At 72.5% G+C, this 57,548-nt stretch carries 49 protein-coding genes (2 of these 49 only partly in view); 23 read left to right on the top strand and 26 right to left on the bottom strand.

Annotation, left to right across the window (positions count from 1 at the left end; translation table 11 throughout):
* The 4 genes in view from OG247_RS36825 to OG247_RS36810 are tightly spaced (at most 2 nt apart) and all read right to left on the bottom strand, a layout consistent with a single transcriptional unit that may run on beyond the window.
* Positions 1-578, bottom strand: the 5' portion of a protein-coding gene (locus OG247_RS36825; protein WP_327256305.1) for a glycoside hydrolase family 36 protein. It extends 1,246 nt beyond the left edge of the window; the window shows 578 of its 1,824 coding nt (coding positions 1-578); the start codon lies at positions 576-578; its stop codon lies off the left edge, out of view.
* A gap of 2 nt (positions 579-580) precedes the next feature.
* Positions 581-1,411, bottom strand: coding sequence for a carbohydrate ABC transporter permease (locus OG247_RS36820; protein WP_327256304.1), 831 nt, complete (start codon positions 1,409-1,411; stop codon positions 581-583).
* Positions 1,408-2,331 carry a carbohydrate ABC transporter permease gene (locus OG247_RS36815; RefSeq protein ID WP_327256303.1) on the bottom strand — a complete coding sequence of 308 codons (924 nt, stop codon included), beginning with the start codon at positions 2,329-2,331 and terminating at the stop codon, positions 1,408-1,410. Before OG247_RS36815 ends, OG247_RS36820 begins: the two co-directional genes overlap by 4 nt.
* Positions 2,328-3,665, bottom strand: a complete 1,338-nt coding sequence (locus OG247_RS36810; protein WP_327256302.1) for an ABC transporter substrate-binding protein — start codon at positions 3,663-3,665, stop codon at positions 2,328-2,330. The genes OG247_RS36815 and OG247_RS36810 overlap by 4 nt, the downstream gene beginning before the upstream one ends.
* 238 nt (positions 3,666-3,903) lie before the next feature.
* Here OG247_RS36810 and OG247_RS36805 point away from each other — a divergent pair, with 238 nt between their 5' ends.
* Positions 3,904-5,883, top strand: a complete 1,980-nt coding sequence (locus OG247_RS36805) for a hypothetical protein (RefSeq protein ID WP_327256301.1) — start codon at positions 3,904-3,906, stop codon at positions 5,881-5,883.
* A gap of 7 nt (positions 5,884-5,890) precedes the next feature.
* Here OG247_RS36805 and OG247_RS36800 read toward each other — a convergent pair whose 3' ends face one another.
* From OG247_RS36800 to OG247_RS36790, 3 genes are read right to left on the bottom strand one after another with little or no spacing between them, the layout of a single operon-like run.
* Positions 5,891-7,210 (bottom strand): MFS transporter, encoded by a 1,320-nt coding sequence (locus OG247_RS36800; RefSeq protein ID WP_327256300.1) that lies wholly within the window; start codon positions 7,208-7,210, stop codon positions 5,891-5,893.
* Positions 7,207-7,623: a PaaI family thioesterase gene (locus OG247_RS36795; protein ID WP_327256299.1), complete on the bottom strand. Its 417-nt coding sequence runs from the start codon at positions 7,621-7,623 to the stop codon at positions 7,207-7,209. The genes OG247_RS36800 and OG247_RS36795 overlap by 4 nt, the downstream gene beginning before the upstream one ends.
* 58 nt (positions 7,624-7,681) lie before the next feature.
* Positions 7,682-9,715, bottom strand: coding sequence for an NADPH-dependent 2,4-dienoyl-CoA reductase (locus tag OG247_RS36790; protein ID WP_327256298.1), 2,034 nt, complete (start codon positions 9,713-9,715; stop codon positions 7,682-7,684).
* Between the two features lie 260 nt (positions 9,716-9,975).
* Here OG247_RS36790 and OG247_RS36785 point away from each other — a divergent pair, with 260 nt between their 5' ends.
* A complete protein-coding gene (locus OG247_RS36785) occupies positions 9,976-10,689 on the top strand; it encodes an alpha/beta fold hydrolase (protein WP_327256297.1) in 714 nt (237 codons plus the stop codon).
* A 31-nt stretch (positions 10,690-10,720) separates the two neighbouring features.
* Here the strand turns inward: OG247_RS36785 and OG247_RS36780 are convergent, their stop codons facing one another.
* The 7 genes from OG247_RS36780 to OG247_RS36750 form a co-directional block, all read right to left on the bottom strand.
* Positions 10,721-11,395 (bottom strand): DUF4328 domain-containing protein, encoded by a 675-nt coding sequence (locus OG247_RS36780; protein ID WP_327256296.1) that lies wholly within the window; start codon positions 11,393-11,395, stop codon positions 10,721-10,723.
* A gap of 137 nt (positions 11,396-11,532) precedes the next feature.
* The gene (locus OG247_RS36775) at positions 11,533-14,556 is read right to left on the bottom strand and encodes an alpha-mannosidase (RefSeq protein WP_327256295.1); all 3,024 of its coding nucleotides are present in this window, start codon (positions 14,554-14,556) and stop codon (positions 11,533-11,535) included.
* 77 nt (positions 14,557-14,633) lie between these two features.
* Positions 14,634-15,509 carry a carbohydrate ABC transporter permease gene (locus tag OG247_RS36770; protein ID WP_327256294.1) on the bottom strand — a complete coding sequence of 292 codons (876 nt, stop codon included), beginning with the start codon at positions 15,507-15,509 and terminating at the stop codon, positions 14,634-14,636.
* Entirely contained in the window at positions 15,506-16,399 is an 894-nt protein-coding gene (locus OG247_RS36765) for a carbohydrate ABC transporter permease (protein ID WP_327257764.1), read from the bottom strand. The genes OG247_RS36770 and OG247_RS36765 overlap by 4 nt, the downstream gene beginning before the upstream one ends.
* 212 nt (positions 16,400-16,611) lie before the next feature.
* The gene (locus OG247_RS36760; protein WP_327256293.1) at positions 16,612-17,946 is read right to left on the bottom strand and encodes an ABC transporter substrate-binding protein; all 1,335 of its coding nucleotides are present in this window, start codon (positions 17,944-17,946) and stop codon (positions 16,612-16,614) included.
* 414 nt (positions 17,947-18,360) lie between these two features.
* Positions 18,361-19,323: a universal stress protein gene (locus OG247_RS36755; protein ID WP_327256292.1), complete on the bottom strand. Its 963-nt coding sequence runs from the start codon at positions 19,321-19,323 to the stop codon at positions 18,361-18,363.
* 48 nt (positions 19,324-19,371) lie between these two features.
* Positions 19,372-19,728 (bottom strand): hypothetical protein, encoded by a 357-nt coding sequence (locus OG247_RS36750; protein WP_327256291.1) that lies wholly within the window; start codon positions 19,726-19,728, stop codon positions 19,372-19,374.
* 212 nt (positions 19,729-19,940) lie between these two features.
* Here OG247_RS36750 and OG247_RS36745 point away from each other — a divergent pair, with 212 nt between their 5' ends.
* The gene (locus tag OG247_RS36745) at positions 19,941-20,390 is read left to right on the top strand and encodes a universal stress protein (protein WP_327256290.1); all 450 of its coding nucleotides are present in this window, start codon (positions 19,941-19,943) and stop codon (positions 20,388-20,390) included.
* A gap of 16 nt (positions 20,391-20,406) precedes the next feature.
* Here OG247_RS36745 and OG247_RS36740 read toward each other — a convergent pair whose 3' ends face one another.
* Both OG247_RS36740 and OG247_RS36735 read right to left on the bottom strand, forming a co-directional pair.
* Complete coding sequence (locus OG247_RS36740; RefSeq protein ID WP_327256289.1) at positions 20,407-21,387, bottom strand: serine/threonine dehydratase; 981 nt, start codon at positions 21,385-21,387, stop codon at positions 20,407-20,409.
* A 30-nt stretch (positions 21,388-21,417) separates the two neighbouring features.
* Entirely contained in the window at positions 21,418-22,062 is a 645-nt protein-coding gene (locus OG247_RS36735; protein WP_327256288.1) for a TetR/AcrR family transcriptional regulator, read from the bottom strand.
* 180 nt (positions 22,063-22,242) lie between these two features.
* Here OG247_RS36735 and OG247_RS36730 point away from each other — a divergent pair, with 180 nt between their 5' ends.
* The 4 genes from OG247_RS36730 to OG247_RS36715 all read left to right on the top strand — a co-directional run bounded on the left by OG247_RS36730 (position 22,243) and on the right by OG247_RS36715 (position 28,643).
* Positions 22,243-23,973, top strand: a complete 1,731-nt coding sequence (locus OG247_RS36730; RefSeq protein ID WP_327256287.1) for an alpha-galactosidase — start codon at positions 22,243-22,245, stop codon at positions 23,971-23,973.
* A gap of 110 nt (positions 23,974-24,083) precedes the next feature.
* The gene (locus OG247_RS36725; RefSeq protein ID WP_327256286.1) at positions 24,084-26,444 is read left to right on the top strand and encodes an alpha-N-acetylglucosaminidase; all 2,361 of its coding nucleotides are present in this window, start codon (positions 24,084-24,086) and stop codon (positions 26,442-26,444) included.
* Between the two features lie 226 nt (positions 26,445-26,670).
* A complete protein-coding gene (locus tag OG247_RS36720) occupies positions 26,671-27,003 on the top strand; it encodes a hypothetical protein (protein ID WP_327256285.1) in 333 nt (110 codons plus the stop codon).
* Positions 27,004-27,047: 44 nt separating this feature from the next.
* Positions 27,048-28,643 (top strand): molybdopterin-dependent oxidoreductase, encoded by a 1,596-nt coding sequence (locus OG247_RS36715; RefSeq protein WP_327256284.1) that lies wholly within the window; start codon positions 27,048-27,050, stop codon positions 28,641-28,643.
* 90 nt (positions 28,644-28,733) lie between these two features.
* On the opposite strand, the gene OG247_RS36710 is transcribed toward OG247_RS36715, so the two are convergent.
* Together OG247_RS36710 and OG247_RS36705 are read right to left on the bottom strand one after the other, a co-directional pair.
* Positions 28,734-29,792 (bottom strand): metallophosphoesterase family protein, encoded by a 1,059-nt coding sequence (locus tag OG247_RS36710; RefSeq protein WP_327256283.1) that lies wholly within the window; start codon positions 29,790-29,792, stop codon positions 28,734-28,736.
* The gene (locus OG247_RS36705; RefSeq protein ID WP_327256282.1) at positions 29,789-30,571 is read right to left on the bottom strand and encodes a hypothetical protein; all 783 of its coding nucleotides are present in this window, start codon (positions 30,569-30,571) and stop codon (positions 29,789-29,791) included. The genes OG247_RS36710 and OG247_RS36705 overlap by 4 nt, the downstream gene beginning before the upstream one ends.
* A 290-nt stretch (positions 30,572-30,861) precedes the next feature.
* On the opposite strand from OG247_RS36705, the gene OG247_RS36700 reads away from it, so the two are divergent.
* The 3 genes from OG247_RS36700 to OG247_RS36690 all read left to right on the top strand — a co-directional run bounded on the left by OG247_RS36700 (position 30,862) and on the right by OG247_RS36690 (position 32,708).
* The gene (locus OG247_RS36700) at positions 30,862-31,146 is read left to right on the top strand and encodes a hypothetical protein (protein WP_327256281.1); all 285 of its coding nucleotides are present in this window, start codon (positions 30,862-30,864) and stop codon (positions 31,144-31,146) included.
* A 29-nt stretch (positions 31,147-31,175) separates the two neighbouring features.
* On the top strand, positions 31,176-31,433 hold the full coding sequence (locus tag OG247_RS36695; protein WP_327256280.1) for a hypothetical protein: 258 nt from the start codon (positions 31,176-31,178) through the stop codon (positions 31,431-31,433).
* A 195-nt stretch (positions 31,434-31,628) separates the two neighbouring features.
* Positions 31,629-32,708 (top strand): alpha/beta hydrolase, encoded by a 1,080-nt coding sequence (locus OG247_RS36690; protein WP_327256279.1) that lies wholly within the window; start codon positions 31,629-31,631, stop codon positions 32,706-32,708.
* Here the strand turns inward: OG247_RS36690 and OG247_RS36685 are convergent.
* Positions 32,685-33,974 carry a cytochrome P450 family protein gene (locus tag OG247_RS36685; protein ID WP_327256278.1) on the bottom strand — a complete coding sequence of 430 codons (1,290 nt, stop codon included), beginning with the start codon at positions 33,972-33,974 and terminating at the stop codon, positions 32,685-32,687. The genes OG247_RS36690 and OG247_RS36685 overlap by 24 nt on opposite strands.
* 145 nt (positions 33,975-34,119) lie before the next feature.
* Between OG247_RS36685 and OG247_RS36680 the strand changes: the two genes are divergently transcribed.
* Positions 34,120-35,043: an SDR family oxidoreductase gene (locus OG247_RS36680; protein WP_327256277.1), complete on the top strand. Its 924-nt coding sequence runs from the start codon at positions 34,120-34,122 to the stop codon at positions 35,041-35,043.
* Between the two features lie 25 nt (positions 35,044-35,068).
* On the opposite strand, the gene OG247_RS36675 is transcribed toward OG247_RS36680, so the two are convergent.
* Positions 35,069-35,839, bottom strand: coding sequence for a TetR/AcrR family transcriptional regulator (locus OG247_RS36675; protein ID WP_327256276.1), 771 nt, complete (start codon positions 35,837-35,839; stop codon positions 35,069-35,071).
* A 120-nt stretch (positions 35,840-35,959) separates the two neighbouring features.
* Here OG247_RS36675 and OG247_RS36670 point away from each other — a divergent pair, with 120 nt between their 5' ends.
* Positions 35,960-36,403 (top strand): VOC family protein, encoded by a 444-nt coding sequence (locus tag OG247_RS36670; protein WP_327256275.1) that lies wholly within the window; start codon positions 35,960-35,962, stop codon positions 36,401-36,403.
* 17 nt (positions 36,404-36,420) lie between these two features.
* Entirely contained in the window at positions 36,421-37,038 is a 618-nt protein-coding gene (locus tag OG247_RS36665; protein WP_327256274.1) for a DinB family protein, read from the top strand.
* A gap of 27 nt (positions 37,039-37,065) precedes the next feature.
* Here OG247_RS36665 and OG247_RS36660 read toward each other — a convergent pair whose 3' ends face one another.
* Positions 37,066-38,142, bottom strand: a complete 1,077-nt coding sequence (locus OG247_RS36660; RefSeq protein ID WP_327256273.1) for an enoyl-CoA hydratase/isomerase family protein — start codon at positions 38,140-38,142, stop codon at positions 37,066-37,068.
* Positions 38,143-38,178: 36 nt separating this feature from the next.
* On the opposite strand from OG247_RS36660, the gene OG247_RS36655 reads away from it, so the two are divergent.
* Positions 38,179-38,745, top strand: coding sequence for a dihydrofolate reductase family protein (locus OG247_RS36655; RefSeq protein WP_327256272.1), 567 nt, complete (start codon positions 38,179-38,181; stop codon positions 38,743-38,745).
* Here OG247_RS36655 and OG247_RS36650 read toward each other — a convergent pair.
* Positions 38,742-40,499: an FAD-dependent monooxygenase gene (locus tag OG247_RS36650; protein WP_327256271.1), complete on the bottom strand. Its 1,758-nt coding sequence runs from the start codon at positions 40,497-40,499 to the stop codon at positions 38,742-38,744. The genes OG247_RS36655 and OG247_RS36650 overlap by 4 nt on opposite strands.
* An 81-nt stretch (positions 40,500-40,580) precedes the next feature.
* Positions 40,581-41,333, bottom strand: a complete 753-nt coding sequence (locus OG247_RS36645; protein WP_327257763.1) for an AraC family transcriptional regulator — start codon at positions 41,331-41,333, stop codon at positions 40,581-40,583.
* Between the two features lie 195 nt (positions 41,334-41,528).
* Between OG247_RS36645 and OG247_RS36640 the strand changes: the two genes are divergently transcribed.
* Complete coding sequence (locus OG247_RS36640) at positions 41,529-42,665, top strand: MFS transporter (RefSeq protein ID WP_327257762.1); 1,137 nt, start codon at positions 41,529-41,531, stop codon at positions 42,663-42,665.
* On the opposite strand, the gene OG247_RS36635 is transcribed toward OG247_RS36640, so the two are convergent.
* Positions 42,646-43,236: a DUF6434 domain-containing protein gene (locus tag OG247_RS36635; RefSeq protein WP_327256270.1), complete on the bottom strand. Its 591-nt coding sequence runs from the start codon at positions 43,234-43,236 to the stop codon at positions 42,646-42,648. The genes OG247_RS36640 and OG247_RS36635 overlap by 20 nt on opposite strands.
* A 39-nt stretch (positions 43,237-43,275) precedes the next feature.
* Positions 43,276-43,983 carry a hypothetical protein gene (locus OG247_RS36630; protein WP_327256269.1) on the bottom strand — a complete coding sequence of 236 codons (708 nt, stop codon included), beginning with the start codon at positions 43,981-43,983 and terminating at the stop codon, positions 43,276-43,278.
* A 570-nt stretch (positions 43,984-44,553) separates the two neighbouring features.
* Here OG247_RS36630 and OG247_RS36625 point away from each other — a divergent pair.
* The 7 genes from OG247_RS36625 (at position 44,554) to OG247_RS36595 (ending at position 56,632) form a co-directional block, all read left to right on the top strand.
* Complete coding sequence (locus tag OG247_RS36625; protein ID WP_327256268.1) at positions 44,554-44,865, top strand: acyl carrier protein; 312 nt, start codon at positions 44,554-44,556, stop codon at positions 44,863-44,865.
* Between the two features lies 1 nt (position 44,866).
* On the top strand, positions 44,867-51,040 hold the full coding sequence (locus OG247_RS36620; RefSeq protein ID WP_327256267.1) for an SDR family NAD(P)-dependent oxidoreductase: 6,174 nt from the start codon (positions 44,867-44,869) through the stop codon (positions 51,038-51,040).
* Entirely contained in the window at positions 51,037-52,668 is a 1,632-nt protein-coding gene (locus OG247_RS36615; RefSeq protein WP_327256266.1) for a long-chain-fatty-acid--CoA ligase, read from the top strand. Before OG247_RS36620 ends, OG247_RS36615 begins: the two co-directional genes overlap by 4 nt.
* Positions 52,661-53,698 (top strand): LLM class flavin-dependent oxidoreductase, encoded by a 1,038-nt coding sequence (locus tag OG247_RS36610; RefSeq protein WP_327256265.1) that lies wholly within the window; start codon positions 52,661-52,663, stop codon positions 53,696-53,698. Before OG247_RS36615 ends, OG247_RS36610 begins: the two co-directional genes overlap by 8 nt.
* Before the next feature lie 58 nt (positions 53,699-53,756).
* A complete protein-coding gene (locus OG247_RS36605) occupies positions 53,757-54,545 on the top strand; it encodes a thioesterase II family protein (protein ID WP_327256264.1) in 789 nt (262 codons plus the stop codon).
* 71 nt (positions 54,546-54,616) lie between these two features.
* Positions 54,617-55,339 (top strand): TetR-like C-terminal domain-containing protein, encoded by a 723-nt coding sequence (locus OG247_RS36600; protein WP_327256263.1) that lies wholly within the window; start codon positions 54,617-54,619, stop codon positions 55,337-55,339.
* A gap of 84 nt (positions 55,340-55,423) precedes the next feature.
* The gene (locus tag OG247_RS36595) at positions 55,424-56,632 is read left to right on the top strand and encodes a cytochrome P450 (protein WP_327256262.1); all 1,209 of its coding nucleotides are present in this window, start codon (positions 55,424-55,426) and stop codon (positions 56,630-56,632) included.
* Between the two features lie 100 nt (positions 56,633-56,732).
* On the opposite strand, the gene OG247_RS36590 is transcribed toward OG247_RS36595, so the two are convergent.
* Positions 56,733-57,095, bottom strand: a complete 363-nt coding sequence (locus OG247_RS36590) for a nuclear transport factor 2 family protein (protein ID WP_327256261.1) — start codon at positions 57,093-57,095, stop codon at positions 56,733-56,735.
* A gap of 261 nt (positions 57,096-57,356) precedes the next feature.
* Between OG247_RS36590 and OG247_RS36585 the strand changes: the two genes are divergently transcribed.
* Positions 57,357-57,548, top strand: partial view of a diacylglycerol/lipid kinase family protein gene (locus tag OG247_RS36585; RefSeq protein ID WP_327256260.1) — the 5' end (the start) only. The gene runs 783 nt beyond the window's last position; the window shows 192 of its 975 coding nt (coding positions 1-192); the start codon lies at positions 57,357-57,359; its stop codon lies off the right edge, out of view.

The following is a 57,548-nucleotide window of genomic DNA, read 5'->3' as shown; positions in this document are numbered from 1 at the left end:
CAGGACCGCAGGGCCCGCATGGCCCGTGCCACCGAGGGTGAGCGGGGGACGAGCAGGATCCGGTGGGCCTGCCGTGCGGCGGGCAGGCGGAGGTGGACGACGTGGGTGTCGTTCTCCTCGGAGACCCCGAAGCGGAGCGCGGCCTCGGGTACCGGGTCGGTGGCGGCGAAGGTGAGCAGGGTGGCGCCGCCGTGGTCGTAGAGGCAGCCGGCGGCGTGTCCGTCGACCAGCGAGACCCGGGAACGGCCCTCCCAGTCGGCGAGGAGGGTGCGCCGCCAGCCGCCCTGCGGGTGCCAGTATCCGGCGGCGTCGCCGAGGGGCACGGAGAAGCGGATCTCGACGGGGGCGCCGTCGGCCCGCACCTCCAGCATCCGCAGCCCGTCGGGGAGTTCGGTCAGGGTCCAGGCCGGGTGGACGCCGGGGGCGTGGGCGAGGACGGCGAGCGAGACCCCGTCGAGCAGCGGTTCCTCGGGGGCGGGGGCGAGCCCCGCGGTGGTGACGGGTTCGACGGTGGTCACAGGATCGGCGGTGGTCACGGGGTCGACGGTGGTCACGGGGGTGGTCACGGCGCTGGTCACGGTCACTCCTTCACGGCGCCGGCGAGCAGGCCGGACACGAACTGGCGCTGGAGCGCGAGGAATACGAGGGCCATTGGGATCGCGGCGGCCGCGGTTCCGGCGAGGATCGCTCCGTAGTCGGTCTCGTCGAGGCCCTGGAGGGAGGCGAGGGCCACGGGGACGGTGAACGTGGCGCTGTCGCGCAGGACGATCAGGGGCCAGACGAAGTCGTTCCACTGGTACAGGAAGAGGAAGATCGCCAGGGCGGCCAGCGCCGGTTTCATCGGCGGGAGCACCACCCTCCAGAACAGCCGCAGTTCGCCGCAGCCGTCCATGCGCCCCGAATCGAGGAGTTCGTCGGGGAGCGCGGCCATCGACTGGCGCATCAGGAAGATGCCGAAGGGCAGGGCCAGGTTGGGCATGATCACGGCCTGGTACGTGCCCAGCCAGCGCAGTTCGGCCATCAACTGGAAGAGCGGTACGAGGGTGACCTGAGCGGGGACCACGAGCCCGAGCATGAGCAGTCCGAACAGCGGTTCGCGGCCGCGGAAGCGGTACTTGGCGAAGCCGTAGCCGGCCAGCGTGCAGACGGCGCCCGCGCACAGGGTGTAGATCGCGGCGATGAGAAGGGAGTTGAGGATCACCCGGCCGAACTGCGCGGTGTCCTGGAGGGTTTGTACGTTCTCCGCGAGGTGGCTGCCGGGCAACAGCGGCGGCGGGCTGTCGAAGATCTCCCCCGAGCTGTGCGTGGCGGCGACCACGAGCCAGTAGAAGGGGACCAGGACGGCGGCCAGCGCGATGGCGAGACCGGAAGTGAGCAGGATGCTCCTGCCGCGGTGGCGGGCGGCGGTCATGACTTCTCCCCCAGGAAGCGGAACTGGATCACGCCGAGGATGCCGATGAGGACGGCGAGGGCGTAGGCGATGGCGGAGGCGTAGCCGAAGTCGAAGTACTTGAAGGCGTTCTGGTAGAGGTACACGCCGATGGTCAGGGTGGCGTTGTCCGGGCCGCCGCCGGTGAGCACGTACGGCTCGTCGAAGATCTGCAGGGTGCCGATGGTGGACAGCACCGTGGTGAGCAGGAGCGCGGGGCGCAGGCCCGGCAGGGTGACGTGACGGAAGGAGCTCCAGGCGCCGGCCCCGTCCACGGCCGCGGCGTCGTAGAGCTCGGCGGGCACGGTCTGTAGGCGGGCGAGCAGGATCACCGCGTTGTAGCCCGTGTAGTGCCAGGTCAGCGCCAGGCCGAGGGAGACCTTCGCCCACAGGGGGTCGGTCAGCCAGGGCGTCGGGTCCAGGCCGGCGAGCCCGGTCAGCCAGTTGGCCAGGCCGTAGTCCTTGTTCAGCAGGACGGAGAAGACGATCCCGTAGGCGACCAGGCCGGTGACCATCGGCAGGAAGAAGCCGAGCCGGAAGACGGCGCGGGCGCGCAGCGCGGTGGAGTCGAGGGCCACGGCGAGCCCGGTGGCGAGGGCCAGCATGACCGGTACTTGGACCGCGAGGATCACCGCGGTGTTCTTCAGGGCGGTCCAGAACAGCGGATCGTGCAGCAGTCGCGTGTAGTTGTCCGCGCCCACGAACCGCTCGGTCCCGCCGACGGTCTGGTGGAGGCTGATCACGAAGGACCGGCCGATGGGGTAGAGCTTGAAGGCGGCGAAGAGGAGCAGCGCGGGCAGGACGAAGAGGTACGGGGCCACGCGCCGGCGCGCCCGGGGGCGCCGGGCCGCCCCGCGCGCGGGGACGGCCCGGGCCTCGCGGCCGGTGAGCGTGGCGGTCACCGGGAGACCTTGCGTCCGGTCTGCCGCCCGAGCTGGTCGGCGGCCTCCTTGAGGACCTTCGCCGGGTCGGCGCCGCTCAGCAGCACCTTGGACTGGGCGTCGGTGACCAGCTTGAGGGCCCGTGCGTAGTCGGCGGTGTAATTGAAGGCGGACGAGGGGGCCTTGAGCGCCTCCAGGAAGACCTCGCCCTTCTTCTGTCCGCCGAAGAAGGCGGACGGCTCGTGGAAGACCGCGTCCTCGTAGGCCTTCAGCAGGGCGGGGGCGATGCCCTTGCCCCGGTAGATCTTCACCTGGGAGGCGGGTCGGGTGAGGACGAACTCCACGAACGACCAGGCGGCGGCCTGGTGCTTGCTGCTGCCCGCCACCGCGAGGTGGGTGGAGTTGACCGTGGCGGCGGTGGATCCGCCGCGGCGCACGGCCGGGGGCAGCCTGACCTTCCACCGGCCCGCTTCCTGGGGCACCTGCTCCTCGATGATGCCGCCGAACCAGGTGGGCATGGGCAGGACGGCCGCGGTCCCCTGCTTCAGCGAGCTCATCAGGGCGTTCCAGCCGCCGGCGAGGTCGCTGACCAGGCCGGCGTCGTTCATCGTCTTGATGAGCGTCATGGCCTTCACGGCCTCCGGGGAGTCGAGCGTGATGTTCCCGGCGAGGTCGAAGTAGAAGGCGCCCTGGAGCTGGAGCAGCATCTGGAAGAAGTTGGCGGCGTCGGCCTGGGAGGCGGGCTTGTCGATGCCCAGCAGGTGGGCGCCGGTCTTCCCCTTGATCTCCTTGCCGGCCTCGATGGTCTCCTCCCAGGTCTGGAGGGCGCCGGCGTCGACCCCTGCCTTCTCGAAGAGGTCGGCCCGGTAGTAGAAGCCCGCCGAATTCGCCTCCCAGGGGAGGGCGTTGACGCGCTTGCCGTCGGGGGACACGGTCTGCCACATGCCCTGGGCGAACTCGTCCCGGTAGGCGTTCGCGCCGAGCGGGCCGAGGTCGGCGAGGCCACCGGGGAACTTCTCGACGTATCCGGGCAGGTAGGCGACGCCTATGTGCAGGACGTCGGCGAGCCCCTGACCGCCGGCCGCGAGCCCGGTGGTGATCTTGTCCCAGATCGCCGGGTTGCCGATGTCCTCGACCGTCACCTCGATCCCGGGGTACTTCTTGTTGAACTCCGGTACGAGGGCCTTCATTTCGGCGGCGGGACCCTGCCAGGACCAGACCGTGATCCGGCCCTTCTCCTTGTCCCCCGCGGCCCCGCCCTGACCGCCGGCGCCTTCGGCGCCCGTGCCGGAACAGGCGGTCAGGCCGCCGAGCGATCCGGCCCCCGCGGCGATGGCTCCAACCGTCCGCAGCACTCTCCGACGTTCCAGTTCCATACCTGACCCACCCCTGCTCGCACCGTTGCGGAAGCCGACTGGCCAGGACTGTAGCCATGCCGTCTTCCGACTTGCAAGAGTTCGATGAAATCTTTCAGTTGGATCCCGCAGTTGATTCTGACAAGACCATTGCAAACTCTCAGAACCGGTTGCTAGCGTGCCGCCCGCTCCGCCCTGCCCCGTCCCACTCCGTCCAGCCCACACCTGGGAGAACCCGATGACGCGTTCCCGTGTGCCACTGCTGTCCGCCCTGGCCCTGCTCCTCCCGCTCACCCCGCTCACCCTCGGCGGCGCGGCCGCCGCCGCACCCGCCGCCGAACCCGCCCCCGCCCCCGCCTTGCCGACCGTCACCAACCCCGGCTTCGAACAGGGGCGCACCGGCTGGCGGTTCACCTCCGGCACCGGGGTCGCCACGAACTACCCGCACGGCGCGGCGCGGCTCGCGTACCTCGACGGCGGGGCGGGGAAGAAGGTGTCCCAGACCGTGACGGCCACGGGCCCTGGGACGTACGACATATCCGCCTGGATCGCGACCGGCGGCCCGAACGGCCGCTACACCGCCCGCGTGAACGGCGCGGTCGCCGCCGCGCTCACCCTGCCGAGTGCTTCGAACTACCGGCGCTACACGCTCAGCCGGATCGCTCTCACCCCCGGCGACACCCTGGAGATCGCCTTCGAGTCCGGGGACGCCTGGGTCAACGCCGACGACGTGATGTTCTCCCCCGCCTCACCCGCCGACCCGCGGGTCAGCTCCTCCGACCCGAAGATCGTCGAGATGTTCGACTGGTCCAAGCGCAAGGCCAACAGCTGGGTCCACCTGCCGGGCACCCGGGGCCCGCTGAACGTGGACGAGAACCGCACCGCCGGCAGCGGCAACGGCACCTACGCCGCCTCCTACTGGGCCGGCTACGCCAACCGCAGCGGCTACTACTCGCGCGACATGGCCCACCAGCTGTCCGGCGCGGGCGTGCTCGCCCTGCACGCCGAGAACAAGTCGATGCTCCGCTCCTTCGCCGCGTCCGCAACCCCGGAGCACAAGTACTACCCGGCGTGGGCCTTCAACTTCGACACCTCGACCTACCTGTCGATCGACTACAAGAGCCCGAAGAACTTCGTCCGCGAGGTGCCCGCCACCTTCGAGCTGGTGCAGAAGTCCGAGGAGGCGTACCGCTGGAGCGGGGACCGCGCCTATCTCGACGATCCGGCCCTGTGGAACTTCTACCGCCGCGCCACCGACGAGTTCGTCACCCTGCACGACGGGCTCAAGGACAACGGCACGATCGAGGTGGCCGAGGGGACGGGCCAGGGCATCTTCCAGGGCACCGCCAGCTACAACGAGCAGAGCGGCGAGCCGCTCGCCGAGGCGGGAGACGCGATCGGTTCCCAGTACCAGGCGTACCTGGCGATGGCCTCGCTCGCCCGCTCCAAGGGGGACGGCGCGCTCGCCGGCCGGTTCGAGACCAAGGCCCGGGACCTCAAGGCGTACTTCAATTCCACCTGGACCGGCGCTGGTTCGGGCTCGGCCATGGTGCGCGGCTACACCACGGACGGACGCGCCCTGACCGGCTGGGGCAAGGAGAACAGCTGGTTCATGCCGATGAAGCAGATCATCGACCCCGGTCCGCGCCGCGAGGCCTACCTGGACTACATCGACCAGCAGGCCTCGGGCCCGGGCCGGCCCTCCAACATCGAGGCCCTCACGTACCTGCCCGACACGTTCTTCCGGAACAACCGCAACGACACCGGCTGGAAGTGGATGAAGGACGTCTACGACCACAAGGACATCCAGCACGTGAACACCAAGCAGGGCACCAACGGTGACTACCCCGAGGTCTCCTTCACCCTGCTCGGCCAGACCGTCGAAGGTCTGCTGGGCGTCACCCCCGACGCACCCGCGCACACCCTGAGCACCGCGTCCCGGCTGCCCTCGGGCATGGACTGGCTGCGGATCGACGACCTCCGGATCGGCGACTCGGCCTTCGCCCTCCGCCACGACGGGGCGACCAAGTCCACCCTCACGCACACCTCGGGCACCTCCCCCTACACCTGGGAGGCCCGCTTCCCCGGCGTCCACGCCACCCTCACGGTCGACGGAGTGCCCCAGCCGGCCCGCACCAAGGTCGTGGACGGGGTGACGTACACGTACGCGACCCCCGTGGTCGCCCCGGGCCGCACGATCACCGTCCAGGCGGGCTGAACCCGGATCAGCCTGCCGCCCCCGGCCGATCGCGGCGCCGGGGGCCGGCGGCCGCACGATCCGGCAGACGCCCGGTCGAGGCCGCCGGCGGTTTGCGCGGCGGGGTCGGGCGGGCGGAGCGGAGCGGGGTCAGGAGGCCCGAGGCGGCGATCAGGAGGCAGAAGGCTCCCGCGGCCAGGCTCGTCGACGGGACCCCGTGCCGGGCGGCCAGGGCGGTGAGCGCCGCGGCTCCGACCGGGCCCGAGGCGTTGTGGACCGTCCAGAACGCGGAGGTGACCCGCCCGAGCAGGTGGTCCGGGGTGACTTCCTGGCGCAGGGTCATGGAGCAGATGCCGCCCACCGTCAGCCCGAACATCAAGAGGGCGGCCATCGCCGCGATCAGGGGCACGCTGCGGCCGACCCCGATGGCCGCCACCGACACGCCGATCAGCGCGACGGAGCCGAGCCAGCACGGGCCGAAGCCGAGGGCCCGGCGCAGCGGCCCGGCGGCGAAGGAGGCGCACACGACGCCGATGCCGCTCACGGCGATCACGTAGCCGACGGTCGCCGGGTCGCGGTCGAGGTCGTTCTGGAGGCGGAAGATCAGCAGGTCGGTGGCGCCCACGGTGACGAAGGTGAGGAGGGTGAGCAGGATCGTCAGCGGGCGCAGCAGGGCGTGTGCCCACAGGAAGCGGAAGCCGACCACGAAGACCTCGCGCAGGGAGGTGCTCCCCGATGGGCGGGGCTCCGCCGGGTCCCCCCGTACGCCGAAGCGGACCCAGCGCAGGCTGACCGCCGAGACGAGGAAGCTCGCCCCGTCCAGGGCCAGCGCCCAGGCCCCGCCGACCCCCGAGACGAGCAGGCCGGCCACGACGGGGCCGAGGAGGGTGCCGAGGGCGAAGGTGCCCATCAGCCGCCCGTTGGCGGCGGCCAGGTCGGCCGGTTCGACCAGGGAGGGCACGGCGCTCACGTAGGCCACGTCGAAGAGCGTTTTCAGTACGGTGACCAGCGCGGTCAGCACGTACAGCAGCCAGATCCGCGGGCCGCCGAAGGACCACATCAGCGGTACGGAGCCCAGCAGCACCGCCCGCGCGAGGTCGCAGCCGATCATCAGGCGGCGGCGGTCGACCCGGTCCACCACGTGGCCCGCGAAGGTTCCCGTGGCGATGGCGAAGACGCCGGAGAGGGCGGTGATCAGGCCCATCCCGACCAGGGATCCGGTGACTTCGAGGACGAGCAGCGGCAGGGCGAGCATCGATACCGAGCCGCCGAGCACCGACAGGGCCTGGCCGAGCCAGAAGACGGTGAAGGGGCGGTTGTGGATCAGTCCGGTGCGCCTGCCCGTCATCCCAGCAGGGCGTAGACGGTGGAGGCCTTCGCGGCCGGTTCGCCGGCGCCCTCGGGCGTCATGGTGATGTCGGCGAAGGCCATCCGCTTGCCGAGTTTGGTGATGCGTACGTCGATCAGCACGTCGGCGCCGACCACCGGCCGCTGGAAGCTGGTGGACTGCTGGACGGTGGTCATCGGACCGTAGGCCCCGCGCGCGGCGGAGATCGCGATGACGGTGGCGGTGTCCGCGGCGGCCATCAGGGCCTGGCCGCTGAGGCCCCCGCCGTCGCGGGCGAGGGCGTCGGACCAGGGCAGCCGCAGTACGGCGTGCCGTTCGCCGGTCTCCTGGACGGTGAGTCCGAGGGCGAGCACCCAGGGGGCGAAGTTGTCGTGGAGGATCTTGTCCGCGTCTGCCGGTGTCAGCGTCGTCACCGGGTGATTGTGGCGGCCCGGCCGGGGCCGCCACAACTCCCTTTGCGTCAGCCGGTCCTCAGAGGGTGGCGGCCAGTTCGGTGCCCTGACGGATGGCCCGCTTGGCGTCCAGTTCGGCGGCCACGTCGGCGCCTCCGATCAGGTGCGCCTCGACGCCGGCCGCGCGCAGGGCCTCGTACAGGTCGCGGCGCGGTTCCTGGCCGGTGCAGAGCACGACCGTGTCGGCGGGTACGAGGCGCTGCTCGCCCTCCACCGTGATGTGCAGGCCCTCGCCGTCGATCCGGTCGTACGCGGCCCCCGCGACGGAGACGACCCCGCGGTGCTTGAGCTCCGCCCGGTGGATCCAGCCGGTGGTGGTGCCGAGCCCGGAGCCGACCTTGGTGCTCTTGCGCTGGAGCAGGTGGACCTGGCGCGGCGGGGCGGGCCGCTCGGGGGCCGTGAGGCCGCCGGGGCCGGTGTACGCGGTGTCCACGCCCCAGTGGCGGAAGTAGACCTCGGGGTCCTGGGAAGCGCCTTCGCCACTGTCGGTGAGGAACTCGGCGACGTCGAAGCCGATTCCGCCGGCGCCGAGGACGGCGACGCGCTGCCCGACGGGGGCGCCGTCGCGCAGGACGTCGAGGTAGCTGACGACGTTGGGGCCGTCGACGCCCTCGATGTCGGGGGTGCGGGGGGTGACGCCGGTGGCGACGACGACCTCGTCGTAGCCGCGCAGGGTCTCGACGTCGGCGCGGGTGTTCAGCTTGACCTCGACCGCGTGCTCGGCGAGTTGGGTGCCGTAGTAGCGGATGGTCTCCTCGAACTCCTCCTTGCCGGGGATGCGGCGGGCGATGTCGAGCTGGCCGCCGATGTGGCCGGAGGCTTCGTACAGGGTGACGGCGTGGCCGCGTCCGGCGGCGGAGACGGCGCAGGCCAGGCCGGCCGGGCCGGCTCCGACGACGGCGACGCGCTTCTTCAACTGGGTGGGAGACAGGATGAGTTCCGTCTCGTTGCAGGCGCGCGGGTTGACCAGGCAGGTGGTGAGCTTGCCGGAGAAGGTGTGGTCGAGGCAGGCCTGGTTGCAGCCGATGCAGGTGTTGATGGTCTCGGAGCGGCCTGCGGCGGCCTTGGCGACGAAATCGGCGTCGGCGAGGAAGGGGCGGGCGAGCGAGACCAGGTCGGCGCGGCCGTCGGCGAGCAACTCCTCGGCGATTTCCGGGGTGTTGATCCGGTTGCTGGTGACGAGGGGGACGGAGACCGTGCCCATCAGCCTCTTGGTGACCCAGGTGTAGGCGCCGCGCGGGACCGAGGTGGCGATGGTGGGGATGCGGGCCTCGTGCCAGCCGATGCCGGTGTTGATGATGGTGGCGCCGGCCGCCTCGACCTCCTTCGCGAGGTGGACGACCTCGTCGAGGGTGGAGCCGCCGGGGATGAGGTCGAGCATCGAGAGGCGGTAGACGAGGATGAATTCCTCGCCGACGGCCGCGCGGGTGCGGCGGACGATCTCCAGCGGGAAGCGCACGCGGTTCTCGTAGGCGCCGCCCCAGCGGTCGGTGCGCTTGTTGGTGGCGGCGGCGATGAACTCGTTGACCAGGTAGCCCTCGGAGCCCATGATCTCGACGCCGTCGTAGCCGGCCAGCTTGGCGAGGCGCGCGGCGCGCACGAAGTCCTCGATGGTGCGCTCGACTTCGGCGTCGGTGAGCGCGTTGGGAACGAAGGGGCTGATGGGGGCCTGGAGGGCGCTGGGGGCGACCAGGTCCTTGTGGTAGGCGTAGCGGCCGAAGTGGAGGATCTGCATCGCGATCTTCCCGCCCTCGGCGTGCACCGCGTCGGTGATCACCCGGTGCTCGGCGGCCTCCTCCTCGGTGGTGAGGCGGGCGCCTCCCTCGAAGGGGCGGCCGGCGTCGTTCGGGGCTATGCCGCCGGTGACGATCAGGCCGGCGCCGCCGCGGGCGCGCTCGGCGTAGAAGGCGGCGAGGCGCTCGAAGCCCCGCTCGTGCTCTTCGAGGCCGGTGTGCATGGAGCCCATGATCACGCGGTTCGGCAGGGTGGTGAAGCCGAGGTCCAGGGGGCTCAGCAGGTGCGGGTACCGGCTCTGGGAACTCTGCGGACTCATCGGGGTGTGCCTCCTCGCGCGGGGGTGATGGATCCGTTCTAGCTGAGCAAGCGCTTATTGTGCAACTAGGTGCATAAGCGAGCGCCGGGCCCCGCATCACGGAAATCCGGGGATTCCGGTGGCCACGGGCCCTCTCCGCCGACGCCTGTGGCGCAGTTCACGGCCGAGGTGATCACCAAGGACGCCAAGGGCGGCAAGCGGCGGAGCCGCGCCCGGCGCCCGGAGGCTGCGCACCCGGTCCGCCGGGTACCCTCTGCCGGATGACGCGGAAGCCCAGGACCACCCGGACGACCGAGCAGCACACCGTGACGGTGAACGGCGGATTGCGCCTCGCCTACGAGGTCACCGGCCCGCCGGCCGGACCGCCGGTGCTCCTCCTCCCCGCACTGGGCAAGACCGCCGCCGACTGGGCGCCCGTACGGGACGAACTCGCGCGGGAGCGGCGGGTGTTCGCGCTCGACCTGCGCGGCCACGGAGCCAGCGCGCGGCCGTCCTCGTACTCGCTCCCGCTCATGCGGGACGACGTGCTGTCCTTCCTGGACGCCCTCGGGCTGGACCGGGTCGACCTGGTGGGTCACTCGATGGGCGGTGTCGTCGCGTACCTGGCCGCCGCCGCGCAGCCGCACCGCGTCGGCCGACTCGTCCTGGAGGACGCGCCCGCGCCCCTCCCCCGCGAGGCCATGGTCCCGGTACGCCCCGAGGGCGAACTCGCCTTCGACTGGGCGATGGTGCTCGCGGTCCGCCCCCAGCTCGACGACCCCGACCCGGCCTGGCTCGCGGACCTGGCGCGGATCACGGCCCCGACCCTGGTCGTGTACGGCGGCCCCGCCAGCCACCTGGCGCCCGCCTCCTTCGACGAGGTGGTCGACCGCATCCCGGACGCCCGCCTGATCACCCTCCCGTACGGCCACCTGATCCACGCGGCGGCGCCCGGGGAGTTCACGGCGGCCGTCGCCGCGTTCCTCTCGGCGTGATCCCGGGCCGCGCCCCCGGCCGGCGCGCCTTTCAGGCGGCCGACTGCAGGGCCGACAGGCGGCGCACGAAGAGGACGGCCGACACCGCCGCCACGGCGTAGACCAGGTCCGAGCCCGCGGCGAGCAGGATCGCGTCCCCAGCGGCGTCATCGCCCGTGGCTTCGCCGGCGAACCAGCCCGCGCCGCCGGACGCCAGCATCGCCGCTCCGAACGTTCCGGCCCAGACGAAGACGGGGGCGGGTGAGGTCAGCGCGGCCTTGCCCGGCAGCCTCGACGCACTGGTCGACCACACCTTCATCGCCATCAGGCAGGGCAGGACGGTCCAGCCCACGACCGGGATGAACCAGACTCCGATCGCCCAGCCGGCGCCACCGCCGAAGGCTCCCCGCGCGTACACGCCGGCGTTCACCCGGACCCGGTGGAACCAGACGATGAAGACCACCGCCGTGGGGAGCATGGCCATCATGACCAGGCTCATCGAGATCGTGAGCAGCGTCCCGGGATGCCCCAGTCCCGTGCTCGGCCCGAAGCTGTCCAGCGTCCGGTACCGGTTGACCCCGGCCGCCGCCGCGAGCAGCCGGGTCAGGCCGCACAGACCGAGCAGCACGGTCAGGGCCGTGGCCAGTCCCTTCGGCGAGCGGAGCAGCGAGCGCGCCGGAGGCGCGCCGAGCGGCGACAGTCTTGCGGAACCGGAACCGGCGGACATGACGAGGGACCCCCCACGGGTGCGTTGACATGCGGAAGCCCGCCGACGGGGGCGGGCAGGCAGAACATACGGCACGGGTGGGCCCGCCCCGCGGGGCGCCCCGGTCTTCGGGGCACACCGCGGGGCGGGACCGGGGGTCAGGCCCGGTGGAGGCGGACCGTGACGATCTGGAACGGGCGCAGGGTGAGGGGGACCGTGCCGTCCGGGGCGGGGGCGGAGACGGCCGTGCCCTCCAGGGGGCGTTCCAGGAGGTCGCTCTCGATCGCCGCCGACAGCGGGAAGCCCGCCGCCAGGGTGGCGTGCGCGCGGCCGCCCCGGGATTCGTAGAGGCGGACGATCACGTCGCCGCCGCGGTCCTCGGCGAGTTTCACCGACTCGACGACGACCGCGTCCGTGTCGACAGCGACGAGCGGGGCGACCGGGCCCGCGCCGCGGAGCACGCGCTCCGGCAGGTTCAGCGCGTGGCCCTCGCGGACCGCGTCACCGACGGCCGCGCCCGGAGCGAGCGAGAAGCGCAGGGTGTGCGCGCCCTGGTCGGTCTCCGGGTCGGGGTAGCGCGGGGCCCGCAGGAGGGAGAGGCGGACGGTGGTGGTCTGGCCGCCGTCGGGGCGCATGTCGCGGGTCACGTCGTGGCCGTACGTGGAGTCGTTGAGGACCGCGACTCCCCAGCCCGGCTCCTCCGCGTGGATCCAGCGGTGGGCGCAGATCTCGAACTTGGCGGCCTCCCACGAGGTGTTGGTGTGGGTGGCCCGGTAGACGTGCCCGAACTGTGTTTCGGAGGCGGAGCGTTCGGCTTTGACGTCCAGCGGGAAGGCAGCCTTGAGGAACTTCTCCGTCTCGTGCCAGTCCGCGTCCGTGACGATGTCCACCGTCTTGGCCCCGGCCCGGAGGGTGACCGTCTGGACGACGCGGGACAGGCCGAACGAGCGGGTCACCCGTACGGTGCCCGATGACGGACCGGCTTCGGCGACCTCCAGCGCGTCCACGTCCACCAGGTCGGTGACCTTGTTGCGGTAGAACTCGTCGATGTCCCACGCGTCCCACATGTTCGGGAAGTCGGGGTGGATCTGGAGCAGGTTCGCGGCGGCCCCCGGTGCGACCGATTCCCGCCCGGCCTCCAGGTCGTACGCCGACACGATGAGCCCGCGGCCGTCGATCTCCACGAGGAGCCGCCCGTTGGCGAGGACGTGGCCGCCGCCGTGCCGCTCCTCCACCGTGACGGCCTGCTCGGCCGCCGCCGGCAGGCCCGCCCCGCCGGCCGGGATCCCGCGCCGGGCGTGCGGGGCGCAGTTGAAGACGAGCTCCTCCTCGCCTTCCCCCGCGAGGGCGGTCTGCGCGGCCACGGTGATCGCCGTCAGTTCCTCCCGCACCTTGGCGTACGTCTCGCGGGCCTCGCGGTGCACCCAGGCGATCGAGGAGCCGGGGAGGATGTCGTGGAACTGGTGCAGCAGCACGGTCTTCCAGATCCGCTCCAGGTCCTCGTACGGGTACGCGTACCCGGGGACCTTCACGGCGGCCGTGGACGCCCACAACTCCGCCTCGCGCAGCAGTGATTCGCTGTGCCGGTTGCCCTGCTTGGTCTTGGCCTGGGAGGTGTAGGTGCCGCGGTGCAGCTCCAGGTAGAGCTCCCCGGCCCAGACGGGCGCGTCCTCGTACTCGGCGTGCGCCTTTTCGAAGAACGCGTCGGGGCGCTCGATCTCCACGCGCGGGGAGCCTTCGAGGTCCCGCTGCCGCCTGGCGCGGCCGAGCTGCTCTCGGGTCGGTCCACCGCCGCCGTCCCCCCAGCCGAAGGGGGCCAGCGAGCGCGAACCCCGGCCCTTCTCCCGGTAGTTGCGGGCGGCGTGCGCCAGCTGGGCTCCGCCGAGGTCGGAGTTGTAGGTGTCGACGGGCGGGAAGTGCGTGAAGACGCGGGTGCCGTCGATGCCCTCCCACCAGAAGGTGTGGTGGGGGAACTTGTTGACCTGGGACCAGGAGATCTTCTGCGTCAGGAACCACTTCGAACCGGAGAGCTTGACGATCTGCGGCATGGCGGCGGTGTAGCCGAAGGAGTCGGGCAGCCAGACGTTGTTCGTCTCGATGCCGAACTCGTCCATGAAGAACTTCTTGCCGTACAGGAACTGGCGGGCCATGGCCTCGCCGCCGACCATGTTGGTGTCGGACTCGACCCACATGCCGCCGACCGGCACGAACTGCCCGTCGGCGATCTTCTTCTTGACCCGTTCGAAGAGCTCGGGCCGGTAGGTCTTGATCCAGTCGAGCTGCTGCGCCTGGGACATGGCGAAGACGAACTCGGGGTGCTCCTCCATCAGGCCCAGCATGTTGGACGTGGTCCGCGAGACCTTGCGCACGGTCTCGCGCAGCGGCCACAGCCACGCGGAGTCGATGTGGGCGTGACCGACCGCGCTGATGCGGTGCGCGGAGGAGTTGGCGGGGGCGGCCAGGACCGCGGCGAGGCGCGCGCGGGCGTCGGCCGCGGTGCCGGGGACGTCGTAGAGGTCCACCGCGTCGAGGGCGGAGTCGATGGCGCGCAGGATCTCGTAGCGCCGGGCATCGCGCTCGTCGAGCTGCGTCATCAGCTCGTAGAGGACTTCGAGGTCCTGTACGAGTTCCCAGACCTCGGTCTCGAAGACGGCGAGGTCCATCCGGGCGAGCCGGTAGAGGGGCTGGTCGCCGCTGGTCCGCTTGTCGCCCTCGTAGGTGACCGCGTGGTCGACGAGGATCGGATTGGAGGCGCCTTCGACGTACCACTCGATGCGCTCGCCGCCGGCCGCGCGGTCGGCGACGCGCACCCAGTCGTTGTACGGGTTGAGCGCCTTGACCTCCCCGCCGTCGGCGCGGTGGACCAGGCCCTCGCACTGGAAGCCGGGCATCATCCGGTCGAAGCCGAGGTCGAGCACGGCTTCGACGGTGCGGCCGGCCCAGTCGGCGGGGACGGTGCCGGTGACCTTGAACCAGGTGGTGCCCCAGGCCGGGCCCCACATCTCGCCGATGGCGCAGGGCTCGTAGGAGGCCGCGAGGCCCTCGGCCACGGGGACGGGCTCGCCGGGGGCCTCCCAGCGCTCGACGGTCAGCGGGACCGGGCGGGAGTGGACGGCGGGCTTGATGCGCTCCTTGAGGACACGGCGGAGGCGGTGTTCGGTGATGCTGCGGTCGTCGTGCATGACGGCTGCTCCAGAGTGGGATGGACTGCGATCCTGCGGTCGGTGGGTCGGGTCTGGCCCGGTCAGGTCAGGTCAGGTCAGGTCTTGACGGCTCCCTCGCCGACGCCCTTGAAGAAGAAGCGCTGGAGGGCGAAGAAGAGCAGCATCATCGGGATCAGCGCGGCCATCGCCCCGGCGGCGATGATCCGCTGGTCGCTGACGGTGGTGGCGCCGGCCAGGGACTTCAGACCGAGCTGGAGGGTGTAGTTGTCACTGTTGGTCAGCACCAGCAAGGGCCAGAGGAAGTCGTCCCAGGCGCCCATGAAGCTGGTGATGCAGACGACGGCCAGGGCTCCCTTGGCGGCGGGGAGGAAGACCCGGGTGAAGCGGGTCCACTCGTTCGCGCCGTCCAGGACCGCGGCCTCCTCGACCTCCTTGGGGACGGAGAGGAAGGCCGATCGCATGATCATGATGTTGAGGACGGAGACCGCGCCGGGCAGCCAGACACCGATGAGGGTGTCGACCAGGCCCATCTCGCGGACCGTGAGGAACATCGAGATCATCACGGACTCGAAGGGGAACATCAGCGTCGCCACCAGCACGGTGAAGACGCTCTTGCGGCCCTTCCAGGCGGCCCGGGAGAGGGCGTAGCCGCCCATGGCCGCGAAGAGCATGTTCGAGGTGATGGCGAGGAGCGCCACCGTCAGGGTGTTGCCGACGTACTGGAACAGCGGGAACGACTCGGCGACCCGGAAGTAGTTGTCGAGGGTGGGCTGCGAGGGCAGCACCCCGTCGTACACGTTCTCGGTGCGGCCGCGGATCGAGGTCAGGAACTGCCAGACGATCGGCCCGAGCATGATGACGAGCATCAGGAGGAGCGTGGCGTACCGGCCGGCGAGGCCGATCCAGTACCGCCGCGCGTCGGCTCCGACGCGCTTGCCCGCCTCGTTGCCGCGGGAAGCGAGGGCACTCAACTTTCGTCTCCCTTCGAGAGACGGCGGCCCAGCAGGCTGAAGACCAGCGTCAGGAGGAACAACAGGATGGAGATGGCGGCCGCGTAACCGGTCTCGCCGGAGAAGCCGAGGCCGACCTGCCGGATGAGGAAGGGCAGGGTACGGGCGCCTCCGCCGGGACCGCCGCTCTCGCCGCCGAGGATGTAGATCTCGGTGAAGACGCGGAGCGCGGAGATCGCGGAGAGGGTGCCGACCAGCAGCATCATCGGCTTCACCTGGGGGACGGTGATGCTGAAGAAGCGGCGGACCGGACCCGCGCCGTCGAGCGCGGCGGCCTCGTAGAGCGAGGTGGAGACGTTTCCGAGGGCCGCGAGGTAGAAGACCATGTAGTAGCCGAGGCCCTTCCACACCGTCACGATCATCGCGGAGACCAGCAGCATGGTGCTGTCGGTCAGGAACGGGATCGGCTCGGAGATGATGCTCAGCTTCTGGAACAGCGTGTTGACCAGGCCGTCGCTGCGCAGCACCCACTGCCAGATGAGGCCGACGACCACGGCCGAGGCGATGACCGGGGTGTAGAACGCCGAGCGGAAGAAGCCGATGCCCGGGACCTTCGTCTGGACGAGGACGGCTAGGGCCAGCGGCAGGAAGACCAGGCACGGGACGACGACCACGAGGTACAGCACGCTGTTGCCGGTGGCGACCCAGAAGTCGGGATCGGCGAAGGCGCGGGTGTAGTTGTCGAAGCCGACGAACCCGCCGCCGCGCAGGATCTGCGCGTCGGTGAAGGAGAGGATCACGGTGTTGACGAACGGCCAGAGGCTGAACATCGTCACCATGATCAGGCCCGGTGCGAGGAAGAGGTACGGGGTCCACCACGTGCGGTGGCGCAGCCCGGTCTCGGCCTCCATGGCCTTCTTCGCCCGCTTCGCCTGCTTGGACTGCTTGGACTGCTTCGCCTTCCGGGCCTGCTTCGCCTTCCCGGCCCGCTCGGACCGGGCCCGCACCTTTTCGAGGGTGGCGGCGGGGTCGGGCGCGTCCCGCGGCGGGCCGGCCGGCTCCCGCAGTTCGGGGCCTGAGGAGGGACTCATGGCGTCTCCCTCTCCCTTCTCCGCTGCCGCCGTCACTGCCGGGCCGTCTTGGCGAGCAGCTTGTTCGCCTCCTCCTGCGCCTTCTTCACCGCCGTCCTGGCGTCCTGCTCGCCCTTGATGGCCTTCTGCATCTCGCGCACGACCACGTCGCCGACCTGGTTGGTCCACTGGACGGGCGTGTTGGCGTCGAGTGCGGAGGTCTTCAGCTGCTCGGCGCCGACGGCGCGGGCCAGCGTCTCCGCGTCCTTGCCGTCGCCCCTGTCGGCGAAGAAGGGGTCGGCGAGGCCGATGGCGTTGGACGGGTAGATGGTGGCCTGCTTCGAGAACTCCACCTGGTTGGGCCCGTTGGTGAGCCACTTGGCGAACTCGGTCGCCGCATCCATGTGCCGGGTGTCCTTCTTGATGCCGAGCGACTGGGCGTAGATGCCGATGTGGCCGAGCTGCCCGGTGACCGCGTTCGCGACCTGCGTGTTCGCGTAGATCTGCGGGGCGTTCTGCTTGATGTCCTTGACGAAGCCCGGGGAGCCGGGGCCGAAGACGATCTTCCCACCGCCGTAGAGCTGATTGATGTCGTCCTGCTTGAGCAGGGACTCCTTGGGCATGGCGCCCTTGGCGTACAGGTCCTTCATCCGCTCGACCCACTCGACGGCCTTGTTGGTGTCGAAGGTGAACAGGTCCTGCTTCTCGTTCAGGATCGGGATGCCCATCTTCTGCCAGTCCCCGGGCAACCGGCCCTTGGGGTCGGCCATGAAGGCGGAGTACTTGCCCCCGGACTTGGCGGCGATCTGCTCGGCGTAGTCGAAGAACTGCTCGACGCTGGTCGGCGGCTTGGCCGGGTCGAGACCGGCCTTCTCGAAGAGGTCCTTGTTGTACGTGAGGATCTCCGGGGTCACGTACCAGGGGTACGCGAACACGCTGTCGCCCCTGCCGGGCAGCTTGAACTGCTCCCAGGCCCCGGGGACGTACTCCTTGGCCACCTCGGGGTCGAGCTTCGCCACGTCGGCCAGCATGCCGCGGTCGCCGAGGAGCTGGAAGGAGTCGGTGGAGAGGTTGACCACGTCGGGGAGGGCGCCGGCCTGGGCGTCGGCGACGATCTTCTCGTTGTAGCCGTCGCCCGGCACGTCCTCCCATGCGACCTCCGCGTCCGGGTACTTCTTCTCGAACGCGTCGATGACCCCCTGGACGTACGACGTGAACATGGGCTTCAACTGGAGGGTGCGGAACGTGATCCGACCGGCCACCTTGCCCGTCTTCTCCCCCTCCTTCACGTCTCCGGCGCCACCGCTCATGCCACACGCGGAGGTCGCGAGGAAAGTGCCGGCCACGAGCGTGGTGATGGCACAACGGGTCACGTTCCTACGGGTCATCGTCGCCGCCTTCAGGGGGAGTTCCGGCCTCGTCGCCGGATCACTGGGCCCAAACTCACCCGAAATCAAGGTTCCGTCAATATGACCAAAATCCCGAGCGGCAGGTACCCGTGCGTCCCGAATTACGACAGCGAGAGGATAGACAGTCCGAAAGTCACTCCACTGCCACCACCGCGACCTGCACTGATGCGCTTTAGTCCTTATTTCTCTTGGCGCGATATCGATTCAATAACGAACGCGATCATCCGCTGGAGGTTGACTTCTTATCGCCGGTTAACCAAAACTTGCACTAATGCGCTTTATCCAGCGCGCAGCACATCGCTTACCCGCATACCGCACAGAGGCCAGGTCACCTCCGGCTCGATCTCCATCGGCGGCCGGTGGACAAGGAGACCATCCGCAAGCCACCGGGTGCTACCCGCGTGCGGGAACCACCGCCACCGGGCACAGTGCGTGCAGCAGTACCGCGTTGGACACCGAGCCCATCAGCAGGGAGTCGGCCCGCAGGCGGCGGCGGTGGCGGCCCACCACGATGAGGTCGGCCCGCTGGGAGGCGGTGACCAGGCGGCCGGCCGGGTCGCCGGGGGCGACGACGGCTTCGACGGTGACGTCGGGGTAGTGCCTGGTCAGGTACGGCTGGAGGCGCGTGCGCTGGTTCTCGGCGAGTTCCCGGGCCGTTTCGGTGGCCTCGCCGCCGGCCGTGCCGGGCGGGTGGCCGCCGCCGCGCTCCGCGACGAGGGAGCCGACCAGGGTGAGCGAGGACAGCGGCACCAGGTGTGTGGAGACGACCTGGAGCACCGCGCCCCGGCGGCGGGCCTCCGCGAAGGCGAAGTCGACGACGTCCTCGGAGGTCTCGTCGGGTGCCAGGCCCAGCACGACCCTGCGTTCGCTGCCCGGGGCCCGCGTTCCGGGCTCCCGCGTGACGAGCCGCGCGGTGTGCGGGACGACCACGACCGGGCAGGGCGACCGGGCCGCGCACACCCGGCTGTTGGAGCCGAGCAGCAGGCTGGCGAAGCCGCCGAGTCCGCGCGAGCCCATGACCAGGAGCTGCGCTCCCGCCGCGAGTTCGGTGAGGGTCGCGGCGGGGTTCCCGTCGCGGGAGACGTAGGTGACGGACGGCAGGTCCTCCCGCCCGGCCAGCCGTCCCCGTACCACCTCCAGCACCGGATCGGTGTCCCGGTCGAGCGGCGGTACGAGGGCCTCCCCGGGGGCGTGGACGCGCAGGGCCTCCGGCCGTACGTGTGCCACGTGGAGGCCGGCTCCGCGCGTGCGGGCGGTGTCGAGGGCCCAGTCCAGGGTCCTCAGGCTGTGTTCCGAGCCGTCCACCGCGGCCAGGACGGGGCTGGCGGGGGTGGAACCGGCCGAGTGGGTCTGCATGCCTCCACCCTCCGGCGGGGCGGACCCGGCGGGCAGGGACCGAAGGCCCTACTTCACGCGGTAGTCGGCCTTCTCGGCGAGCTTGCCGTCCTTGTAGCACAAGCGCAGCACCGTGTCGCCGTTCCCCGAGTCGGACAGGTACCAGGAGCACTGGCTGCCGACGGGCACGGCGGGGCCGCCGTCCTTGAGCGCCGAGGTGACGAAGCTTTCGCCGGACGGCAGTTTGGCGCGGACCTCGGCCTCGGGGTCGCCGACGCTCACGGCCTCGTACACCTTCTGGTCGACGAGGGTCTTGTCGGCCACGTCCATGACCTTGCCCACCCCGAACAGCAGCGCCACGAGCAGTCCGATCCCCAGCACCCCGGCCACCGCACAGCCGATCAGACATCCATTGCGTCGCGCCACGTCGAACTCCTCGTTCCGCTGCCGTGGGCCGTGTCCACGGCCCATCCGCCGGACGGCTCCCGCCCGTACTCCCGACTCTCGCAAGCGGGGGCGGCCCCCTGCTGTTCTCCAAAGTCTCGGGTCCGCGCAACGATCGTCGTTCGAGGTCGGACCGGGTGCGGCGTGTATACAGGGATGAGAACGATCATTCGGACGAAACGTGAGGAACCATCGTGAGCCAGAACACCGAGCCTCTGATCGTCGTCGGCGTGGACGGTTCGAACCACTCGAAGCAGGCCCTGCGCTGGGCCGTGGCCCAGGCGAAGGGCATCGGCGGCCGCGTGCACGCCGTGATGAGCTGGGAGTGGAACACCAACCCCTTCGGCGTCAGCCCGGCCGAGCAGACGGAGCTGGTGCACGCCGAGGACGCGGCCCGGCAGAAGCTCGCGGACACCGTGGCGGAGGCGGTCGGCACCTCGCCGGGTGTTCCGGTCTTCCGCCGGGTGGAGCAGGGCTCGCCCGCGCAGGTGCTGGTGGAGGCCTCGAAGGAGGCGGCCCTGACGGTGGTCGGCACCCGCGGCTACGGCGGCATCAAGGGTGCGCTGCTGGGCTCGGTGAGCCAGCAGGTGGTCCAGTACGCGGCCAGTACGGTCGTGGTGGTCCGCGAGGACGGCTCCGCCTGAGGGGCGGCTCCGCCGCTCAGGAAGCGGCGCCACCCAGGTCCGCCGGGTCGGTGTTGGCCCCGCACAGCACCACGGCGACCCGCTCGCCGAGCGGCCCGGGCGCGGTGCGTACGGCCGCCAGGGCGGTGGCCGCGCCCGCTTCGACCACGATGCGGTGCTCGTCCCAGAGTGCTCGCCGGGCGGCGGTGATCGCCGCGTCGGGGACCAGGACCGATACGGCGTTCGGCTCCCGCACGGCCGCCAGCGCGTCCGCGGAGACCCGGGTGGCTCCGAGCGAGTCGGAAGCCACCGAGTCCACCGGGACGTCCACGAGCCGGCCTGCTTCCAGGGCGGCGTTCAGGGCCCGGCAGTTCTCCGGCTCGGCCGCGACGACCCGTACGCCGTGTTCCCGCGCGGCGGTCGCGATGCCGGCGAACAGCCCGCCTCCGCCGACCGCGACGACGACCGTGTCCAGGCCGGGCAGGGCGGTGCGGATCTCGTCGAGCAGGGTCCCGGCGCCCGCGGCGATGAGCGGGTGGTCGTAGGCGTGGCTGCTCAGCGCCCCGCTCCCGGCGGCGAACTCCCGGCAGGCGGCGAGCGCTTCGGCGTACCGGTCGCCGACGAGCCGTACGTCGGCGCCGTAGCCGCGCAGTCGCTCCACCTTCACGCGCGGGGCCGTTGCGGGCAGGAACACGGTGGCGGGAACGGACTCGGCGCGGGCCGCCCAGGCGCAGGCGAGGCCGGCGTTGCCGCCGGAGGCGATGGTGACCCCGGCGTCGGGAAGGGTGCCGGCGGCCCGGTGTGCGGCGAGGAAGTTGCGGGCGCCGCGCGCCTTGAAGGAGCCGGTGTGCTGGAGGTACTCCAGGGCGTACGAGACCCCTCCGTCCGCCGGTATCACCGTGACGGGCCGCACGGCCCCGGCGATCCGGTCGGCGGCGGCGCGCACGGCCACGTAGTCGAGGGGCACCGCGTCGAGGGGCACCGCGTCCAGCGGCAGTGCGTCGAGCTGCTGTTCCATGGATCCGTACTCCTGTCGTTCGCACTCGTCTCAGGCTCCGGCGGGCCGGTTCGCCTCGATCAGCTGGCGCAGGGCGCCGTAGTACACCTCGTGGTCGGTCAGGGCGGGCAGTACGTCGGCCAGCCCGGCCGAGAGCACGGGGAACTCGGCGGGGTCCAGGGCGGCCAGCGCCGCACGCGAGGCCGCGGTGGCGGCGGCCGGGTCCCGGTGGTCGACGAAGGCCGCGCTGCCCAGGGTCAGCAGGTACATCCGCCGGTACGCGGTCATCGCCTCGGCGGGGGTCATCCCGGCGGCCACACTGTCGGCGAGCGCCGGTTCCACGAGGCGGGCGAGCAGCTGCCGGCCGAGCCAGGGGCGGCCGCCGCGCAGGATCATCAGCCCGGGGTGGGCCGCGAGGAGCCGGTAGAGGGCGGTGAACCGCTGCTCGGTGGCTTCGGCCCAGCCCGCCGCGGCGGGGATCTGCGGCAACTGGGCGGCGAGGTGTTCGGTGCAGAGGTCGAGCAGGCCGGCGAGGTCGGCGCAGCGGCGCTGGACCGTGGCGTGCGAGACCTCGAGCCGCTCGGCGAGCGCGCGGAAGCTGAGCGCGGCGGGCCCCTGCTCGTCGAGGATCCGCAGGGCGGCGGAGGCGATCGCCTCGGGTGTGGCGCGGTCCAGGGCCGCTGATCTTCTCGGCATGAGATACAGCGTATCAGCCACTGTCACAGCCGTCGTCACGTACGCCGTATCAACCCCTTCGCACGCCCTCGACTACACCCATATTGCTGGTCATTGATCAATAACCCCCGACTTATGTTGACAGCGGGTAGTCACACCGCTGCACTGAGCCCTCGACAGCCCCCACGTCAAGGAGACTCCGTGCCGCCTCGCCTGCGTGCGTCGCTCCCCTGTCTGACCGCGGCCGCCCTGCTCGCCCTCGCGCTCTGCCCCGCCCCCGCGGCGGCCGAGCCCCACGAGCCCAACGCGACTTCTGCCACCCCGCTCGCGCTCACCCCGCCCATGGGCTGGAACAACTGGGCGCACTACATGTGCGACATCGACGAGGCCAAGGTCGTGGCGAACGCGGACGCGCTCGTGGCCACCGGCCTGGCCGCCAAGGGCTACGACACCGTCACCATCGACGACTGCTGGATGACCAAGAGCCGTGACGCCGAGGGCAATCTGGTCGTCGACACGCAGAAGTTCCCGCACGGCATGGCCTGGCTCGGCGCGTACCTGCACGACAGGAAGCTGAAGTTCGGCATCTACCAGGACGCCGGCTCGCTCACCTGCGAGCGCTACCCCGGCAGCGGCTCCCCGGAGGGTGGCGGCCCCGACCACTACGCCCGCGACGCCCGGCAGTTCGCCTCCTGGGAGGTGGACTACGTCAAGATGGACGGCTGCAACCTCTGGGTGCCCGAGGGCAAGACCAAGGAACAGGCCTACCGGGACGCCTACAACTCCGTGGCCAAGGCGCTGCGCGACAGCGGCCGGGACATGGTGCTGTCCGCTTCGGCGCCCGCCTATTTCCAGCAGGGCGAGTGGGGCGGATCCGACTGGCACAAGGTGATCGACTGGGTCGGCGAGACCGGCCAGCTATGGCGCGAGGGCCGGGACATCAAGGTCTACAAGCCGACCGCCCCGAGCACCTCGCGTTGGAGCTCGGTCATGGGCAACTACGGCTACAACCGCTGGCTGGGCCGGTACGCGGGCCCCGGCAACTGGAACGACCCCGACTTCCTGATCGCGGGCGCCCCCGGACTCAGCCCGGCGGAGAGCCGCAGCCAGGTCGGCCTGTGGGCCATGATGGCCGCGCCGTTCATCCTGTCCTCGCAGGTCTCCGAGCTCACCCCCGAAGGGCTCGCCGCCCTCGGCAACACCGATCTGATCGCGCTGGACCAGGACCCGATGGGCGTCCAGGGCGCGGTGGTCTCCTCGAACGCCACCTTCGACATCCTGGTGCGACCGCTGGCCGGCGGGGACCGTGCGGTCGCCGTGCTCAACCGGTCCGCCGCCGCCCGCGACATCCGCGTACCGCTCGACGAGCTCGGGCTGGGGCTGGGTTCCTGCACCGTCGATGCGAAGAACCTGTGGACCGGTGAGATCCGCGAGGTGTCCGACACCCTGACCGGGACACTGGCCGCGCACGACACCGGTGTCTGGCGGCTCACCCCGCGCACCGGCTGCGCCGAGGCCGTGCCCACCGGACAGATCGCCGGCCGGGGCGCCGGCACGAGCGCCGCCTGCGCCGACGGGGCGAACACCACCGGCGTCGGCGCCGTCGTGATGGCCGCCTGTACGGGCGCACCCGACCAGCGCTGGACCCTGGGCCGGTACGGCAGCCTGCGCCTGGCCGGCGCCTGCCTGTCGGCGGGCGAGGAGGGCCTCGTGGAACTGGCCGACTGCTCGGGCGATCAGCGGCGCCGCGAGCCGGGCCAGAGCTGGACCCCCCGCCGCGACGGGGCCCTGGTCGAGGACGCGAGCGGGCTGTGCCTGACGGCGCCGGCGCCCGCGGCGGCCCCCGCCGAACCGGGCACCCCCGCCGAGCGGCTCCGGCTGACGCCCTGCGGCGACCACCAGGTCGACCAGGCGTGGGCCCTGCCGGTCTGACGGCCCGCCCCATGGGGAAGCAGACGAGGCATCAGACGAGGAAGCACCCACCCACCGAGCCGAGCGAGCCGGCCGCAACGCCGGAGCCGGCCGAGACGAGGACGACGCGCATGCCGGTCCCCATCCCACGCCACGGCCGGGCCCGGCGGGCGCGCCGCCGGGTCACCCTGGCCGCGCTGCCCGCGGTCCTGCTGACCCTGGCGGTCGCCGGGGCCGCACCCGGAGCGACGGATCCCGCCGCCGGAGCCACGGCGCCCCCCGCCCGGTCCCCATCCCAGCCCGTATCGCAGCCCCCATCCCAGTCCCCATCCCAGTCCCCCGCCCGGTCCGGCCGGGGACACACCGCGACGCCGGCCTCTCCCCGGCCGCGAGCCTTCGACGCCACACCCGCGCGGGCCTCCCTGCAGCGGCTGCTGCCGCGCCATGCCGGGCAGTTCACCCTGGTCCCCGACGCCGCGGCCGGGCCCGACACCTTCACCGTGTCCGGCACCGCCGGCGCGATCACCGTCCGGGGTTCCACCGGCGCCACCCTGCTCACCGGGGTCGGCTGGTACCTGCAGCACGTCGCCGGAGCCGACATCGGCTGGCCCGGTGACAGCATCGGCCTGTTGCCCGCCGAGCTGCCGGCGGTGCCCTCCCCGGTCACCCGCAGCGCGCGGGTGGCGCATCGGTACGCGCTGAACGACACCGACGACGGGTACTCCGGCCCGTACCGCACCTTCGAGGAGCACCAGCGACAGATCGACCTGCTCGCCCTGCACGGCATCAACGAGGTGTTCGTACAGGTCGGCGCCGAGTACCCGTACTACCGGGCGCTCCAGCGGTTCGGCTACGCCGCCGAGGAGATGCGGGAGTGGATCCCGGGTCCCGGTCACCAGAGCTGGTGGCTGCTGCAGAACCTGAGCGGCTTCGGCGGTCCGGTGTCCGAGGAACTGATGCGCGGGCGAGCCGAGTTGGGCGGCAGGATCGCCGAACAGCTGCGCGGCCTCGGCATGACCCCGGTCCTGCCGGGCTACTTCGGGACGGTGCCGCCGGCCTTCGCCGGGCGCAATCCGGGCGCGGTGACCGTTCCGCAGGGCGACTGGGCCGGCTTCGACCGGCCCGACTGGCTGGACCCGGTCTCGCCGCCCTTCGCGCAACTGGCCGCCGCGTACTACGCGGAGCAGCGCGCGGTGTTCGGGGACAGCACGATGTACCGGATGAGCCCGCTGCACGAGGGCGGGCAGACCGGTTCGGTGGACGTGAAGGCGGCCGCCGGGGCGGTGCAGCAGGCCCTGTGGGCGGCGCATCCGGGCGCGCTGTGGGCGGTGCTGGGCTGGCAGGACGATCCGACCAAGGAGCTGCTGGCCGGGGTGGACACCTCGAAGCTGCTGATCCTGGACGGGCTCTCCGACCGGTACAACCGGCTGGACCGCGAGACCCGTTGGGGCGGGACCTCGTACGCCATCGGCTCGATCTACAACTTCGGCGGGCACACGACGATCGGCGCCAACACCTCGGTGTGGATCGATCGGTTCCAGTCCTGGGGCGCGAAGCCGGACAGCGCGCTCACCGGCATCGCCTACCTGCCCGAGGCCACCGGAACCAATCCGGCGGCCTTCGACCTCTTCACCGACCTGGCGTGGGAGCCCGGCCCCATCGACCAGCGGAAGTGGTTCGCCGACTTCGCCGGCCGCCGGTACGGAGCCCCGGACGCCGCGGCCACCGCGGCGTGGGAGGAGCTGCGCAAGGGCCCGTACAGCACCTCCTCGGGGCTGTGGTCGGAGTCCCAGGACAGCCTGTTCACCGCCCGGCCGAGCCTGACGGCGGTGGGATCGGCCTACTGGAGCCCCAAGGCGATGCGGTATCCGGCGGGTTCGGTACGCCGGGCCCTGGACCACCTGCTCGAGGTCGACCCCCGGCTGCGCCGCTCCAGCGCCTACCGCTTCGACCTGGTGGACACCACCCGGCAGGCCCTCGCCAACCACTCGCGGGTGCTGCTGCCCAAGATCAAGGCGGCCTACGAGGCCAAGGACCTGGCCCTGTTCCGGCAGCTGACCGCCGACTGGGCCCATTGGGAGAAGCAGTTGGACGCACTCGTCGGCTCCGATCCGAACTTCCTGCTCGGATCCTGGCTGTCGGCGGCCCGTTCGCACGGCGCGGACGCGGCCGAGCAGGACCGGTACGAGTACGACGCCCGCTCGATCCTCAGCGTGTGGGGGCGGCAGAGCACCAGCGAGGGCGGCTACCTGCACGACTACGCGAACCGTGAATGGAGCGGTCTGATCAGCGAGTTGTACGCCAGGCGGTGGTCCTCCTACTTCGCCTCACTGGAGGAGGCTCTCGTGCGGCGCGCCGCACCGAGGGCGATCGACTGGCACGCCTTCGAGGACGACTGGGCCCGGCTCACCACCCGCCATCCGGCGCGGCCGAGCGGTGACCCGTACGTCCTGGCGACCGGCATCGCCGCCACCCTTCCCGAGGTCAACTGACCTACACCACAGGGGAGGTGGGGATCTCCCGGTGAAGCACCGCTCACCCTCCGGTGGGAAGCTCCCCACTCGCCCGGGGGACAACCGGGCCGACCGGCCGCCGCTCCGGCGCGGGATTGGTTTCACTGAAGAAAACTGACGGAAGCGGATCAGGGGCGGTCACCGGAACCATCGTCCGGCGACCGCCCTTTCCGACGCCGCCATCGCCGGAAGGACGCCGCCCGCCATGTCCGAGACCGACCCGCACCGCACCTCCGCGCCGCTGGAACTGCTGACGTTCCTCACCGGCGGGGCCGCCGCGCCACCCGCCACGCCCGCCGCCGCTCCCCCCGGCCTGCCCGTCACCGGCCGGTTACCACCGCCCGCGGCCCGGGAGCAGCAGCTGCGCCGCCGCTCCGATCTGCGGGAGCGGCTCACCGACGGGATCGTGGAACTGCGCAAGCGGCGGCCGTGGAGCGGTCCGGACAGCCGCTCGCCCGAGGCGGGCCGCCCGCTCCTGCGTGCACCGGCCGTCCGCTCGCCCGAGGCGCGGACCCCCGGTCCGGAGGCACCCTGGTAGCTGGGGGGGGACATCCCGACGAGCGGGGCGGGCGGTGACTCCGCATGATCCGTACGAAAGCGGGGCGGGCCGGCCCCGGGCGGCCGGGCCGGGCCGCGCTCGGCGCCGTCAGCGGGCTGCTCGCCGCCTTCGCCGGGCTGGCTCTGGCCCAGCTGGCGGCGGCGGCCGTACGCCCCGAGGCCGCCCCGGTCACCGCCGTCGGCGGGGTCGTGGTCGACCACACCCCGACCGCCGTCAAGGAGTGGGCGGTCCGCCAGTTCGGTACGGACGACAAGCTGGTCCTGACCCTGGGCATCGGCGCGGTGCTGGCCGCCGTGGCGATCGCGGCCGGGCTGCTCGCCGTACGCCGCCCTGCCGCTGGCACGGCTCTCGCGGCCGCCTTCGGCGTGCTCGGCGCGGCGGCCTCGCTCAGCCGGCCGGAGGCCGCCTGGCAGGACGCGCTGCCCTCGCTGGTGGGCGGCTTCGGGGCCGCCGGAGTGCTGTACCTGCTGGTCAGAGCCATCCCTCGGCCCCACCCACGGCCCTCCGGGGCCGGTCCGGCCGGCGCCCTGGACCGGCGCGGCTTCAGCCGCCTCGCCGTCGCCACCCTGGTCCTCTCGGCCGGGGCCGGGTACGCCGGGAGGCGGCTCGGCGCCTTCGGGGACGCGGGAGCCACGGCCTCGCGGGCCAGGCTCGTCCTTCCGCCGCCCGCGGTGCCGGCCTCGCCCGTCCCGGCCGGGTCGGACCTGCGGATCCCCGGGACGGGCCCGTTCTTCACCCCCAACCGGGCGTTCTACCGGGTGGACACCGCACTGGTCGTCCCGCGCGTGGACGCGGACACCTGGCGGCTGAGCGTGCACGGGGACGGGGTCTCCAGGCCCCTCACCCTCAGCCTGCGGGAGCTGCTGGCCCGCCCCCTGGTCGAGCACGACGCCACCCTCACCTGCGTGTCGAACGAGGTCGGCGGCCCGTACGCGGGCAATGCCCGCTGGCTGGGCGTGCGCCTCGCCGATCTGCTCCGCGAGGCGGGGGTGCGTCCGCCGTCGCAGGGCGGCCGCGCCGACCAGCTCGTGGCGCGCTCGGTGGACGGGATGACCCTCGGCACCCCCGTCGAGACCGTGATGGACGGCCGTGAGGCGCTGCTGGCCGTGGGGATGAACGGCGAGCCGCTCCCCTTCCGGCACGGCTTCCCCGTCCGGATGATCGTGCCGGGGCTGTACGGGTACGTCTCCGCGTGCAAATGGCTGCGCGAGCTGCGGCTGACCACCTTCGCCGCGTACGACGCCTACTGGGTGCGCCGCTCCTGGGCGCGGCGGGCTCCGGTCAAGACCCAGTCCCGCATCGACACCCCGCGCCCCTTCGCCGAGGTCGCGGCGGGCCGGGTGGCCGTCGCCGGGGTGGCGTGGGCGCAGCACCGGGGCATCGCCCGGGTCGAGGTACGGGTGGACGCGGGTCCGTGGCGGGAGGCCCGGCTCGGGGCGGCGGACGGGGACGACACCTGGCGCCAGTGGGTGTGGATCTGGGAGGCGGCTCCGGGCGGGCACACCCTGGAGGTCCGCGCCACGGACCGCACCGGCGCCGTACAGACCGGGGAACGCACGGGAACCCTCCCCGACGGGGCCACCGGATGGCACGCGGTGACGGTCCGGGTGCGGGGCTGAGGCATGTCCCGCGGATCGGTCCGGGCCGGGCCACGCCGGATCGTGCCGGGCCCGCCCGCATCAAACCGGATCAAGCCGGATCAAGCCGGATCAGCAAGCGACGGCCGCGACCCCGGCGGACGGGGCCTCGGCCGGGCAGACCATCGCGGCCGGGCCGGCCAGGGCGCGGGCCTCGTGGAGGAGGCCGGGCGGGGTGGCGGCACTGAGGGTCCATACGATGGCGCCGCCGCCGTCCCCCAACGGCTCCGGGACGGCCGCGAAGCGGTCCCGCAGGTCGGCCTCGGCGGTTTCCGGGTACGGGAGGTGGAGCGTCTCGTAGCGCACCGGGGCCGTGTCCACCGGGAGGATCCCGATCCGACGGCGGTCACCGCCGCCGTCACGAGCGGGGACGAGGCCGGGGTCCGGGTCCGGGTCCGGATCCGCGGCGGGGCCTCCGATCAGCAGCTCGGTGAAGCCTCGGCCGCCGGGCTCGCCGGGGCCGCGGGCGTGCGTGTTGCCCGGGTAGACGGCGAAGGCGCCGGCGCCGGGGACCAGCCGGTGGTGGACGTGGCCCAGGGCCCAGTAGTCGTATCCGGCGCGGGCCAGTGTCCGCGGGTCGGACGGTGCGCAGACCCGGCCGCTCCAGGCGCCGTGCAGGCTGGTGTGCAGCAGCCCTATGTTGACGGCGCCGGGCATCGCGCGGGGGAAGCCTGCCGCGAGGTCGCGGCGCTCGTCGGGCACCGCCACCGACTGGCCGTGGACGGTGATGCCGAGGTCGTGCCAGGTCACCGACTCGGGGGCGTCGGCGCCGAGCCAGCGCACCGAGGGCGGGAGGTTCAGTTTGTGCGGCAGCGGGGTCTCGGCGTCGTGGTTGCCCGAGACCACCACGGTGCGCAGGCCCGCCTCGTGGAAGGCGCCGAGCGCGTCCTGGCAGGCGGCCAGCGCCCGGGCGTCGGCGTGGCGGCGGTCGAAGACGTCCCCGGCGATGAGCACCGCGTGGTAGCCGCCCCCGACGATGCGGTGCACGGCCGCTCCCAGGGCCTCGTACGGGGCTTCGCGCCGGTCTATCGCGGGCGCCCCGGGATAGTCGGCCAGGCCGCGCAGCGCGGAGCCTATGTGCAGGTCGGCCAGGTGGGCCACGCGTATGGGCGCGGGCGCGGAGGTGTTCACGAGCCGAGGATGAGGTCGGTCTTGAAGGCGTCCCGCTCCAGCAGCCAGCCCTCGGCGCGGAGCTTGCCCATCAGGTCGGCGCGCAGCTCGACCGCGTCGCGCAGGGTGCGCCCCTTGGCGGTGATCTCGGCGAACCAGGTCAGCTCGCCGGAGGCGGTCCGCAGGCGGCTGACTTGCGTCTCCATCGCGTGATCGAGCATCCGGCCAGGATAGTTGGCCTGCTTTACGGGACCGTGGAGTCGGGATGAAGCGGTGACCGACTCCGCCCAACCAGCAGGTTTTGCACCCCACTTGGCGAGCTTTCCGGGCAGGCGTTCCAGGACGAGGGCGCGGGAGGCGTCGAGCCCGGGCAGTTCGCCGGGCGCCAGCCCCGGGACCGGCCGACACTTCTTGTTGGTGAAGTCGAGGGTGGCGCGGGTGTGGCTGAGGTTGACCTGGACGGTGTAATTCCCGTCGCCCGCGCAGAAGTTGTGCCCTGAGGCCCGCTCCATCACGCGCCGCACGGCGGCCGGGTCCGTACCGTCGCCCTCGATGTCGAAGCGGGCCTTGTAGGCGAGGCGGATCCGGTTCTCGTCGTCATGGCGCCGGATGCGGACGATCCAGCCCTGCCCGTTCAGGCTTCGCCCGGCGTCGTCCACGTACTGGGCGACCTCCGAGCGGCCGGGTGCGCCGAGCGACAGCGCGGCGGCCGCGGCCGCCGTGGGCCGGCCGTCGGCGTCGAGCACCCGGTCCGGGTCGACCAGCAGTTTGACCTGGTAGCCCGCGCGCGACGGCGCCACCGGCGAGATCCCGGCCCGCACTCCGGAACGAATCCGGCGACTCGTCACTTTCTGCGTCTTCTGCAGTTTCCGCATATCCCCGTCGATCATGCCTCATACGACACCAGCCCGCCCGAAAGCCCCGGAACCGTGCAGGTGAACAGGCGGTGAATCTACCCCAGGACCAAGGTCCTGACCTGCGAGGTCTCCCGACCCATCGGTTCGGGATCTTCGCCGCGCGTTCACGCGGGATAAGGATCGTAGATTGTGAATGCATTCACAAGATCCCGCAACGGACAAAGGTGCACGTCATGGCCACTCTGCTCACCCCTTCCCACAAGATCACCGCCGCCGGCGCGCCCGCCGGCCCGACCGGGGGTGAGAGCGGTCCCACACTCGCCCTGCCGGCGCGCATCGCCCTCGCCGCCCTCCGCGTCCTGGTGGCCTGGACCTTCATCTGGCCCTTCCTGGACAAGCTGTTCGGGCTCGGATTCAGCACCCCGGCGGCCAAGTCCGTCATCAACGGCGGCTCACCGACCGAAGGGTTCCTGCTGCACGGGACCAAGGGCCCTTCGCGCACACCTTCGACTCGGTAGCCGGAGCCGGCTGGCTTGACCTGATCTTCATGACGGGCCTGCTCGGCATCGGCCTGGCGTTCCTGCTCGGCATCGGCACGCGGATCGCCGCCGCGTCCTGCGCGCTGATGATGGGCTTCATGTGGCTCGTCACGATGCTGCCCGCGACCAACCCCCTCACCGACGACCACTGGATCCTCGCGGTGGCCGGCGCGGTCGTGGCCACGACCGCCGCGGGCAACCACTTCGGGCTCGGCCGGGCCTGGCGCCGGACCGCACTGGTCCGCCGGTACCGCTTCCTGATCTGAGACCGGCGCCCACCCGTTCCCGCCCCCACCCCTCCCGTCCCCACCCCCTCCCCGCCCACTCCCCTCGCCGCCCGGCGGCGCTTCCCCGGGTCCGACACGATGCGCGCCGCCCCCTCCCCCGGGCGGTGCGCATCGCAGATTTGGCGTATTGTCCGGAATTCTCCATCATTCCGTCGTAGGTCAGGAGCCGGCGCAGTGGAGCTGACCAGTACGTCGTTCCTCGTCACGCTGATCGTCGTCACGGCACTCGCGATGCTCGCCGCGCTGCTCCTGTGGAACCGCGTCCCCGGCCCCGGCTGGGTGCGCTGGCCGGCCCGGCTGCTGATGATCGGCCTCTGCCAGCTCACCGCCATCTGCGTGATCGCCGCCTGGATCAACGGGAGCTACGGCCTCTACTCCTCCTGGGACGACCTGCTGGGCACCGACACCGGGCAGAACGACTCCGCGATGACCGGGCCGCCGCTGGGGCGGGCCAAGTTCACCCTCGGCGGCGACGGCATCCGCACCACGTACTTCCGCGGCTCCCACTCCAAGCTCGCCGGACAGGTGATCGTGTGGACTCCCCCGGAGTACGACGCACCGGGCGCGGACAAGACCCGGTTCCCCGTGCTGATGCTGCTGCACGGCTATCCGGGCTCGCCCCGCTCCTGGATCGACATCGGCGACATGCCCGGCGCGCTGGAGCAGCTCGTCCAGCTCGGCGCGGCGCACCCCTTCATCCTGGTGATCCCCGACCTGTACCCCGGAGGGGTGAACACCGACTGCACGGACACCCCTCAGCGCAAGGTGGCGAGCTGGCTCGCCCAGGACGTGCCGGATCTGGTCGCCAAGAACTTCCGCACGCTCCCCGAGCCCCGGGGCTGGGGGCTGATGGGCATCTCCACCGGGGCCTTCTGCGCGGCCAAGCTGCCGCTGCAGTACCCGAAGGCCTTCCGGGCCGGCGCCGCCCTGGATCCGGATCCGCTGACCGGCGACCCGGAGGTGCTGTCCGATCCCGTGCTGCGCGAGCGCAACAGCCCGATGTGGCTGGTTCAGCAGGCGAAGCACGACAAGAATACGGACGTCGGGCTGTTCCTGGCCACGTCCGCGCAGGACAAGGACAGCCCGCCGCAGCAGCTGGCCGACTTCACCAAGGCGGCCCGGAACTCCGGGGTCCGGATCAAGACCCTGGTCCGCCCGCAGGGCGGGCACAACTTCCAGACCTGGATCGCGATGTACCCCGATGCCCTGGGGTGGCTGAGCACGGAGATCTCACCGCCGGGCCAGGCCCCGTAGCCGGACCGGAAGCGACTCCACGCTGTTGCCGATGAAGCTCCGCTGGTGCGGGAGTTCGGCTTCGGGGACGGCCAGGTCCAGGTCCGGGAAGCGGGTGAAAAGGGCTTCCAGGGCGATGGTGGCCTCCAGCCGGGCGAGCGGGGCTCCGACGCAGTAGTGGGCGCCGTGTCCGAGGGAGAGGTGACGGGCCGCGGTGGGGCGGGTCAGGTCGAAGCGGTCGGCGTCCGGGCCGTGGAAGGCCTCGTCGCGGCCGGCCGCCGTGAAACCGGCGAGGACCGGGGTGCCCTGCGGGATCAGGGTCCCGCCGATGGTCAGATCGCGGGTCGGATAGCGGAACGGGAACCAGCTGACCGGGGCGTCGAAGCGCAGCGTCTCGTCGACCACGTCCGACCAGGTGGACTTGCCCTCCAGGACCAGCGCGAGCTGGTCGCGGTGGGTGCACAGGGCGCGGACGGCATTGCTGATCAGGTTGAGCGTGGTCTCGTGGCCCGCGACGAGCATCAGCCGCATGGTGCCGATGAGTTCGGCCTCGCTGAGCCGGTCGCCGTCGCCGTCGCGGGCCGCTATCAGCGCACTCGTCAGGTCCTGGCCCGGATCGGCCCGGCGGGTGGCGGCGATGGCGCCGATCAGCTCGACGAGCTCGCGCGCGGCGGCCATGACCTCGGCCGGGGTGGTGTCGGTGGCGATGATGACGGTGTTGGACAGCTCGTGCAGCCGCCCCCGGTGTTCGGGGTTCACGCCGAGGAGCTCGCAGATCACGCTCATCGGGAGCGGCAGCGCGACGTGCGTGCGCAGGTCCGCCACCCCGTCGGGGGACGCCTCCGCCGCCCGGTCCAGGTCGTCCAGCAGCCCGGCCGTCAGTTCCTCGATCCGGGGGCGCAGCCGCTCCACCTGGCGGACGGTGAAGGCGTTGCCCACCAGGGAGCGCAGCCGGCGGTGGTCGGCTTCGTCGGCGGTGTGCATGCCCTGGGCGTTGGCGAAGACGCGCAGCGGCCAGTCCGGGGCGATGGTGCCGTCGTGCAGGGCGGGGAAGTGCCGGGCGTCCTTGGCCACATCGGGGTGGGCGAGGAACTCCTTCAGCGCCTCGTGCCCGAGGACGACCGTGCCGGGCACGCCACCGGGCAGGACGACCTCGGCCACGGGGCCCCGGGCGCGCAGCCGGGCGTTGAGGGCGTGCGGGCAGCCGCCGGCGGGGTCGATGACGTGCGGGAGCGCGGTCGCGGACGGGGGCGTCGACCCGGATGCCCGCGCGGGGTCGGTGGACAAACCTGTCTCCTGACAATACGAACGGATCTCGACCAACAGTGCGGCCTCGGGGGCCGATTGTTCAAGGCCGCACCCGTACCGTCCCGGGAATCCGCAGGCGCGCCGCGCCGCCCCCGCCGCACGCGGGCGTCGTAGGGTCGCGGTCATGACGGAGGCAGAGCGGACTCTCGAAGGCAAGGTCGCCCTGGTGGCCGGGGCGACCCGGGGCGCGGGCAGGGGCATCGCGGTCGAGTTGGGGGCGCGGGGCGCGACCGTGTACGTGAGCGGGCGCAGTACGCGGGGCAGGCGCTCGGAATACGACCGGCCCGAGACGATCGAGGAGACGGCCGAGCTGGTCACGGCCGCGGGCGGCCGGGGGATCGCGGTGGTCGCGGACCATCTGGTGCCCGGAGAGGTCGAGGCCCTGGTCGGGCGGATCGACGCCGAGCAGGGCCGGCTCGACGTGCTGGTGAACGACATCTGGGGCGGCGAGCGGCTCTTCGAGTGGGAGAGCACGGTCTGGGAACACGACCTGGACAACGGGTTGCGGCTGCTGCGACTGGCCGTGGAGACCCATGCGGTGACCAGCCACTACGCGCTCCCGCTGCTGCTGCGCGAGCCGGGCGGGCTGGTGGTGGAGATGACGGACGGCACGGCGGAGTACAACGCGAGCCGCTACCGGGTCTCCTTCTTCTACGACATCGCCAAGTCCGCCGTGCTGCGCATGGCGTTCGCACTCGGCCACGAGGTGGGACCGCGCGGAGCGACGGCGGTGGCCCTGACCCCGGGCTGGCTCCGGTCGGAGATGATGCTCGACAACTTCGGCGTCACCGAGGCGAATTGGCGGGACGCGCTGAAAACGGTCCCGCACTTCGGGATCTCGGAGACCCCGTTCTACGTCGGCCGCGCGGTCGCGGCCCTGGCCGCCGACCCGGAACTCTCCCGCTGGAACGGGCAGTCGCTCTCCAGCGGGCAGCTCGCCCGGGTCTACGGCTTCACGGACGTGGACGGCAGCCGGCCGGACGCCTGGCGGTACATGGTCGAGGTGCAGGACCCGGACCTCCCGGCGGACCCCACCGGCTACCGGTAGGGCGCGCCCTTCGGATCGGGCCGGATCAGCCCCGCTCCAGCAGCCGGGCGACCCCGTCGAGGACGCAGCGCAGGCCGAAGTCCCACACGGTCCCGGGGCTGTATCCGCCGACCGCGCTGCCGACCCGCCCGGCGAGGGGGTAGCGCTCCGGGTCCATGGCCCGCTCCAGCAGCGGGGCGCTGAGCTCCCACCACTCCTGGTCGCTCTGGCGGGCGTTGTGCGCGGCGGTGTCGGCGGCGGCCAGGGCCTGCGCGTGGACGAAGCCGAGGAGGTGGGTCAGGGCCGCGTCCATCTCCACGTCGGTGAGTCCGATGCCGTCGAAGGCCGCCAGCTCGTGCTCGTACTTGCCGATCACTCCGGGGCCCAGCGGGGGGCGGGTGACGGAGAGCTCGCCGATCCACGGGTGCCGCAGGAACAGCGCGCGGTTCTCCTCGGCGATGCGGGCGACCTTCTCGCACCAGGCCCCGTCCGGGGCCGGTTCGCCGCGCTCCATGGCCAGGTAGACGGCGTCGAGCATCAGGTCGAGCAGCTCGGCCTTGCCGGGGACGTAGGTGTAGAGGGTCATGGGGGTGACCCCCAGCCGCTGGGCCAGTGCCCGCATCGTCAGCGCGGCCAGTCCCGACCGCCCTTCGTTCGCCGCCTCGTCGGCGAGCGCGATCGCGCCGTCGACGACGGCGTCGACGGTCAGCCCCTGCCGGGGTCCGCGCCGCCCGCTGGGCGCCCCCTGCCCCGGCTCGCGCCACAGCAGTTCCAGCGTGCGGACGGGGTCGCCCGCGCCGCTCCGGTCCGTGGTCACTCCGGACCCCCTTCCCGCCGCCTTCCGGCAGCCCGCTCATTCAAGCACCGCGTTAACTTTCTACGACGTACAGAATACTGTGTACAATGAAACTCCGAGCCACGACACCCGGAGGACCCCATGCGGATCACCGACACCGCCATCTGCCTCACCGTCGAGGACACCACCACCTCTTCCGCCTTCCTGACCAGGCATTTCGGATTCAAGGAGACGATGGCCGCCGACGGCTTCGCCTCCCTCTCCCACCCCGACGGCCCGAACGTGATCTTCGTACGACGCGGCCTGGAGGTGCTGCCCGAGGAGCTGCGCGAGCAGCGTGCCGCCGGAGTGCTGCTCGCGTTCACGGTGGCCGACCTGCCCGCCGAGTACGAGCGGCTGCGGGCCGAGGGCGTCCCGATCGTCATGGAGCCGCGGGTGGAGCCCTGGGGCGAGCGGGTGTTCCTGGTATCCGACCCCAACGGTGTGATCATCGAACTGGTTGACTGGGTGGAGACCGCGCCCGAGCCGGCCGCCGACGCCACCGTCACCGACCCCACCGTCGCCGGCACCGCCACCACCGCCTAGGACAGGAGCACGCTCCCGTGACCCCGCCCCGTCTGGTCCCCCTGCTGGCCCAGTTCGACTTCGCCCGAACCCGCCTCTCCGGCCGCATGGCCGGGCCCGTCATGGACAGCGGCGACGGGACGGACACCGAGGTCGGCCCCATGACGGACGAGGAGTACTTCTGGGAGCCGGTCCCGGACTGCTGGTCGGTGCGGCGCCGCGCGGACGGGCCCGGTCCGCGGGCGACCGTACTGGCCGGTGCGGGCGACTGGGGGCGGGATGCCGCGGCCTATCCGCACCCCTGGCCGCCGCCGTTCACCACCATCGCCTGGCGCCTGAGCCACCTCACCGAGATGCTCGCCCTGCGCGCCGACCACACCGCCGGGAGCCGCGGGCTGACCCGGGCCGACCACCGCGTCGAGGGCGGGGCGGCGGGAGCGGTCGCGGGCTTCGAATCCGCCGCGGCGGCCTGGCACACCGCGCTGCTGAGCGTCGACGAGGCCGCCCTGGACACCGTGGGGTACTGCACCTACCCGCACGGCAGCGACGCGGAGGAGCCGTTCGTCGACATCGCCTGGTGGGTCAACCAGGAACTGCTGCACCACGGGGCCGAGATCGCCCTGATCCGCGATCTGTACCGGGCGCGGGGGCTCTGAGACGCCGCCCCCGCGCCGCGGACGGGTTCAGCCCGCGATGATTCCGGGGCCGTCCCCGGCGAGCGGGGCGAAGAAGCGGGCCACGTCCTGTTCGGTGACCTCGCCGAGGGTGGCCGGGGACCAGTGCGGGTCGCGGTCCTTGTCGACGACCTGCGCCCGGATGCCCTCCACCAGGTCGGGCGCGGTCAGCGCATGGCAGGAGACCCGGAACTCCTGTTCCAGCACCGACTCCAGGGCGCCGAGCCCGGCGGCCCGGCGTACCGCCTCCAAGGTCACCTTCAGGGCGGTCGGGGACTTGGCGAGGATCGTCGCGGCGGCCTCCTTGGCCTCCGGGTCCCCGTATCCGAGCAGCCGGTCCACGATCTCCTCGACGGTGGCGGCGGCGTAGCAGTGGTCGATCCAGCCCCGGGCCCCGGCCAGCACGCCCGGCCCGGGCTCGGCGGCGTACCGCCCCAGCAGCTCCCGGGCCGGGGCCGCGGCGAGCTCGGCGGTCAGCGCCGACAGCCGGTCGGCGGGTACGAAGTGGTCGGCGAGCCCGCACAGCAGTGCGTCGGCGGCGCCCACCGCGGAGCCGGTGAGGGCGAGATGGGTGCCGAGCAGGCCGGGGGCGCGGGCCAGCAGGTGGGTGCCGCCGACGTCCGGGACGAAGCCGATGCCGGTCTCGGGCATGGCGACGCGGGAGCGCTCGGTGACCACGCGGACGCTGCCGTGGGCGGACACGCCGACTCCGCCGCCCATCACGATGCCGTCCATGAGGGCCACGTAGGGCTTGGGGTAGCGGGCGATGTACGCGTTGAGCCGGTACTCGTCGCGCCAGAAGGCGGCCGAGGCCCTCGTCCCTGCCTTGGCGTCGTCGTGGATGGCCCGGATGTCCCCGCCGGCGCACAGCCCCCGCTCGCCCGCGCCCCGGATGAGCACCTGCTCCACGCCCGGATCCCGCTCCCAGCCGGTCAGGGCCTCGGTGATGCGGAGCACCATGGGGTGGGTGAGGGCGTTGAGGGCCCTGGGGCGGTTGAGGGTGATCACCCCGGTACGGCCTTCGACGGCGCACAGGACGGTGTCGGCGGCGCCGGTGGTGTCGGCGGATTCGGCTGCGGTGTTCACGCCGTCCAGTATGGAGGGCGCGTAGCCTGACCGGTCATGCGAAAGATCATCCTGATGTCGCAGGTCTCCCTCGACGGCTACTACGAGGGTCCGGAGCGGCAGATCGACTGGCACCGCGTCGACGAAGAGCTGCACCAGCACATGAACGACGAACTGCGCTCGGTCGGCGGCATGCTGATGGGCCGGATCACCTACGAGCTGATGGACGCCTACTGGCCCACCGCCGACGCCGATCCCGCCGCGACCGCGGCCGTGACGGACTTCGCGGGCATCTGGCGCTCCGCGCGGAAGTACGTGTACTCGCGCACCCTGGAGACCGAGCGGGCCGACCCGAACGCCACCGTGCTCCGGGAGGTCGTACCGGCGGAGGTCGCCGCCCTCAAGGCCGCCCCGGGCGGCGACCTGACGCTGAGCGGGGCGGACCTCGCCGCCTCGTTCCTGCGCCACGGCCTGGTGGACGAGTACCGGATCTACGTACAGCCCGTCCGCATCGGCCGCGGCCACCCCCTCTTCCCGCCCTCCGACGGACTGGTCCCGCTCCGGCTGGAGGGGACCCGCACCTTCGGCAACGGGGTGGTGCTGCTGCGGTACGCCCGCGCCTAGTGCTGGGTCTTCCCCGGGGCTTGCCGGGCGGACAGTGAAGCGAGGTAGCCGGACAGGGCGGCCGCCGTGCCGGAGAGCGGGAAGCGGGCGCCGAGATGGCCGTCGGGGCGTACGAGGAAACCGGTCGGGCCGTCGGCGCCGTACAGCCGGGCGAACTCCCCGGCGGCGTCCCGGTATCCGGGGACGGCGTCGGGCAGCCCGGCGGATGCGTCGAGTGCGGCCTCTCGGGCCAGGACGGCCAGGATGGGCGGGCCGGGGGCGCCGCTCCCGTCCGTGTCGCCCTCCGCCAGCGCCGCCCCCGCGGCCCGGGCCTGCTCGGCGGCCCCGGCCAGGGCCGCGCCGTCGTCCCCGTACAGGAGCACCACATGGCCGGCCCGGCCGCGCAGCACGTCGAGCAGCCGCGAGGGGTAGGCGGCGAGGGGCAGGGTCAACCCGGAGCAGTCCGGGGCCCGTTCGCCGGGCTGGGGTGCGTCCGCCGGGCCGAAGGGACTGCCGGCGAGCGGTCCGTCGCGGTAGCCGACGAGCAGTTGGGCCTCGCGGAGCAGCACGGTCCGCAGGTCGTCCGGTTCGTTCTCCATGCCCTGGGTCGCATGCCGCACGGTCCGGCCGACGACCTCTTCGCCGACGGGGCGGCGCTCCGCGTCGTAGGTCGCGAGCAGGGTGGGCCCGGCGATCTCCCGGAGGACTAGCGCGAGCTTCCAGGCCAGGTTGCAGGCGTCCTGGATCCCTGTGTTCATGCCCTGGGCGCCCGTGGGCGGATGGATGTGGGCGGCGTCGCCCGCGACGAAGACGCGGCCGTCGCCGTAGCGGTCGACGATGCGGTGGCTGATGCGGAACACCGAGGACCAGCGCATCGCGGAGACCGTGGACGGGGCGGGGGCGAGGCGGTCGACGACGGCCTGGATGTGGGACAGCTCGGGGACCCGGGCCCCTTCCAGCCCGTGCAGCACGCCGTCGCCCGCTCCGGGCTCCCCGGCCGGTCCCCCGGCCGATCCTCCTGCCGGTCCCCCGTCCGGCTGCGCGGAGAGTTCGGGCGGGACCAGCATCGACATGCGGTAGCGGCCCCGGCCCGGCAGCGGGATGCACACCAGCAGGTCGTCCGTGGACCCGTCGGCTCCCACGTGCATGGACCGCAGGCCGTACCCCTCGGGCAGGTCCCAGTCGCTCACCACGTCGGCCAGCATGTACTCCTCGGCGAAGGCCCCGCCCTCGTACGACAGTCCCAGCCCCTTGCGCACGGTGCTGTGCGCTCCGTCGCAGCCGATGAGGTAGCGGGTGCGCAGCTCCTCCTCGCCGCCGGAAGCGGTGCGCAGGAGGCTGGTGACGCCGCCTCCGGGCCCGTCCGCCTCCTGGGTGAACGACAGCAGTTCGGTGCCGCGTTCGATGACCGTGCCCAGCGCCGCGAGGTGCTCCTCGAGGATGCGCTCGGTCTCGTACTGAGGCAGCGCGGCGAACCGGTACGGCACTTCGGGGGGCAGCATGAGCTCGACCCGGGCGCGTTCGACGCCGTTGGCGTAGATCAGCTGACCGCGCAGGGGCACCGCGCTCTCCACGACCGTGCGGGCCAGGCCCATCCGGTCCCAGATCTCCAGCGTGCGCGGCTGGATGCCGACCGCCTTCGCGTACGGGAGGCGGGCCGGCAGCCGGTCGACGAGGCGGCAGCTCACGCCGTGCCGGCGCAGTTCCGCGGCCGTGCTGAGGCCGACCGGACCTGCGCCCGCGATCAGTACGTCGGTCGTCGGGGTGTGCGCCATGGGTTCCTCCCAACCGCCCGGCCCCGAACCGGTCCCTCCTCCATGCTGACCCGGCGGGGCGCGGGCGGCCAGACGAGGAGGTCAGCCCCCCTTGGCGTGCACCCCCGGTGTGTGTCCGAAGGCCCGCCGGAACACGTCGATGAACGCGCTCGTCGAGGACCAGCCGCACCGGTGCGCGACCGCCGTCACGGGGGTGTCCACCGCCAGCAGCCGCAGCGCGTGGTGCAGCCGCAGCTGGGTCCGCCACTGGGGGAACGTCATCCCCAGCTCGGCGCGGAACAGCTGGCTGAGGGTCCGCTCCCCGGCCCCGGCCCCGGCCTGCGCGGAGAGCTCCGCGAGCCCGCGCCGGTCCGCCGGATCGGCGTGCAGCAGTGCGCACACCGCGGCCAGCCGGAGATCCGCGGGAGCAGGCAGGTGCAGCGGCTGGAGCGGCGAGGCCCGCAGCTGGTCGAGCAGCACCGCCAGCATCCGGCGCCGCTCGGCGCTGTCGTCCTGCGGGGCCCGGGTGTAGGCGAGGATCAGCTCGCGCAGCAGGGGGCCTACGGCGAGCACGGCGGGGGCGGAGAGGGAGAGCGGGTTGAGGCGAGTGGGCAGGCCCACGCTGTGCAGGTCGACACGGCCGAAGGCGCGGTGCTCGTGCACGGTCCCGGCCGGGATCCACAGGGCGCGGGTGGTCGGGGCCACCCAGGTGCCGGCGTCGGTGGTCACGGACAGCACCCCGGAACCGGCGTAGCAGATCTGGTGGTCGTCGTGTCGGTGCGGATCGATGCCGTGGTGGGTGTCGAGCTCGCGCATGCTCGTCGCCGCGCGCGGGGTGTGGCGGATTTTCTGCATCATCCGGCAATTTATCGGAAGCGGGCCGCCCCCGGCGAGAGCGATTCTCGACCGGTGACCTCCATCAGACCCTTCCAGTCCCCGTCCCCGTCCCCGCCCCAGGCCCAGGCCCAGGCCCGACCCCAGCCCCAACCCCAGTCCCAGCCCGGCCCGACCCGTCTCCGGACGGCCGCCTTCGCCGCGGGCCACTCCTGCGTGGACGTCTACCAGGGCGCCGTCGCCGCGCTCGTCCCGTTCCTCGTCTCCGAGCGCTCGTACGGGTACGCCGCCGCTTCCGGCATCGTGCTGGCCGCCTCGCTGCTGTCCTCCGTGGTCCAGCCGCTGTTCGGAGCGCTCGCCGACCGGTGGCCGATGCCCTGGCTCATCCCGCTGGCCACCGCAGCCGCGGGGCTGGGGGTGGCGCTGGTCGGACTCGACGCCGGGTACACGGCCACGCTCGCCGCCGTCGCCCTGTCCGGGCTGGGCGTCGCCGCCTACCACCCGGCGGCGGCCCGGCTGGTCCGTACGGTGGGCGGCCCCGGGCACGGTGCGATGAGCTGGTTCGCGCTCGGCGGCAACATCGGCTTCGCGTGCGCCCCGCTGCTGGTCGTGGGCGCGCTGGCGCTGCCGGGCCCGGCGGGTTGGTGGCTGCTGGCCGCCCCGGCGGCGCTGGGCGTGTTCCTCAACCGGCCGCCGTCCGCGAAGCGTTCGGCTGCCCGGCGGCCGGCGGCGACCCCGCCTCCGCTCCGGCGCCCCCGCGACGACCGGCGGGCCTTCCTGCGGCTCTCCCTGGTGGTCGTCGTGCGCTCGGTGGTCTTCACCGGACTGAGCACCTTCATCGCGCTGTACGTCCGTGAGCGTGGCGGCGGCGAGACCGCCGGCGCCGTGGCCCTGTTCGCCCTCTTCGCGGGGAGCGCCGGCGGCACCCTCCTGGGCGGCCGGCTGGCCGCCCGCTGGGGGCGGGTCACCACCGTCCACCGCGCCTACGCGTCGGTGGCGCCCGCCGTCGCGGGCATCCTCTTCCTGCCGCTGCCGCTGGTGTACGTCTGCTCGGCGCTGGCCGCCGCCGCGCTGTACGTGCCCTTCTCCCTCCAGGTCACCCTGGGCCAGGACTACCTGCCCAACCGCATGGGCACCGCGAGCGGGGTCACCCTGGGCCTGACCGTCAGCGTGGGCGGCCTCGCGAGTCCCCTCATCGGCTCGGCGGCCGACGCGGCTTCGCTGCACACGGCCCTGCTCCCGCTGGCCGTGCTCCCCCTGCTGGCCTGGGCCCTGGCCCGGCGCCTGCCGGAGCCCTCGGAGCCTGCGGAGCCCGCGGCCGCGGAGCCGGGGCTCACTCCGGCCCGGGAGTGACGGGGACCTTCCGGGGGCTGGAGCGGTGGTCCCGCCAGGCGGCCAGGGCTTGCGGGCGGGCGCCCTCGGGGTGACGGGCGTGCCAGTCCCTGAGGAACCGGTTCAGCTCGAACTGCGCACCGATCTCCCGGGGTTGCGCCGCTCGCGCCCGGGTGGCGTGCCAGTGGGCGACCGCCTCGGCGAGGGTGCGTCCCGCGCCCTGGGCGAAGTAATCCCGCATGAAGGCGTCGAAGTGGAAGCCGGGCCCGATCTCCCGGACGAAGTACGCCCGCAGCACCTGGCTGCACCGCTGCCCCGGCGGGATCACGCTGGCACCGTCCACGGGGGCGGCGAGCTGTCGGCCCGCACCGCGGGCGGGCCGCCCCGCGGCCGGGACCGGAGCAGGGGCCGGGAGCCCGTCCAGCGCGGCGGCGATCCGTGCCGTGACCGCCGCCTTCCCGCCTCCGGCGGGCAGGCCCATCCGGCGCGCCAGCGCGGAGAGTTCGGCCAGGGTCCAGTACCAGCGAGCCAGCTCCGCCCCGCTAAGCTCCGGGCTCGGAGCGGGCCGCACGCCACCTTCATTCGTACGCATGTTCCCATCCTAGGCCGCTCACCGCCCACCGCTCCCCGCTCACCGCCCGCGGCGTTCGCGGCCCCTCAGGACGTCCAGGGCGAAGAACCTCGGGACGGCGCCGCCGAGCCCGTCGAGGCCGGTGAATCCGCGGCGGGCCATTTCGGCGTCCGGCGAGGTGCCGCGCCCCTGCCAGTGGCGCAGGAAGAGCTTCGCGCACATCGCCGGCGGCGGGACCACGAGCTGGGGCCGGGTCTCCTCCGCGGCCTCGTCGGCCCGGACGACGAGGGCGCACCACTCGTCCCAGCGCCCGGAGTCCCGCAGGCGCGCCAGGACCGCCGGCCGCCAGTCGACCGACTGCCACACCGGCCACACCCGCACCATCAGCAGCCGGATCCGGTCGGCGGCGGGCAGCCCGGTCCGTTCCTCCCCCGTGAACCATCGGGTCAGGGAGTCCGGCAGCGACGACCGGCCGTCGAGCCCGAGTTTGGCCCGTGCGTACGTTTCCAGCGTCATGCCCCGGGCGCCGGCGAGCTCCTCCAGCAGTCCGGTCAGCACCTCCTCGTGCAGGGCGGGGTAGCCCTCGTCGAACAGCCGGGCGGCGTCCAGTACGTCGAGGTCCGACATCCACCGGCCGGGAGCGTGCTCCCGTCGGGTCCGCCGGACCAGGGACTGGGTCCGGCTGATGCCGGTGAAGGGCACCTCGGGCGCGACCGGACCGGGGGTCACGGCGCCCCGGCTCGTGATCGCCCGCAGCCCCGGCACCATGACGCCGCTGCTACGACGGCACCCGCCCCTCCCCCGGTCAGCGCAGGCCGGCCCGCGCCGCGGTGTCGTCGATGAAGCCGCCCTCCCGGTGCTGCCCGTACGGGCCACGGCGAGCCGGCGCGAGCGGTCCGGGCCGGCCGTCGACCGGCCGGTCCCGCCCCGACCGGCCGCTTCAGCCACCCCCGCGCCCCCTCGGTCTTCGCGGTCCCCGCCGGGCAGCCCGATCCGGGGCATGGTGCACGATCCGCTTCGCCTGCATCGACCCCGGCGCGTCCGCGACGACTTCCACGACGTCCCGGTACACATCCGGCGGCACGTCCGCCGAGAGCCCCTCCCGCACCTCGGGCCCCAGCCCCACCCGCGGCATCGCGGTCCCGGCCACCTCCCGCCCGGACCACCCCGACGGGCGTCCTCCCCGCCACACCCGTTCGACGGGCGGTCGGCGGGGCCGTGGGCTCTGTCATCAGCCCTCGGTCAGTGCAGCGTCAGGGTGCCCTGTTTGTATCGCCAGGCATACCGAATGTCGCCGGGCGGTACGTTTCGCCCCTCACCAGAGGCGGGTGGACCGGCATGCCGGAACCCTTGAGTGTCGACCTGCGGCTGCGTGAGCTGCCCAGGGCGGAAATGCACGATGCCTTGGAAGCCCTCGTCGTCACCCGGTTCAAGCGGGTGCTGCTGATGGACGACGACGAGGAACTCGCTCTCGACAGCAGCTACTTCGACCTGGGGCTGACCTCCCTGCGCCTCGCGGAGCTGCGCAAGGGGCTGGAAGCCCTCCTGGGCGTCGAGATCGACGCGACCGTGCTCTTCAACAAACCGACGATCGACGAGCTCGTGGGCCATCTCGGCGCGAAGCTCTCCGACCACGTCAGGAAGGCGTGAGATGTCACGTGATTCCCAGGCTTCCGAGGCCCCCGAGGCGATCGCCATCGTCGGTATCGGCCTGCGGTTCCCCGGCGGCTGCGAGTCAGCCGACGACTTCGACGCCCTGCTGCGCGGCGGAAGGTCCGGCATCCGGCCCCTCCCCGAGGACCGCTGGGATGCCGCCGCGTTCAAGCCCACCACGCCCGACGAGAAGGGCAAGATCCAGACCGAGGGTGGCGGCTTCCTCGATCGCATCGACCTCTTCGACGCGCCGTTCTTCAACATCTCGCCCAAGGAAGCCCAGTACATCGACCCGCAGCAGCGGCTGGTGCTGGAGACGGCCTGGCACGCGCTGGAGCACGCGAACATCGATCCGACGCCCCTTCGCCGTGGCAACGGCGGCGTCTACATAGGGGCCAGCTCGATCGACTACGCACTGGAGACCGAGTCGCTCCCCTACGAGGCGGTGGACGGCCATCTGGCCTCCGGCATCACCATGTTCCCGCTGAGCGGCAGGCTGTCGTACTTCCTCGGCTGGCGCGGTCCGAGCATCAGCGTCGACACGGCCTGTTCGTCCTCGCTGAGCGCCCTGCACATGGCGGTCCAGGGTCTGCGGAACGGCGAGTGCGACATCGCCCTGTCCGGTGGCGTGAACGCGCTGCACCATCCGCGCATCATGGTCATGTTCTCGCACGGTCAGATGCTGGCCCCGGACGGGCAGTGCAAGACCTTCGACGAGGACGCCGACGGGTACGTCCGCGCCGAAGGCTGCGGAATACTGGTGCTCAAGCGGCTCGGTGACGCCCAGCGCGACGGCGACCGGATCCTCGCGCTGGTGCGCGGCACGGCCATCGGACAGGACGGCGACAGCGCGGGGCTGACCGTTCCGAACGGGCCCGCGCAGGAGCTGGTCATCCGGCGCGCGCTGGCCGCGGCGCGGCTGGAGCCGCGCGACATCCAATACGTGGAGGCGCACGGCACCGGCACTCCGATCGGCGACCCCATCGAACTCGGCGCCATCAACGACGTGTTCTCCGACTCGCACTCCAAGCAGGTGCCGCTCCTGGTCGGTTCCGCCAAGACGAACCTCGGGCACATGGAACCGGCGTCCGGTGTGGTCGGCGTGATCAAGACGGTGCTCCAGCTGCGAGCCGGGACGATCTACCCCCACCTGAACCTGCGGACGCCCTCCACCCGCATCCCCTGGGACACCTATCCGGTGTCGGTGCCCACCGAGTGCCGGGAGTGGCCGGGCGAGACCCGCCGGGCCGTGGTCAACAGCTTCGGCTTCGCCGGGACGATCGCCGTCACCGTGCTCGAACAGGCGCCTTCCGTCGCGCCGCCCGAACCCCGCCCCGAGCCCCGGCCCGATCCGGCGGCGGCCGCGGACGACGACGTGAGCACCGCGTCCGCGCCCTCCGTGTTCACCCTCTCCGGCAAGAGCGCCGCGTCGCTGCGCCGCCAGATCGAGCGGTACCAGGAGTTCGTGGCGGGTGGCGGGGACGGCAGCCACGATGTGGCGAGCCTGTGCCGGACGGCCAACACGGGCCGGGCGCACTTCGGGCACCGGCTCGCCGGTGTCGTCCAGGACCGCGAAGGGCTCCTGAAGCTGCTGGCGTCGGGCCTGGGCGACGAGGCCGCCACCGGCGCGAAATCGCGTAAGACCGCCTTCCTCTTCAGCGGCCAGGGCGCGCAGTACGCGGGCATGGGCGCGGATCTGTACCGGTGCTTCCCCGTCTTCCGCGACGGGGTCGACGCCTGTGACGCGCTGTTCGCGGCGCACATCGACGTCTCCGTACGTGACCTGCTGACTGGCGAGGCGCCCGACGGCGACCTCATCCACCGTACGCGGTACACCCAGCCCGCACTCTTCACCCTGGAGTACGCGCTGGCCCGGCTGTGGATGTCCTGGGGTCTGAAGCCGAACGTCCTCATCGGGCACAGCATCGGCGAGGTGACCGCCGCGACCGTGGCCGGGCTGTTCACGCTGCCCGGAGCGGTCGCGCTCGTCGCCGCTCGCGCCCGCCTGATGCAGTCCGTCCGGGCCCGGGGCGGGATGGCCGCGGTGAGCCGCCCCGTCGGGGAGATCGAGCCCCTGCTCGCGGAGCGGCCCGGGCTGGCCGTGGCGGCCGTGAACGCGCCGGGCCAGTGCGTGATCTCCGGGGACGTCGAGCAACTGCGCGCCCTGAGCGAGGAACTGACGGCATCCGGGACCCGGGTCGAGCAGCTGTCCGTTTCGCACGCCTTCCACTCGCCGCTGATGGCCGAGATGTTCGACGGCTTCCGGGAGGCCATGGCGGACATCGAGTTCCACGAGCCGTCGATCCCGCTGATCTCCAACCTCACCGGCCGGGTCGCCAAGTTCGCCGAACTCGCCACCCCCGACTACTGGGTGCGGCACATCGGCGAACCGGTCCGGTTCATGGAGGGCATCCAGGCCGTCGAGAAGCGCGGCCGGCACATCTTCGTCGAGATCGGCCCCTCCGCCGCCCTGACGGCCCTGGCCCGGCAGTGCGTGGTCGGCGACGGCCACCACTGGATCGCCAGCCAGCGCCGCCGCGGCAGCGGCGAGCTGGCCGTCCTGCGGGCGCTCGCCGAGATCTACACCGCCGGCGCCCCGGTCGACTGGGCAGGTGTGCACGCCGGACAGGACCGGTCCGGCCTCGTGGGGCTGCCCGGATACGCGTTCGAGCGCAAGCGCTACTGGCTGCCCGCCGGCGGGCGCGTACAGAGCGTGCGGGGCTCCACCGCGCATCCGCTGCTCGGGCAGGAGGAGGGAAGCCGGGACGGACACCAGGAGTCCGTCCTGGAGTTCACCGCCCGCTATGCCCCCGGCGCGCCCTCCTGGCTGGCCGACCACACCGGCTCGGACGGCGAGACGGTCGTTCCCCCCGCCGCGTACGTGGAACTGCTGCTGGCCCTCCAGGACAGCGCGTACGGACACACCCGTGCGCTCATCCGGGACCTGCGGATGCACGAACCCCTGCGGCCGACCGAGGAATCCCCGAGCACGGTCCGCACCCGGATGCGGCCCCGGGCCGGCGGCGGCGCCGACGTGGAGGTCGTCAGCGGCCCCGCCGGCGAGGAGGTCCTGCACGCCACCGCTGCGTTCGAGCCGGCGCCGGACACGGACCCCGCGGCCGACCCGGAGGTCATCGCCCTTGCCCCGCCGCCCGGCGCGGTGCGCGAACGGGTCTCGGGAACCGATGTCACCACCGACCTGGCGTCCGTCGGCCGGGCCTACGGGGAGGCGTTCCGGCTGCTCACAGAGGTCAGGCGGCACGAGGACGGCGTGTACAGCGCCACCTTGGCCCTGCGCCGCTCCACCCCGCTCGAGCACCTGCCCGTCGAGGCGCTGGAGTGCGCGCTGCACGCCGCCGTGGCCCTGGACGACGAGGGGCCCTTCTTCTCGCCCGTACGGTTCGGATCCGTGCGCCTGCTGAAGAAGCCGCGCGGCGAGCGGCTCACGGTCCTCGCCCGCGTCACGGGCACGGGGACCGGGGCCCGCACGGTCGATCTGCTGGTGCACGACGAGCACGCCCCGGTCGCCGAACTGACCGGGGTCGAGTACCGGCCCTTGCCGGACCCCGGCCGTACGCCGTCGCTCGTCCACCGCCTCGTCTGGGTCCGCCGCTCCGCCCCGAAGGCCACGGACCCGGCGGGCAGGCACGTGCTGGCGATCGGGCCGGAGACCAAACACCTGGCGGCACTCGCCGCGCACGCCGATGAACGGGGCCTGCGCCTCACCGCGCTCGACGGGGCCCCCGCGCTGGGCGCGGCGCTCGCGGATCCTTCGGTGACCGACGTCTGCTGGTTCTGGCGGCCCGTCGGCGAACCCGGTGCGCCGTTCGGCCACGCGCTGCTGCGCGCCGAGTGCGAGCGCAACTACCGGGAGCTGCTGGAGGTGGTGGCCGCCGTCAGCGGTGGCGATCCGGCCCGGGCCGTGCGCCTGTGGCTGGTCACCAGCCGTGCGCAGTGGCTGCCCGGGGACCTGCCGGGCGCCGGGGTGCGGCCCGCGGCCGCCACGCTGTGGGGTTTCGGGCACGTACTGCTGAACGAGTACCCGCGCTCCCGGGCCACGCTCGTCGACCTGCCCGCGGACAGCGGACACGCCCCGCTGATCGACGAGTTGCTGACTCCGGACGCCGGTGAGTACCAGGTCGCGCACCGTGGCGGTGAGCGCCACGTGCGACGGCTGCTCGCCGGCCGGGCGACGCCCGCCTGGCACGGCGACTTCGAGGTGCGCGCGGCCGAGCCCGGCAGCACGGCCGAGCCGCGCCCCGTGCCCGCCGAGGCCGTCACCCCCACCGAAGACCTCATCCAGGTGCGGGTGCGGGCCGCGGCCCTGGGGCGGCGCACCGACGGCGCGCCCTCGCCCGCGCTGGGTTCCGGCTGTGTCGGTACCGTCGTCGCCGCCGGACCGCTGGCCGGAGTCCCGGTCGGGACCGAGGTCGTCGTGGCACACCACGGCACCCTGGGCCGCACCGTGACGGTGCCGTCCTCCTCGGCCACCCCCGCCCCCGCGGGTGTCGGGCCGGCCGAGGCGGTGGCGTCCTGCACCGCGTACGCCACCGCCCACCACGCACTGCACGGCCGGGCCGCGCTGACCGCCGGTGAGCGGATCCTGGTGCACGGAGCGGACCGGGCCACGGTGCGTGCGGCAGTGGCGCTGGCGGCCCGGGCCGGCGCCGAGGTCTTCGTCACCTCCGAGCCCGGGGAGGAGGCGCAACTGCGCGAGCTCGGCGCCCACCACGTGCTCGACGTGCACGATCCGGGTCCCGAGGCCGACATCCTGCTGCTCACGGAGGGGCACGGCATCGACATCCGGCTCGGCGCCCCGGACGAGCCGGTACCGGCGGCGCTCGGCGGCTGCCTCGCCGCCCGCGCCAGGACGGTGACGGCCTCCGCCTGGCCCGGCCGGATCGACACGGAGCTGGCCGCGATCGTGCGGGCGCTGGAGAGCGGTGAACTGCCGCGGCTGCCCGTCACGGTGTACGGCCTCGACGAATTGCCGGAGGCGGTGGCGGCGGCCGAGGAGGGCGTCCGCGGCCAGGTGGTCGTGGCTCTGCCCGAGGAAACGGTCACCGCCGGGGGCGTGCGCGTACGGGGTGACCGCACCTACCTCGTCACGGGCGGCCTGGGCGGGCTCGGACTGGAGAGCGCCCGCAAGTTGGTGGACCTGGGAGCCCGGCACCTGCTGCTGGTCAGCCGCGGTGGCAGCGCGACCCCGGAGGCCGCCGAGGTGCTCGCCGAGCTCTCCGGACGGGCCGCGATCAGGGTGGAGCGGGCCGACGTGTCCGCACCCGCCGACATGGACCGGCTCCGGCAGCTGCTGCGGAGCGGCCCGATGCCACTGGGCGGGATCGTCCACGCGGCGGGCGCCGCCGGGAAGTCGCTGATCGGCAACCTGACCTGGGAGGCGATCGACGCGCAGCTCCAGGCTCAGGCGTACGGCGGCTGGCTGCTGCACGAGCTGTCCGGGGGGTTCCCGGAACTCGAGTTCTTCTTCGTCCACTCCTCGATCGCCTCGGTACTGGGCGGCTCGACGCAGGCGCACTACGCGGCGTCCTTCGCCTTCCTCGACGGTCTGGTCGCCTGGCGCCGCGCGCTGGGGCTCCCCGCGCTGTCGGTCAACTGGGGGGCGTGGAGCCGGGTCGGCATGTCCGCCCGGCTGGACGAGAGCCTCGGGCGCGAACTGGAGCGCAGCGGAGTGCGGTTCTTCTCCCCGGCACGTGCTCTGCGGTTGTTCGAGCGGATGTTGGCTCACCCCGAAGGACCGTACGTGGCCGGCGAGTTCGACTGGAACGCGTATGTGGCGCCCAGCATGGTCGACAACGCCCTCTATGCCCGGCTGGTGGACGAGGAGGGCCGCGGCGGCGGCTCCGGCTTCGACCTGGCGGCCCTGTTCGCCAAGCCGGAGGCCGAGCGCAGGGAAGCCGTCGACCGGGTGGTGCGCGAGCGCGTCGCGGCGGTGCTCCAGGCCGACGACGCCGACCAGATCGAGCCGGCCACCCCGTTCGTCGCGCTGGGACTCGACTCCCTGATGGCCCTGCAGCTCAAGACGGGCCTGGAGTCGGTCTTCCGGGTCCCGCTGCCCGCCACGCTCACCTTCGATCACCCCTCACCCGGTGAGCTCACCGACTTCCTCGAAGCCCAGCTCACCTCCCTCCTCGCCCCGGAGAGTGGCCGATGACCGCGATCGAGACGGACGCCCGACGAGCCGACTGGACGCTGACGGCGACGTCCGCGGCGCACGCCCGCGACCGCGGCGGGCACCCGGCGATCCTGTGCGAGGACCGCGTCGTCACCTACGCACAGCTGCACCGCGATTCCGACCGCATCGCGCAGGGCCTGCTCGATGCCGGAGCGGCGGGCGGAACCCGCGTCGCCTACCTGGGCCGCGAGTCCGAGTACTACTACATGACCGTGATCGGCTGCGCCAAGGCCGGCGCGGTCCTGGTACCGGTGAACTGGCGGCTCACGGGCGGCGAGATCGACCACATCCTGCGCGACTCCGACGCCGCGGTGCTCTTCGTGGACGAGGAGTTCAGTGCCGTCGTCGACCGGCTGCGGCCCGAACTTCCGGGGCTGCGGACCGTCGTACGGACCGGCCTGCCCGGCGACGACGACCCGGGCGCGGGACTGCGCGCCTGGTGGTCGCGAGCGCCGTACACCGGCCTCGACCCGGGCACGGGACCGGATGACGCGGTGGTGCAGATCTACACCAGCGGCACCACCGGCCGTCCCAAGGGCGCGGTCGTCCCGCACAGGGGCTTCTTCACCCTGCCGGCCGCCCAGCGCGCCGCCGGCGTCGACTGGATCGACTGGCACCCCGAGGACGTCAGCCTCATCTCGCTGCCGGGCCTGGGCACCGCCGGCATCGGCTGGTTCATGCACGGCTTCAACGCCGGGCTGACGAATGTGGTGATGCGCCTGTTCGTGGCGCAGGAGGCGGTCCGGCTGATCCGCGAGCACCGCGTGACCACCACCTTCGCGGCGCCCGCGATGCTGGGGATGATGCTGGACGAACGCGGCGCCGACCGGGCCGCCTTCGCGTCGTTCCGCAAGATCGCGTACGGCGGCGCGCCCATCACGGAGAGCCTGCTGTCGCGCTGCATCGACGTCTTCGGCTGTGAGTTCGCCCAGATCTACGCCAGCACGGAGACGGTCAGCGTGGCGGTGTGCCTGCCGCCCGAGGACCACCGGCCGGGCAGTGCGCTGCTGCGCTCCGCCGGCCGGGTCTGCCCGGGAAACGAACTGAAGATCATCGACACCGAGGGGCGGAGCCTGGGGCCCGGCGAGATCGGCCAGGTCTGCGTCAAGGCCCCGTCGAACATGCTCGGTTACTGGAACCTGCCCGACGCGACCCGCGAGACGCTCGTGGACGGCTGGCTGCTGATGGGCGACGCCGGCTACGTCGACGAGCGGGGCTACCTCTTCCTGTGCGACCGGATCAACGACACCATCATCGTGGCCGGGCAGAACATCTACCCGGCCGAGGTGGAGACGGCGCTCGGCGAACACCCGGCGGTGGCCGACGCGGCCGTCGTCGGCCTGCCCCATCCGGACTGGGGCGAAGCGGTGCACGCCTGCGTGGTGCCCCGGGCCGGCGCCACCCGCCCCACCCCCCGGGAACTGCTGCTGTTCCTGCGGGACCGGCTCGCCGACTACAAGATCCCCACGGCGTTCCACTTCTCCGACACTCTCGAGCGCAACCCGGCCGGCAAGGTGCTGCGCCGGGCCGTGCGCGAACGCCTCGGCGGCGGCGCGCAGGCCGCGCCCGCCGCCGCCCGACCAGTGACGGACATCCGACATGACTGACCTGAGCGCCGGCCCGCGGGCCGCCCTGAGCATCGGCATCCTCCTGCCCACCAGGGAACAGGCGATCACCGGCGGTTTCGCGGCCGCCCCCCTGCTGGACTTCGCCCGCCGGGCGGAGGAGCTCGGCTTCGACTCCCTGTGGGCGGGTGACTCCCTCACCGCCCGCCCCCGTCTGGACCCCCTGATCATCCTGGCCGCGGCCGGTGCGGTCACCAGCCGGATCACCCTGGGCACGGCCGCCCTCACGGCCGCCCTGCGCCACCCGCTGATCGGCGCGCATATGGTCGCGAGCCTCGACCACGTAGGAGCCTCCCGGCTGATCCTGGGGCTGGGCGGAGGCTTTCCGGTACCCGAGACGGAGGAGGAGTTCGGCGCGGTCGGCGCCGACTTCAGCACTCGGGCCGGGCGCCTCGACGAGACGGCCGCGCTGTGGCGCCGCGCCTGGAACAGCACCCGCGACGGCGCCCCCGAGGACTTCGAGGGCCGGTACTGGCAGGTGCGGGGGCTGCACCGGCTGCCGCCCCCGCACCGGCAGGGCGGCCCGCCGCTGTGGCTGGCCGGCGGGGACACCCCGAAGGTGCTGCGCCGGGTGGCCCGCCACTACGACGGCTGGCTGCCCTTCGTACCCTCCGCCGAGCAGTACGCGAAGGGCTGGCAGCAGCTCGGTGCGGAGCTGGAGGAGGCCGGCCGGCCCGCCGGCGCGGTGACGCCGGCCCTGTACGCCACCCTCACGGTCGATCCCGACCGGGAGAGCGCCCGCCGGGAGCTGGACCACTACCTCCGGCACTACTACGGCCGCTCCCTGGAGCAGATGGCGCCGCTCCAGGCCTACGGCTGGGGCAGCGCCGAGGAGTGCGCCACCTGGCTGGCCGGCTACGTCCGGGCCGGCGCCCGCCACCTGGTGCTCCGGATCGGCTCGTTCGACCCGCAGCCCCGCCTCGAGGAGATCGCCGCGACGGTGCTGCCCGCGCTGCGCGCCCTCCTGGAGGCGGCGCCCGCCACCTCCAGGACCGCCTCCGAAGTCCAGTGAATCCCGCCCCGGGCCGTCTGCCCGGTGCGTCGCCACGCCTTACCCAGAGGGGAAAACGGTGAACAATTCCATCGTCAGCAAAGTGTCCGCACCGGGCCAGTGGTTCCACCCCGCCGAGACGTCGCCCGAGGCCCGGATCAGGCTCTTCCTGTTTCCTCACGCAGGCAGCGGGGCGATCATCTACCGGGACTGGGCGGATCTGCTGCCGCCCGACATCGCCGCCCAGGCGGTGACCCTGCCCGGCCGTCAGGAGCGCCGCGAGGAGACCGCGTACACGGCCTGGGAGCCGCTTCTCGACGGGCTGTACGAGGCCGTGCTCGCCGAGTGCGACGACCGCCCGTTCGGCTTCTTCGGCCACTGCCTCGGAGCCCAGCTGGCCTACCACCTCTCCGTACGGATGGAACGGGACGGGGTGCGCGGCCCGGTCCTGATCGGCATGTCCGGCTGGGCCCCCGAAGGCTTCTTCAATCCCACGAAGGAGCACATCGGCATGCCTCAGGAGGAACTGGTCGGCTGGATCAAGAAGCTGGGCTCCTTCCCCGCGGAGATCTACGACAACCCGGAGATGCTGCAGATGGTCATCCCCGCACTGCGGGCCGACCTGTCGGTGGCGGCCCAGCGCGTCGACGAGGGAGCCCTCGTACCGTGCCCGCTCGTCTCGTACGGAGGGAAGTCGGACCCGCTGATGGAGGAGGACGACGCCTTCTCCTCGTGGGTGCCGCGCGCCCCGCGGTACCTGGGGCACAGCGAGTACTCGGGCGGGCACTTCTTCATCGACAAGCACGCCCTGGCCGTGACGTCCGACTATTCCCGCCACCTCAACCGCCTTGCCGAGAAGGCCGGATGACCCATCCGGCAGGTCCGTCCTTACCTGGGACGTAATCGACGGACGGGGCACGGTCTGAGAAGGTCGGGATCATGACATTCGTTCCCGATGACCAGTCCGACACCCAGAACGAAGACCGCGAGGCGTCCGTCCGACGGATGAAGACGGAGGCGGTCCGCCGGCTGGCGGACCGCCGGTTCGTCGATCTGGACACCCAGGCGGTGGCCCGTGCCGCCGGCCTCGAGCCGGCGGCGGCGCAGCGGCTCTTCCCGGATGAGGAGGCACTCCTGACCGCACTGATCCTGGACGCCTACCACGGCATGGGAGAGAGCGCGGAGAACGCCGCGGCGGCGGCCGGGGCCGCCGGCGCCGGCCTGCTGGGCCGCTGGACCGCGATCTGGCAGGGCGTCCGGAGCTGGGCCCTGGCCAGCCCCGAGGAGTACGTCCTGATCTGGGGCCGGCCGGTGCCCGGCTACAGCGCGCCCCCGGAGACCATGGCCGCCGGCGCGCGTACCGTGGTGGCGCTCGTCGGGCTGCTGCGCGAGGCGCAGAAGGACGGCGTGCTCACCGGTGACCGCCCCGGCGAACCGCCCCTGTCCGAGGGCATGTCACGCAACGCGGAAGCGCTCGCGGGCGGTCTCCTGGAAGGGCTCCCGCTGTCCGTCGTCGCCCGCATGCTCGTCGTGTGGACGCAGCTGCACGGCATGGTCGGCTTCGAGGTCAACGGCCACATCGCCGGCGTCGCGGCCGACCCCGCGGCCTTCTTCGACCACGCCTCCGCGGCGATGGGAGAGTTCGCCGGACTGCCCCGCTGACGACGTCAGGTCTCCGTCAGTCACCCGTCAGGGCGTACGGGGATAGTCGGCGGAAGAAGAGCCTTCCGCCGAAGGAGACGAGTGATGCTCGAATCAGCAGAGACGGTTCTGGACTGGCCGTTCCCGCGTACCAAGTCCGGTTGCCCGGCGGCCGTCCTCGCGGAACTGCGCGAGGAGCCGCCGAGCGTCGTCCGCATCCCGGCAGGGGCGTCGGAGTCCCGGCGCGCCTGGCTGATCACCAAGTACCCTGATGTCCGCCAGGCCCTGATGGACCCCCGGCTGAGCGCGGACGAGACCCTGCCCGGCGCACCGGTACGCATCCAGGTGGACCCGGCCCAGAAGCCCGGGTCCTTCCTGCGCATGGACGACCCGGAGCACGCCCGGCTGCGGGGGCTGATCGCCACCGAGTTCACCGCCCGCCGGGTCCGCGCGCTGCGCCCGGCGATCCAGCAGCTGATCGACGACCTGCTGGACGAACTGGAGGCCCACCCACAGCCGGCCGACCTCCAGGACATCTTCTCCAGGAAGCTGCCGACGCTGGTCATCGCGCGACTGCTCGGGGTGCCCGACGAGGACTCCCCCTACTTCGTGGAGAAGACCCGGCTCACCATCGGGCAGGGCGATCCGGCGCGCTCGTACGCCGCGTACACCGAGATGTCGCAGTACCTGGGCGTCCTCGCCACCCGCAAGCTCGACGATCCGCGGGACGACTTGATGAGCAGGCTGGCCGTCGACCACCTCGGCCCCGGGCACATCACCCTCGACGAACTCATCGGCATCGCCCGGCTGGTGCTGGTGGCCGGCCACGAGACGACCACCAATCAGATCGCCCTGAACATACTGAGCCTGCTCCTCGACGAGAAGCTCAAGGCGGAGGTGCTGGCCGACGACGGCGCGCTCATCCCGCAGTACGTCGAGGAGGCCATGCGGTACTGGTCGATCTCCCAGGACGCCATCGTGCGGCTCGCCGTCGAGGACTTCGAACTGGGCGGGGTGTCCATGAAGAAGGGTGACGCGGTGGTCATCTCCATCCCGGCGGGAAACCACGATCCGTCGGCCTTCCCGGATCCGCTCCGCATCGACCTGCGGCGCGACGCCGGCAAGCACATGCAATGGGGCATCGGCCCGCACTACTGCCAGGGCGCCCCGCTGGCCCGGCTGGAGATGGAACTCGCCCTGCGCACGCTGTTCCGGCGCTTCCCCGGCCTGCGGCTCGATGCCGACGACCCGGACAGCGTCTTCCGCACCGGGACCGTGTTCCACGGCGTCCGGCACCTGCCCGTCACCTGGTAGACGTCCACGACGGGGCAGCACGAAGGGACAGGGCAGCACGAAGGGGAAGGGCGCCTGCCGGGGCGCCCTTCCCCTTTGTCCGGCCGTGCCGCCGTCAGCCTCAGATCTCCTCGGGGAACTGGTGGTCGGTACGGATCCGTCCGTCCTTCGCGAAGGTCAGGTACTGGGTACCACGGGCCGCGATGTCCCCGCCGTCCTTCGGCACCATGTCCCAAGTGATGCGCGCGGCATCGTGATTCACGGAATGGGCGTGCAGCCGGAAGGTGAATCCATTGGCGACGAAGTCGACGTACGCCTCGGTCACCGCCGCCTCGATCCCCTCGTGGCCGCGGAATTCCTGTCCGGTATTGGCGTACAGGCCGTCCTCGGACCAGATCTCCGCCACCGCTTTCCGGCGGCTCTCGGCATCGGATTCGTTCCAGACGGCGAGGTAACGCTCCACAAGGCCTTCGGTCAAGCTCATGGTCATTCCTCCTGAGAAAAGGGGATGCCGGTCACGGGTGCCCGGTGCCCGGTACTCAATGCCCGACGGGTCGAGCGTTTCACCGGCCGGGGTGGTGTGTCGATTACCTCCCGGGTAATGCACGGGTGTACGGAATACCGGGAACGGCGGTGTCAGCCGCGCATCAGGCCCGGGTCAGGCACTCCGGAGATGCTGGCCCGCGCGTGCGAATCCCGACGCAGAGCCGTACCCCCTCGTCATCCGACCGATTGGAGTGGAGCCATGGCGGACACCGCCGGGGCATATCCCGAGGACTGTCTGGTCATCGCGAATCCGGCAGCCGGCACCGTCACCGTCACCGGGGAACTGGTGCGGGAAGTGGCCGACCGGTGCGCACGCCACACCCGCGTCACCGTCTCCCTCACGGACGGCCCCGGCGACGCCGAGCGGGCGGCCCGGGAAGCCGTCCGCACC

The sequence above is a fragment of the Streptomyces sp. NBC_01244 genome (assembly GCF_035987325.1).
GTDB lineage: Bacteria > Actinomycetota > Actinomycetes > Streptomycetales > Streptomycetaceae > Streptomyces.
The sequence above is the reverse complement of the archived record's forward strand: the minus strand, read 5'-3'. Positions and strand labels throughout refer to the sequence as shown.

Bases quoted from the DNA above. Each gene is read 5' to 3' on its own strand.
- OG247_RS36820 (WP_327256304.1), bottom strand. From the start codon at position 1,411: ATGACCGCCGCCCGCCACCGCGGCAGGAGCATCCTGCTCACTTCCGGT.
- OG247_RS36805 (WP_327256301.1), top strand. From the start codon at position 3,904: ATGACGCGTTCCCGTGTGCCACTGCTGTCCGCCCTGGCCCTGCTCCTC.
- OG247_RS36800 (WP_327256300.1), bottom strand. From the start codon at position 7,210: ATGACGGGCAGGCGCACCGGACTGATCCACAACCGCCCCTTCACCGTC.
- OG247_RS36790 (WP_327256298.1), bottom strand. From the start codon at position 9,715: ATGAGTCCGCAGAGTTCCCAGAGCCGGTACCCGCACCTGCTGAGCCCC.
- OG247_RS36785 (WP_327256297.1), top strand. From the start codon at position 9,976: ATGACGCGGAAGCCCAGGACCACCCGGACGACCGAGCAGCACACCGTG.
- OG247_RS36780 (WP_327256296.1), bottom strand. From the start codon at position 11,395: ATGTCCGCCGGTTCCGGTTCCGCAAGACTGTCGCCGCTCGGCGCGCCT.
- OG247_RS36775 (WP_327256295.1), bottom strand. From the start codon at position 14,556: ATGCACGACGACCGCAGCATCACCGAACACCGCCTCCGCCGTGTCCTC.
- OG247_RS36765 (WP_327257764.1), bottom strand. From the start codon at position 16,399: ATGGAGGCCGAGACCGGGCTGCGCCACCGCACGTGGTGGACCCCGTAC.
- OG247_RS36760 (WP_327256293.1), bottom strand. From the start codon at position 17,946: ATGACCCGTAGGAACGTGACCCGTTGTGCCATCACCACGCTCGTGGCC.
- OG247_RS36755 (WP_327256292.1), bottom strand. From the start codon at position 19,323: ATGCAGACCCACTCGGCCGGTTCCACCCCCGCCAGCCCCGTCCTGGCC.
- OG247_RS36740 (WP_327256289.1), bottom strand. From the start codon at position 21,387: ATGGAACAGCAGCTCGACGCACTGCCGCTGGACGCGGTGCCCCTCGAC.
- OG247_RS36735 (WP_327256288.1), bottom strand. From the start codon at position 22,062: ATGCCGAGAAGATCAGCGGCCCTGGACCGCGCCACACCCGAGGCGATC.
- OG247_RS36725 (WP_327256286.1), top strand. From the start codon at position 24,084: ATGCCGGTCCCCATCCCACGCCACGGCCGGGCCCGGCGGGCGCGCCGC.
- OG247_RS36720 (WP_327256285.1), top strand. From the start codon at position 26,671: ATGTCCGAGACCGACCCGCACCGCACCTCCGCGCCGCTGGAACTGCTG.
- OG247_RS36715 (WP_327256284.1), top strand. From the start codon at position 27,048: ATGATCCGTACGAAAGCGGGGCGGGCCGGCCCCGGGCGGCCGGGCCGG.
- OG247_RS36700 (WP_327256281.1), top strand. From the start codon at position 30,862: ATGGCCACTCTGCTCACCCCTTCCCACAAGATCACCGCCGCCGGCGCG.
- OG247_RS36695 (WP_327256280.1), top strand. From the start codon at position 31,176: ATGACGGGCCTGCTCGGCATCGGCCTGGCGTTCCTGCTCGGCATCGGC.
- OG247_RS36680 (WP_327256277.1), top strand. From the start codon at position 34,120: ATGACGGAGGCAGAGCGGACTCTCGAAGGCAAGGTCGCCCTGGTGGCC.
- OG247_RS36670 (WP_327256275.1), top strand. From the start codon at position 35,960: ATGCGGATCACCGACACCGCCATCTGCCTCACCGTCGAGGACACCACC.
- OG247_RS36655 (WP_327256272.1), top strand. From the start codon at position 38,179: ATGCGAAAGATCATCCTGATGTCGCAGGTCTCCCTCGACGGCTACTAC.
- OG247_RS36650 (WP_327256271.1), bottom strand. From the start codon at position 40,499: ATGGCGCACACCCCGACGACCGACGTACTGATCGCGGGCGCAGGTCCG.
- OG247_RS36645 (WP_327257763.1), bottom strand. From the start codon at position 41,333: ATGCAGAAAATCCGCCACACCCCGCGCGCGGCGACGAGCATGCGCGAG.
- OG247_RS36635 (WP_327256270.1), bottom strand. From the start codon at position 43,236: ATGCGTACGAATGAAGGTGGCGTGCGGCCCGCTCCGAGCCCGGAGCTT.
- OG247_RS36630 (WP_327256269.1), bottom strand. From the start codon at position 43,983: ATGGTGCCGGGGCTGCGGGCGATCACGAGCCGGGGCGCCGTGACCCCC.
- OG247_RS36625 (WP_327256268.1), top strand. From the start codon at position 44,554: ATGCCGGAACCCTTGAGTGTCGACCTGCGGCTGCGTGAGCTGCCCAGG.
- OG247_RS36620 (WP_327256267.1), top strand. From the start codon at position 44,867: ATGTCACGTGATTCCCAGGCTTCCGAGGCCCCCGAGGCGATCGCCATC.
- OG247_RS36615 (WP_327256266.1), top strand. From the start codon at position 51,037: ATGACCGCGATCGAGACGGACGCCCGACGAGCCGACTGGACGCTGACG.
- OG247_RS36610 (WP_327256265.1), top strand. From the start codon at position 52,661: ATGACTGACCTGAGCGCCGGCCCGCGGGCCGCCCTGAGCATCGGCATC.
- OG247_RS36600 (WP_327256263.1), top strand. From the start codon at position 54,617: ATGACATTCGTTCCCGATGACCAGTCCGACACCCAGAACGAAGACCGC.
- OG247_RS36595 (WP_327256262.1), top strand. From the start codon at position 55,424: ATGCTCGAATCAGCAGAGACGGTTCTGGACTGGCCGTTCCCGCGTACC.
- OG247_RS36590 (WP_327256261.1), bottom strand. From the start codon at position 57,095: ATGAGCTTGACCGAAGGCCTTGTGGAGCGTTACCTCGCCGTCTGGAAC.